Annotated in this window: 59 protein-coding genes, 2 pseudogenes and 2 riboswitches (1 of these 63 cut by a window edge); of the genes and pseudogenes, 29 read left to right on the top strand and 32 right to left on the bottom strand. The window is 71.9% G+C overall.

The features are described from left to right. Nucleotides 1–131, top strand: the final stretch of a protein-coding gene (locus ABD296_RS29030; protein ID WP_344273997.1) for a ribose-phosphate diphosphokinase. 820 nt of this gene lie to the left of the window's left edge; the window shows 131 of its 951 coding nt (coding positions 821–951); its start codon lies off the left edge, out of view; the stop codon is at nucleotides 129–131. On the opposite strand, the gene ABD296_RS29025 is transcribed toward ABD296_RS29030, so the two are convergent. After that, a complete protein-coding gene (locus ABD296_RS29025) occupies nucleotides 128–688 on the bottom strand; it encodes a TetR/AcrR family transcriptional regulator (protein ID WP_344273995.1) in 561 nt (186 codons plus the stop codon). The genes ABD296_RS29030 and ABD296_RS29025 overlap by 4 nt on opposite strands. Before the next feature lie 103 nt (nucleotides 689–791). On the opposite strand from ABD296_RS29025, the gene ABD296_RS29020 reads away from it, so the two are divergent. After that, the gene (locus ABD296_RS29020) at nucleotides 792–1058 is read left to right on the top strand and encodes a hypothetical protein (protein ID WP_344273992.1); all 267 of its coding nucleotides are present in this window, start codon (nucleotides 792–794) and stop codon (nucleotides 1056–1058) included. Nucleotides 1059–1118: 60 nt separating this feature from the next. On the opposite strand, the gene ABD296_RS29015 is transcribed toward ABD296_RS29020, so the two are convergent. Continuing rightward, nucleotides 1119–2027, bottom strand: coding sequence for a LysR family transcriptional regulator (locus tag ABD296_RS29015; RefSeq protein ID WP_344273989.1), 909 nt, complete (start codon nucleotides 2025–2027; stop codon nucleotides 1119–1121). A 196-nt stretch (nucleotides 2028–2223) separates the two neighbouring features. On the opposite strand from ABD296_RS29015, the gene ABD296_RS29010 reads away from it, so the two are divergent. Next, complete coding sequence (locus tag ABD296_RS29010; RefSeq protein ID WP_344273986.1) at nucleotides 2224–3126, top strand: SDR family oxidoreductase; 903 nt, start codon at nucleotides 2224–2226, stop codon at nucleotides 3124–3126. 4 nt (nucleotides 3127–3130) lie between these two features. Here the strand turns inward: ABD296_RS29010 and ABD296_RS29005 are convergent, their stop codons facing one another. Then, a complete protein-coding gene (locus ABD296_RS29005) occupies nucleotides 3131–3496 on the bottom strand; it encodes a hypothetical protein (RefSeq protein WP_344273983.1) in 366 nt (121 codons plus the stop codon). 124 nt (nucleotides 3497–3620) lie between these two features. Between ABD296_RS29005 and ABD296_RS29000 the strand changes: the two genes are divergently transcribed. Both ABD296_RS29000 and ABD296_RS28995 read left to right on the top strand, forming a co-directional pair. Then, the gene (locus ABD296_RS29000) at nucleotides 3621–4274 is read left to right on the top strand and encodes a YdcF family protein (protein ID WP_344273980.1); all 654 of its coding nucleotides are present in this window, start codon (nucleotides 3621–3623) and stop codon (nucleotides 4272–4274) included. Between the two features lie 19 nt (nucleotides 4275–4293). Then, nucleotides 4294–6450: a molybdopterin-containing oxidoreductase family protein gene (locus tag ABD296_RS28995; RefSeq protein ID WP_344273977.1), complete on the top strand. Its 2157-nt coding sequence runs from the start codon at nucleotides 4294–4296 to the stop codon at nucleotides 6448–6450. A gap of 153 nt (nucleotides 6451–6603) precedes the next feature. Here the strand turns inward: ABD296_RS28995 and ABD296_RS28990 are convergent, their stop codons facing one another. The 3 genes from ABD296_RS28990 to ABD296_RS28980 form a co-directional block, all read right to left on the bottom strand. Beyond that, nucleotides 6604–6813 carry a DUF5999 family protein gene (locus ABD296_RS28990; protein WP_344273975.1) on the bottom strand — a complete coding sequence of 70 codons (210 nt, stop codon included), beginning with the start codon at nucleotides 6811–6813 and terminating at the stop codon, nucleotides 6604–6606. Nucleotides 6814–6951: 138 nt separating this feature from the next. Continuing rightward, complete coding sequence (locus ABD296_RS28985) at nucleotides 6952–7449, bottom strand: hypothetical protein (protein ID WP_344273972.1); 498 nt, start codon at nucleotides 7447–7449, stop codon at nucleotides 6952–6954. 294 nt (nucleotides 7450–7743) lie between these two features. Further along, a complete protein-coding gene (locus ABD296_RS28980) occupies nucleotides 7744–8559 on the bottom strand; it encodes an SAM-dependent methyltransferase (protein WP_344273969.1) in 816 nt (271 codons plus the stop codon). Nucleotides 8560–8784: 225 nt separating this feature from the next. Between ABD296_RS28980 and ABD296_RS28975 the strand changes: the two genes are divergently transcribed. The 5 genes from ABD296_RS28975 to ABD296_RS28955 are packed head-to-tail and all read left to right on the top strand — an operon-like array spanning nucleotide 8785 to nucleotide 12440. Then, nucleotides 8785–9492, top strand: a complete 708-nt coding sequence (locus tag ABD296_RS28975) for a DedA family protein (protein WP_344273966.1) — start codon at nucleotides 8785–8787, stop codon at nucleotides 9490–9492. Then, on the top strand, nucleotides 9476–10672 hold the full coding sequence (locus tag ABD296_RS28970) for a sensor histidine kinase (protein WP_344273963.1): 1197 nt from the start codon (nucleotides 9476–9478) through the stop codon (nucleotides 10670–10672). The genes ABD296_RS28975 and ABD296_RS28970 overlap by 17 nt, the downstream gene beginning before the upstream one ends. Then, nucleotides 10663–11307 (top strand): response regulator transcription factor, encoded by a 645-nt coding sequence (locus ABD296_RS28965; RefSeq protein WP_344273960.1) that lies wholly within the window; start codon nucleotides 10663–10665, stop codon nucleotides 11305–11307. The genes ABD296_RS28970 and ABD296_RS28965 overlap by 10 nt, the downstream gene beginning before the upstream one ends. 27 nt (nucleotides 11308–11334) lie before the next feature. After that, on the top strand, nucleotides 11335–11853 hold the full coding sequence (locus ABD296_RS28960; RefSeq protein WP_344273957.1) for a YbaK/EbsC family protein: 519 nt from the start codon (nucleotides 11335–11337) through the stop codon (nucleotides 11851–11853). A 2-nt stretch (nucleotides 11854–11855) separates the two neighbouring features. Beyond that, nucleotides 11856–12440 carry an HD domain-containing protein gene (locus tag ABD296_RS28955; RefSeq protein WP_344273954.1) on the top strand — a complete coding sequence of 195 codons (585 nt, stop codon included), beginning with the start codon at nucleotides 11856–11858 and terminating at the stop codon, nucleotides 12438–12440. A 112-nt stretch (nucleotides 12441–12552) separates the two neighbouring features. Here the strand turns inward: ABD296_RS28955 and ABD296_RS28950 are convergent, their stop codons facing one another. After that, nucleotides 12553–13647 carry an FAD-binding protein gene (locus tag ABD296_RS28950; protein WP_344273951.1) on the bottom strand — a complete coding sequence of 365 codons (1095 nt, stop codon included), beginning with the start codon at nucleotides 13645–13647 and terminating at the stop codon, nucleotides 12553–12555. A 59-nt stretch (nucleotides 13648–13706) separates the two neighbouring features. After that, complete coding sequence (locus ABD296_RS28945) at nucleotides 13707–14168, bottom strand: MarR family winged helix-turn-helix transcriptional regulator (protein WP_344273948.1); 462 nt, start codon at nucleotides 14166–14168, stop codon at nucleotides 13707–13709. A 124-nt stretch (nucleotides 14169–14292) separates the two neighbouring features. Between ABD296_RS28945 and ABD296_RS28940 the strand changes: the two genes are divergently transcribed. From ABD296_RS28940 to ABD296_RS28930, 3 genes are all read left to right on the top strand, one after another. Continuing rightward, nucleotides 14293–14763: a DoxX family protein gene (locus ABD296_RS28940; protein ID WP_344273945.1), complete on the top strand. Its 471-nt coding sequence runs from the start codon at nucleotides 14293–14295 to the stop codon at nucleotides 14761–14763. Nucleotides 14764–14832: 69 nt separating this feature from the next. Continuing rightward, on the top strand, nucleotides 14833–15681 hold the full coding sequence (locus ABD296_RS28935; RefSeq protein WP_344273942.1) for a PCRF domain-containing protein: 849 nt from the start codon (nucleotides 14833–14835) through the stop codon (nucleotides 15679–15681). Between the two features lie 256 nt (nucleotides 15682–15937). After that, nucleotides 15938–17338, top strand: a complete 1401-nt coding sequence (locus ABD296_RS28930) for an alpha,alpha-trehalose-phosphate synthase (UDP-forming) (protein ID WP_455363867.1) — start codon at nucleotides 15938–15940, stop codon at nucleotides 17336–17338. On the opposite strand, the gene ABD296_RS28925 is transcribed toward ABD296_RS28930, so the two are convergent. Further along, entirely contained in the window at nucleotides 17319–17930 is a 612-nt protein-coding gene (locus tag ABD296_RS28925; protein WP_344273936.1) for an ATP-binding protein, read from the bottom strand. The two genes, ABD296_RS28930 and ABD296_RS28925, sit on opposite strands and share 20 nt — an antisense overlap. Nucleotides 17931–18128: 198 nt before the next feature. On the opposite strand from ABD296_RS28925, the gene ABD296_RS28920 reads away from it, so the two are divergent. Further along, nucleotides 18129–18356, top strand: coding sequence for a DUF397 domain-containing protein (locus ABD296_RS28920; protein ID WP_344273933.1), 228 nt, complete (start codon nucleotides 18129–18131; stop codon nucleotides 18354–18356). A gap of 57 nt (nucleotides 18357–18413) precedes the next feature. Next, nucleotides 18414–19949, top strand: a complete 1536-nt coding sequence (locus ABD296_RS28915) for an acyl-CoA synthetase (protein WP_344273930.1) — start codon at nucleotides 18414–18416, stop codon at nucleotides 19947–19949. Between the two features lie 105 nt (nucleotides 19950–20054). On the opposite strand, the gene ABD296_RS28910 is transcribed toward ABD296_RS28915, so the two are convergent. Continuing rightward, a complete protein-coding gene (locus ABD296_RS28910) occupies nucleotides 20055–21611 on the bottom strand; it encodes a DHA2 family efflux MFS transporter permease subunit (protein WP_344273927.1) in 1557 nt (518 codons plus the stop codon). 392 nt (nucleotides 21612–22003) lie between these two features. Beyond that, nucleotides 22004–22324, bottom strand: a complete 321-nt coding sequence (locus ABD296_RS28905) for a leucine-rich repeat domain-containing protein (RefSeq protein WP_344273924.1) — start codon at nucleotides 22322–22324, stop codon at nucleotides 22004–22006. Between the two features lie 458 nt (nucleotides 22325–22782). Between ABD296_RS28905 and ABD296_RS28900 the strand changes: the two genes are divergently transcribed. Continuing rightward, a complete protein-coding gene (locus tag ABD296_RS28900) occupies nucleotides 22783–23430 on the top strand; it encodes a hypothetical protein (protein ID WP_344273922.1) in 648 nt (215 codons plus the stop codon). Between the two features lie 79 nt (nucleotides 23431–23509). Here ABD296_RS28900 and ABD296_RS50675 read toward each other — a convergent pair. Beyond that, a pseudogene (locus ABD296_RS50675) lies at nucleotides 23510–23941 on the bottom strand (NACHT N-terminal Helical domain 1-containing protein); the annotation flags it as partial. A 521-nt stretch (nucleotides 23942–24462) separates the two neighbouring features. On the opposite strand from ABD296_RS50675, the gene ABD296_RS28890 reads away from it, so the two are divergent. Next, nucleotides 24463–24825, top strand: coding sequence for a hypothetical protein (locus tag ABD296_RS28890; RefSeq protein WP_344273916.1), 363 nt, complete (start codon nucleotides 24463–24465; stop codon nucleotides 24823–24825). 97 nt (nucleotides 24826–24922) lie between these two features. Continuing rightward, complete coding sequence (locus ABD296_RS28885) at nucleotides 24923–25873, top strand: Scr1 family TA system antitoxin-like transcriptional regulator (protein WP_344273913.1); 951 nt, start codon at nucleotides 24923–24925, stop codon at nucleotides 25871–25873. Here the strand turns inward: ABD296_RS28885 and ABD296_RS50670 are convergent, their stop codons facing one another. Continuing rightward, the gene (locus ABD296_RS50670) at nucleotides 25874–26110 is read right to left on the bottom strand and encodes a DUF397 domain-containing protein (RefSeq protein WP_407061521.1); all 237 of its coding nucleotides are present in this window, start codon (nucleotides 26108–26110) and stop codon (nucleotides 25874–25876) included. Nucleotides 26111–26499: 389 nt separating this feature from the next. After that, nucleotides 26500–26589: riboswitch (SAM riboswitch) on the top strand. A 6-nt stretch (nucleotides 26590–26595) separates the two neighbouring features. Here ABD296_RS50670 and ABD296_RS28880 point away from each other — a divergent pair. After that, complete coding sequence (locus ABD296_RS28880) at nucleotides 26596–27213, top strand: GNAT family N-acetyltransferase (RefSeq protein ID WP_344273910.1); 618 nt, start codon at nucleotides 26596–26598, stop codon at nucleotides 27211–27213. After that, nucleotides 27156–27836, top strand: coding sequence for a GNAT family N-acetyltransferase (locus ABD296_RS28875; protein WP_344273907.1), 681 nt, complete (start codon nucleotides 27156–27158; stop codon nucleotides 27834–27836). Before ABD296_RS28880 ends, ABD296_RS28875 begins: the two co-directional genes overlap by 58 nt. Before the next feature lie 15 nt (nucleotides 27837–27851). Here the strand turns inward: ABD296_RS28875 and ABD296_RS28870 are convergent, their stop codons facing one another. Next, the gene (locus tag ABD296_RS28870) at nucleotides 27852–28418 is read right to left on the bottom strand and encodes an RBBP9/YdeN family alpha/beta hydrolase (protein ID WP_344273904.1); all 567 of its coding nucleotides are present in this window, start codon (nucleotides 28416–28418) and stop codon (nucleotides 27852–27854) included. A 105-nt stretch (nucleotides 28419–28523) separates the two neighbouring features. Here ABD296_RS28870 and ABD296_RS28865 point away from each other — a divergent pair, with 105 nt between their 5' ends. Continuing rightward, nucleotides 28524–28979 carry an Lrp/AsnC family transcriptional regulator gene (locus ABD296_RS28865; protein ID WP_344273902.1) on the top strand — a complete coding sequence of 152 codons (456 nt, stop codon included), beginning with the start codon at nucleotides 28524–28526 and terminating at the stop codon, nucleotides 28977–28979. 10 nt (nucleotides 28980–28989) lie between these two features. Here ABD296_RS28865 and ABD296_RS28860 read toward each other — a convergent pair whose 3' ends face one another. Continuing rightward, complete coding sequence (locus ABD296_RS28860; RefSeq protein ID WP_344273899.1) at nucleotides 28990–29379, bottom strand: ATP-binding protein; 390 nt, start codon at nucleotides 29377–29379, stop codon at nucleotides 28990–28992. A 185-nt stretch (nucleotides 29380–29564) separates the two neighbouring features. On the opposite strand from ABD296_RS28860, the gene ABD296_RS28855 reads away from it, so the two are divergent. Both ABD296_RS28855 and ABD296_RS28850 read left to right on the top strand, forming a co-directional pair. Beyond that, the gene (locus ABD296_RS28855) at nucleotides 29565–30413 is read left to right on the top strand and encodes a helix-turn-helix domain-containing protein (RefSeq protein WP_344273897.1); all 849 of its coding nucleotides are present in this window, start codon (nucleotides 29565–29567) and stop codon (nucleotides 30411–30413) included. Further along, nucleotides 30410–30742: a DUF397 domain-containing protein gene (locus tag ABD296_RS28850; RefSeq protein ID WP_344273895.1), complete on the top strand. Its 333-nt coding sequence runs from the start codon at nucleotides 30410–30412 to the stop codon at nucleotides 30740–30742. The genes ABD296_RS28855 and ABD296_RS28850 overlap by 4 nt, the downstream gene beginning before the upstream one ends. Nucleotides 30743–30788: 46 nt before the next feature. Here the strand turns inward: ABD296_RS28850 and ABD296_RS28845 are convergent, their stop codons facing one another. The 9 genes from ABD296_RS28845 to ABD296_RS28805 all read right to left on the bottom strand — a co-directional run bounded on the left by ABD296_RS28845 (nucleotide 30789) and on the right by ABD296_RS28805 (nucleotide 36078). Continuing rightward, complete coding sequence (locus ABD296_RS28845; RefSeq protein ID WP_344273893.1) at nucleotides 30789–31391, bottom strand: dihydrofolate reductase family protein; 603 nt, start codon at nucleotides 31389–31391, stop codon at nucleotides 30789–30791. Between the two features lie 46 nt (nucleotides 31392–31437). Then, nucleotides 31438–32391, bottom strand: coding sequence for an RNA polymerase sigma factor (locus ABD296_RS28840; RefSeq protein WP_344273890.1), 954 nt, complete (start codon nucleotides 32389–32391; stop codon nucleotides 31438–31440). After that, a complete protein-coding gene (locus ABD296_RS28835) occupies nucleotides 32382–32657 on the bottom strand; it encodes an RNA polymerase sigma factor (protein WP_344273887.1) in 276 nt (91 codons plus the stop codon). Before ABD296_RS28835 ends, ABD296_RS28840 begins: the two co-directional genes overlap by 10 nt. Beyond that, nucleotides 32648–33004: a YciI family protein gene (locus ABD296_RS28830; protein WP_344273884.1), complete on the bottom strand. Its 357-nt coding sequence runs from the start codon at nucleotides 33002–33004 to the stop codon at nucleotides 32648–32650. The genes ABD296_RS28835 and ABD296_RS28830 overlap by 10 nt, the downstream gene beginning before the upstream one ends. Nucleotides 33005–33023: 19 nt before the next feature. Beyond that, on the bottom strand, nucleotides 33024–33425 hold the full coding sequence (locus tag ABD296_RS28825) for a DUF6069 family protein (RefSeq protein WP_344273881.1): 402 nt from the start codon (nucleotides 33423–33425) through the stop codon (nucleotides 33024–33026). Further along, on the bottom strand, nucleotides 33383–33973 hold the full coding sequence (locus tag ABD296_RS28820) for an RNA polymerase sigma factor (RefSeq protein ID WP_344273879.1): 591 nt from the start codon (nucleotides 33971–33973) through the stop codon (nucleotides 33383–33385). Before ABD296_RS28820 ends, ABD296_RS28825 begins: the two co-directional genes overlap by 43 nt. A 129-nt stretch (nucleotides 33974–34102) precedes the next feature. Then, the gene (locus ABD296_RS28815; RefSeq protein ID WP_344273877.1) at nucleotides 34103–34735 is read right to left on the bottom strand and encodes a hypothetical protein; all 633 of its coding nucleotides are present in this window, start codon (nucleotides 34733–34735) and stop codon (nucleotides 34103–34105) included. A gap of 45 nt (nucleotides 34736–34780) precedes the next feature. Beyond that, nucleotides 34781–35395, bottom strand: a complete 615-nt coding sequence (bluB, locus tag ABD296_RS28810; protein WP_344273874.1) for a 5,6-dimethylbenzimidazole synthase — start codon at nucleotides 35393–35395, stop codon at nucleotides 34781–34783. A gap of 34 nt (nucleotides 35396–35429) precedes the next feature. Next, nucleotides 35430–35621: riboswitch (cobalamin riboswitch) on the bottom strand. Nucleotides 35622–35658: 37 nt separating this feature from the next. Beyond that, nucleotides 35659–36078 (bottom strand): DUF4260 family protein, encoded by a 420-nt coding sequence (locus ABD296_RS28805; RefSeq protein WP_344273871.1) that lies wholly within the window; start codon nucleotides 36076–36078, stop codon nucleotides 35659–35661. Nucleotides 36079–36259: 181 nt separating this feature from the next. Here ABD296_RS28805 and ABD296_RS28800 point away from each other — a divergent pair, with 181 nt between their 5' ends. Next, on the top strand, nucleotides 36260–37693 hold the full coding sequence (locus ABD296_RS28800) for a hypothetical protein (RefSeq protein WP_344273869.1): 1434 nt from the start codon (nucleotides 36260–36262) through the stop codon (nucleotides 37691–37693). A gap of 16 nt (nucleotides 37694–37709) precedes the next feature. Here the strand turns inward: ABD296_RS28800 and ABD296_RS28795 are convergent, their stop codons facing one another. Next, nucleotides 37710–38408, bottom strand: a complete 699-nt coding sequence (locus ABD296_RS28795; RefSeq protein ID WP_344273866.1) for a class I SAM-dependent methyltransferase — start codon at nucleotides 38406–38408, stop codon at nucleotides 37710–37712. A 125-nt stretch (nucleotides 38409–38533) separates the two neighbouring features. On the opposite strand from ABD296_RS28795, the gene ABD296_RS50665 reads away from it, so the two are divergent. After that, complete coding sequence (locus ABD296_RS50665; protein ID WP_407061522.1) at nucleotides 38534–39085, top strand: MFS transporter; 552 nt, start codon at nucleotides 38534–38536, stop codon at nucleotides 39083–39085. A 14-nt stretch (nucleotides 39086–39099) separates the two neighbouring features. Beyond that, nucleotides 39100–39546, top strand: coding sequence for a MarR family winged helix-turn-helix transcriptional regulator (locus ABD296_RS28785; protein ID WP_344273860.1), 447 nt, complete (start codon nucleotides 39100–39102; stop codon nucleotides 39544–39546). A gap of 22 nt (nucleotides 39547–39568) precedes the next feature. Here ABD296_RS28785 and ABD296_RS28780 read toward each other — a convergent pair whose 3' ends face one another. From ABD296_RS28780 to ABD296_RS28760, 5 genes are all read right to left on the bottom strand, one after another. After that, nucleotides 39569–40663 (bottom strand): M48 family metalloprotease, encoded by a 1095-nt coding sequence (locus ABD296_RS28780; RefSeq protein WP_344273858.1) that lies wholly within the window; start codon nucleotides 40661–40663, stop codon nucleotides 39569–39571. A 146-nt stretch (nucleotides 40664–40809) separates the two neighbouring features. Beyond that, complete coding sequence (locus ABD296_RS28775) at nucleotides 40810–41958, bottom strand: acyl-CoA dehydrogenase family protein (protein WP_344273855.1); 1149 nt, start codon at nucleotides 41956–41958, stop codon at nucleotides 40810–40812. A 5-nt stretch (nucleotides 41959–41963) separates the two neighbouring features. Beyond that, on the bottom strand, nucleotides 41964–42890 hold the full coding sequence (locus tag ABD296_RS28770; RefSeq protein ID WP_344273852.1) for a hydroxymethylglutaryl-CoA lyase: 927 nt from the start codon (nucleotides 42888–42890) through the stop codon (nucleotides 41964–41966). Then, complete coding sequence (locus ABD296_RS28765) at nucleotides 42887–44821, bottom strand: acetyl/propionyl/methylcrotonyl-CoA carboxylase subunit alpha (RefSeq protein ID WP_344273849.1); 1935 nt, start codon at nucleotides 44819–44821, stop codon at nucleotides 42887–42889. Before ABD296_RS28765 ends, ABD296_RS28770 begins: the two co-directional genes overlap by 4 nt. Before the next feature lie 8 nt (nucleotides 44822–44829). Further along, nucleotides 44830–46443, bottom strand: coding sequence for a carboxyl transferase domain-containing protein (locus tag ABD296_RS28760; RefSeq protein WP_344273846.1), 1614 nt, complete (start codon nucleotides 46441–46443; stop codon nucleotides 44830–44832). 76 nt (nucleotides 46444–46519) lie between these two features. On the opposite strand from ABD296_RS28760, the gene ABD296_RS28755 reads away from it, so the two are divergent. Beyond that, nucleotides 46520–47134 carry an SACE_7040 family transcriptional regulator gene (locus tag ABD296_RS28755; RefSeq protein ID WP_344273842.1) on the top strand — a complete coding sequence of 205 codons (615 nt, stop codon included), beginning with the start codon at nucleotides 46520–46522 and terminating at the stop codon, nucleotides 47132–47134. On the opposite strand, the gene ABD296_RS28750 is transcribed toward ABD296_RS28755, so the two are convergent. Together ABD296_RS28750 and ABD296_RS28745 are read right to left on the bottom strand one after the other, a co-directional pair. Then, nucleotides 47131–48528, bottom strand: a complete 1398-nt coding sequence (locus ABD296_RS28750; RefSeq protein WP_344273839.1) for an extracellular solute-binding protein — start codon at nucleotides 48526–48528, stop codon at nucleotides 47131–47133. The two genes, ABD296_RS28755 and ABD296_RS28750, sit on opposite strands and share 4 nt — an antisense overlap. Then, nucleotides 48525–50642, bottom strand: a complete 2118-nt coding sequence (locus tag ABD296_RS28745) for a hypothetical protein (protein ID WP_344273837.1) — start codon at nucleotides 50640–50642, stop codon at nucleotides 48525–48527. The genes ABD296_RS28750 and ABD296_RS28745 overlap by 4 nt, the downstream gene beginning before the upstream one ends. Nucleotides 50643–50898: 256 nt before the next feature. Here ABD296_RS28745 and ABD296_RS28740 point away from each other — a divergent pair, with 256 nt between their 5' ends. Next, nucleotides 50899–52446 (top strand): AMP-binding protein, encoded by a 1548-nt coding sequence (locus tag ABD296_RS28740; protein WP_344273833.1) that lies wholly within the window; start codon nucleotides 50899–50901, stop codon nucleotides 52444–52446. A gap of 89 nt (nucleotides 52447–52535) precedes the next feature. Continuing rightward, nucleotides 52536–53164, top strand: a pseudogene (locus ABD296_RS28735) (hypothetical protein); the annotation flags it as partial.

The following is a 53164-nucleotide window of genomic DNA, read 5'->3' as shown; positions in this document are numbered from 1 at the left end:
TCCCGGTCCCGGACGGCGAGCGCAGCGAGAAGCTGAAGGTCCTCTCGATCGCGCCGGCGCTCGCCGAGGCGGTCCGCCGCATCCACAACGGCGAGTCGGTCAGCGCCCTCTTCGAGAACCCGCACTCCTAGGGGGTGCGCAGGACGGCGTCGAGGACGGCGTCGGCGTACTCGCGGGTCGGCGTCTCGCCCGCGACGAGCAGCCGGAACCAGATCGGGCCGGTCAGCAGGTCGAGCAGGACGTCGGTGTCGACGGGCGGCAGCCCCCCGCCGTCCCGCGCGGCCCGCAGCCGGTCCGCGCCCGCCGCGCGGATCGGCCGGTACAGCCGTTCCCGCCACGCCTCCGCCAGTTCGGGATCGAGCTGCGCCGCGCCGACGAGCCCGGCGAACAGCGGCCCGCGGTCCGGGTCGGCCAGCAGGCCGGCGATGCCGTGCAGCCACGTCCGCAGGTCGCGGACCAGGTCGCCGGTGTCGGGGAAGGCGGTGGGCGGGACGTGCTCCATCAGCGCCTCGAGGACGACGGCGCCCTTGGAGTTCCAGCGCCGGTAGATCGTCGGTTTCCCGACGCCCGCGCGGGCCGCGATGCCCTCGATCGTGAGCCTGCCGTACGGCTGCTCCGTGTACAGCTCGAACGCCGCGCTCAGGATGGCCGTCCGCGAGCGCTCGGTGCGGCTGGGTGTCTGTGGCATGCCGCCAGCCTATCGCGAAACGTTACGTAACGTATTGACAGTCTCGGGCGGTCTGCCCATACTGGCTGCGTTACGTTCCGTTCCGTTTCATTTGGAGGCGTCCATGACGCATGCCCCGGCGCCCGCGCCGTCCGTCCACCGGCGGGCCCTGATCACCTGGTTCGCCGTCTACGCGGCGATCACCGTCGTCCAGCCGGCGATCGCCCCGGCGACCGCGTCCCTGCCCGGCCCGCTCCGCACCCTCGCGCTGACCGCGATCGTCGTCCCGGCCGTGGTGTACCTCCTGGTCCCGGCCCTACTCCGCCTGAACGCCGCCACCACCGCCCGCCACCGCCCCGCCCCCAAAGCCGCCCCCGCCCACCGCGACTAACCCCGCGCCGCCAGTGGTTGACCCGGCGGCGGGTGTTGTCGTCGCAGGTCGTCGGGTGGATCAGGACGGTGCCGGGGCGGTGCCCGTGAGGTGGGTTCGGGCGAGCTTGCGGAAGGCGGTGAGAAGGCGGCCGCGGTCGCCGGCGCGGGTGGCGAGCGCGACGTGGCTCGGTTCGACGCCCTCCAGGGGGACCGTGGTGAGGTCGGGACGCGGGGACCCGCCCTTGACGCCCGCCGTGATGGCCACGGCCTGGCCTGCGGCGATGACCTCGAACTTGTCCTCGACGGCGTCGATGAAGGGGCCGTCGGGGGCGCGGCTGCCGTCGGGACGGGGGTCGACGCGCCAGAAGGCGCTCCAGGCCGGGTCGGACGCCCGCACGCGGGGCATCGGCTCGTCGGCGATGTCGTCGAGGGTGACCGACTCCTTGCCGGCCAGCCGGTGGTCGAGGGACACGACCACGACCCGGGGCTCGTCGTAGAGGACCGTCACGTCCAGCCCGGCGGTCGGGAACGGCAGCCGGGCCACCGCCGCGTCCACGCGGTGATCGAGGAGTGCCGCGTGCGGCTCGTTCCAGTCCAGGTGGACGGCGCGCACGTCCGCGTCCGGGTGGAGTTCGCGCAGCTCGAGCACCGCCGGGGTGACGATGATCCCCGCGACGTAGCCGATGGTGAGGCGGCTCGGCTCGGCGGCGGCACGGGTGCGCGCGGCCGCCTGGGCGGCCGAGCGCAGCATCGCCCTGGCCAGCGGCAGGAAGACCTCCCCGGCCTCGGTGAGCCGGGTGCCCTGCGGGGTACGGTCCAGCAGGCGGGCGCCGAGCTGCTGTTCGAGGCGGCGGATCTGGCGGCTCAGGGACGGCTGGGCGACGCGGAGGTCGGCGGCCGCGCGGCCGAAGTGCCGGTGGTCGGCGACGGCGGTGAAGTACCGCACCAGCCGCAGGTCGAGGTCCACCGGGGGCGGGGCGTCGGTCATGCGCCCAGCGTATCGCCGCCGGGGTGGGGATCGGTGTTGCATATGCACTCTGAACTGTGGTGATGCCTTAAGTGCATTGCCTCTTTCGGAACGGGCCTTGGACGCTGGAGGCCCGCCGGGTGCACGCTCGAATCACCGGCCGGGCACCGTTCCGGTGCCGCATCGGCCGCATCCACGCCGTTTCAAGGAGAGCACTATGCGGATATTCGTCACGGGTGCGAGCGGATGGATCGGCTCCGCCCTCGTCCCGGAGCTGCTCGACGCGGGGCACGAGGTCGTCGGGCTGGCCCGCTCGGACGCGTCCGAGGCGCGGTTGAAGGCCGCCGGGGTAGGCGTGCACCGCGGAGACGTCGGCGATCTCGACGGCCTGCGGGAAGCCGCCGCCGCTGCGGACGGCGTCGTCCATCTCGCCTTCAACCACGACTTCTCCGACTACGCCGCGGCCGGTGAGGCGGACCTGCGCGCCGTCGAGGCCATCGGGGCGGCGATCGAGGGCACCGGCAAGCCGTTCGTGATCACGTCGGGCACGGCGATGCTCCCGATGCTGGCGCCGGGACGCCTCGGGACCGAGGACATCGTGGCCGAGCCCGGCGCGGCGGTGCCCCGGGTCGCGTCGGAGGGCGCGGTGCTGGCGCTGGCGGAGCGGGGCGTCCGCACGTCGGTCGTGCGGCTCGCGCCGTCCGTGCACGGGAGGGGAGACAAGGGCTTCGTCGCGCGGATGGTCGAGACCGCCCGGGAGAAGGGCGTGTCGGCCTTCATCGGGGACGGGGCGAACCGCTGGCCCGGCGTGCACCGGCTGGACGCGGCGCACCTGTTCCGGCTCGCGGTCGAGTCCGCGCCGGCGGGCTCGGTCCTGCACGGCGCCGCCGAGGAGGGTGTGCCGGTCCGCGACATCGCCGAGGTCATCGGCCGCCATCTGGACCTTCCCGTGGAGAGCATCACCGCGGAGCAGGCGCCGGAGCACTTCGGGTTCCTCGCCGCCATCCTGTCGCTCGACAACCCGACCTCGAACGCGCTGACCCGCAAGCGGGTGGAGTGGAACCCCGTCCACCCGGGGCTCATCGCGGACCTCGAGGAGGGCCACTACTTCAACGGGTAGGCGCTCAGAGGAGCATGTCGCTGCCGCCCGACTCCTCCTCGCCGTCCGTCGTGTGCTCTGGCTCGAGGTATTCGTCCTCGGGCCAGAGCTCGTTGGCGAGGAAGGCCAGGTACTCCTCGTCGCCCGGGTCGAGTTCGGCCGTCATGGACTCGGGATGGACGTCGCCGGGGTCCGCGCCGAGCGCCGGAAAGTCGGCCGCGACGGGCTCGGCCGCGGCCGGCGGCGGTTCGGCGGCAGGTTCGGCGGCGGGGCCTGTGGCGGGGTCGGCGGCGGGCGGCTCGTCCGCGGACGCCACGGGGCGGAGCAGGTTGGGCAGGCACAGGCCGAACAGGGCGGCCATCGCCACCAGGACCAGGACCGTGATCACCACACCACCCCGTCCTTTCGCGGTCGAGTTCCACATGATTCTTGCGTAAGGAGCAAAACAGTTGAACGCTACCTGGGTGACCTATCGGATGGGAGCCGACATGCGGGCCGCCGGAGACAATGGAGCGGTGGAGTCTCACGGAGCGGTCGACCCGCGGGCGCGCGCGCTGGCCCGCATCGTCTGGGACCACCTGGTGCTCGCCGGCCCCCTCTCCAAGGCTGACGCGATCCTCGCGCTGGGGTGCCACGACACGCGGGTGGCGGCGCACGCGGCGAGGCTTTGGAACGCCGGTTGGGCTCCGGTGGTGGTCGTCTCGGGCGGGCGCGGCAAGATCACTTCGGCCTGGGCGGAGACGGAGGCCCAGGTCTTCGCGCGTGTGGCGCGCGAACACGGGGTCCCGGAGGGGGCTCTGCTGCTGGAGGAGACCGCCGCGAACACGGGGGAGAACATCACCGCGACGAGACGCCTGCTTGACGGACGCCTCGATCTGCGGAGCGCGATTTTGGTCGCCAAGCCGTACATGACGCGGCGGGCGCTCGCCACGGCCCGCAAGCAGTGGCCCGAAGTGGACTGGACGGCCGCCTGCCCCGACATCGGATACGAGGCGTACGGGGACGGGGACGACGAGCGCCGGTTCATCGAGCTGATGGTGGGCGACCTGCAGCGGATGGAGGTCTACGCCGAGCGCGGGTTCCAGGTGCCGATGCCCGTTCCGGCGGCGGCCTGGGCGGCGTACGAGGAACTGGTCGCGCTCGGGTTCGACCGGCACGTGATCCGCTGACGGTGGCACAATCGGACGCATGGCGTCAGTGACCACTTACTGCCGGATCTGCGAGCCGCTCTGCGGACTCGAGGCCACCGTCGAGGACGGGCGGGTCGTCCAGATCCGTCCCGACCGGGAGCATCCGCTGTCCAAGGGGTTCGCCTGCCCCAAGGGCATCGCGATGACCGAGGTCCAGAACGACCCGGACCGTGTCGTGCACCCGCTGCGGCGCCGTCCGGACGGCGAGTTCGAGCGGGTGGGCTGGGACGAGGCGCTCGGCGACATCGCCGCCCGGCTCAACGCCCTGCGCGCCGAGCACGGCGGGTCGTCGATCGGCTGGTACTTCGGCAACCCGGCGACGTTCTCCTACAGCCATCCGCTGTGGCTGAACGGGTTCATGGCGGCGCTGAAGTCGCCGCACCTGTACTCGGCGGGATCGCAGGACGTCAACAACCGGTTCGCGGCGAGCGCGCTGCTGTACGGCGCGCCGGTGCTGGTCCCGATCCCCGACCTCAAGCGCACCGACCTGCTGCTGATGCTGGGCGCGAACCCGCTGGTCTCGCACGGCAGCCTCATCACCGCGCCGCGCATCCGCGAGGACCTGTCGGCGATCGTCGCGCGCGGCGGGCGGGTCGTGGTCGCCGACCCGCGCCGGACCGAGACCGCCCGCGCCTACGAGCACCTGCCCGTCCGGCCGGACGGCGATGCCCACCTCCTGCTGTCCCTGCTCAACGTGATCTTCGAGGAGGGGCTGGAGGACCGGGCCGCGTGCGCGCGGCAGGCGTCCGGCGCCGGGGACCTGCGGACGCTCGCCAAGGGGTTCGCGCCCGAGGACACCGAGGCCCGCAGCGGCGTCCCGGCACGGACCGTCCGGGAGCTGGCCCGTGACCTCGCGCGCGCGGAACGGGCCGTCGTGTACGGCCGGACGGGCACCTGCCTCGGCCGGCACGGCACGCTGACCGCCTTCCTCATCGACGCCGTGACGCAGGTGACCGGCAACCTCGACCGCCCCGGCGGGGCGGTCTTCGGGGCCGCGCCGTTCCGGCTGGACGAGGTGCTGCGGCTGTCCGGCCTCGCCAGCTACGGCAGGACCCGCTCGCGCGTCGGCGGGTATCCGGACATCCTCGGCACGTTCCCCGCCGGGGTGATGGCCGAGGAGATCACCACGCCGGGCCCGGGACGGCTGCGGGCGCTGCTGGTCTCCGGAGGCAACCCGGCGCTGAGCGTCCCGGGCAGCGCGGCGCTCGACCAGGCCCTCGACGAGCTGGACCTGCTCGTCACCATCGACCTCTACGTCACCGACACCGGCCGCAAGGCCGACTACGTGCTGCCCGCGACGACCTTCCTGGAGCGCGAGGACTTCCCGCTGCCGTTCCTGCAGAACCACCTCACGCCCTACGTGACCTGGACGGAGCCGGTCGTCCCGCCGCGCGGCGAGGCCCGCCAGGAGTGGGAGATCATCGAGGCGCTGGCCCGCCGGATGGGGCTGGGCGTCGGCGCGTTCGGCCCGCAGCGGCTCGCGCACCGGCTGGGCGTCCGGCCGTCGCCGCGGTCGCTGGTGGACGCGCTGCTGCGCACCGGCCCGGCGGGGGACTGGTACGGGCTGCGCCGGATCCTCACCGGGCGCGGCGGCCTGAGCCTGAAGCGGCTGCGCAAGGCACCGCACGGCATCGTTCTCGCCGACCATCACCGGACGGGGACGCTGCGCCGCCGCATCCTGCACAAGGACAAGCGGGTGCATCTCGCTCCGCCCGAGATCGCCGCGGAGGTGCGGAGGCTGGCTGCGGAGCCGGAGCCGCCGGACGGCTTCCCGCTCCGGCTGATCGGTCTGCGCGAGATGCGCTCGCACAACTCCTGGATGCACAACGCGCCCGCGCTGATGCGCGGGGGACGCGTCCACGCGGCGCGGATCAGCCCGCGGGACGCGGCGGCGCACGGGATCGAGGACGGGGCGCGGTGCCGGATCACCTCGCCGCACGGGTCCGTCGAGCTGGCGGCGGCGGTCACCGACGAGATGACGGAGGGGACCGTCGCGGTCCCGCACGGCTGGGGACACCGGGGCGGCTGGCGGACGGCCAACGCGGCGGGCGGCGCCAACGTCAACCTGCTCGCCTCGCCCGATCCGGCGGACCTGGAACCTCTGGCCGGGATGGCGTGGCTCAACGGCGTCCCCATCCGGATCGAACCGGCCTGAGCGCCCGCGCGTCCCGAGCGGACAGGGCCCGAGCGGACGGGCCCAAACGGACGGGGCCCGGGCGGTCAGAGCCCGGGCGGGCGGCGGAAGCGGCGGCGGCCTCGCGGGCGGGGATGCGGGGAGGAACGCGGGGACCCGCGGGCCGTGTCGCCTCTAGGCGGCGGTCGTGGGACGGTGCGGGGCGACCACGCGCCCGTCGGGAAGCAACTCGCCGGTGTCCTCGAAGACGACGATGCCGTTGCAGAGCAGGCTCCAGCCCTGCTCCGGGTGGGCGGCCACGGTGCGGGCGGCCTCGCGGTCCAGCGCGTCGGGCAGCGGACACGGCGGCTGGTGCGGGCAGGACGGTGCGCGTTGATCGGTCACGGGTTCCTCCACGGGCGTCCCTGTGATTAAGGACATAGTGGAAGCCTGCCGCCGTTCGTCCGAAATATGCAAGTCAATGGGGGATTCTTTACCGTTCGTCGCGTGTGCGGCCGGACAAGATGGGGCAGAGCGGGGCGATCAGCGCAGAAGACCTTCGTCCGGTTCGTCGCCGTGATCGACGTCCAGGCCGACGACCGACAGGCACCCGTTGCAGATCCACTCGGCGATGACGGCCTCGGAGTTCATGCCGTACGCGCGGTACGGGCGGTCGACCCAACGGCGCCGCATCCCGTGCCCGCACGAGGAGTGCAGCAGGCGCCCGCAGGTCGGGCACGGCCAGACGTCCTCGCACCGCCGGTCGCACCGCGGGCACAGCGGCGCCTCGTAGTGCTCCGCCGGATCGGGCAGACCCAGCTCGTTCCGCCACTCGTTCTCCAGGTCGAGGTACTCGTCGCCCGGCCAGTGGTGGTCGGCCAGCCAGGCCAGGTACTCCTCCTCTCCGGGTGCGAGCACGGCCGTCAGCGACTCGGGGTGCTCGTCGCGCGGGCGGTGTCGGCGCCCGGCGCGCCGCGCGGAGGCCAGCAGGGTCAGCAGGCCGAGGAGCGCGGCCGCTGCCAGGCCAGTCGCCAGGGGCATCGCGGCGTCCTTACATGATCTTGTGGCGGGAAAGTCCGATCATGAATTCACTTCACAAAACCCTGCGAACGGTACAAGAAAGGCTCTTAACGGAAAAGTCGATCAGAAAAGAATCTTCGCCTTGATCACGGCCGGCCGGGAGACCGAAACCCGCCCCGCCGGGCGTCCAGAACCTGGACGGCCTGCGGAATCGGGGCGTACGAGCGTCGCGGAGCCCCGGCGGGGCCCGCCGGGCGTTTCACTCTCCGCTGAATCCTGCCCCGCCGGCGCCGCGCCGCCCGCCGCCCGCCGCGGTCAGTCCTTGCGCCCCATCACCGCCGCGATCTGCGTGTGCAGCGGATGCTCCAGCGGGCCCTTCGGCCCGTTCGGACGCCACTCCGTCACGGCCGCCACCCCCGGCTCGAGGATCGTCAGCCCGTCCATGAACCCGGCGATCTGCGTGGAGTGCCGGAAGTACGATCCGCCGAGCCCCGACTGCAGGATCCGCTTGGCCTCCTCGACCCGCGGGTCGTCGCCCGAGTCGTGCAGGTGGGTCAGCATGACGTGGCTGCCGGCCGGCAGGAACGGGTGCAGCGCCCGGACGACGGCGGCGGGGTCCCGCTCCTCGGGGACGTGGTGGATGATCGCCGCGAGGATCAGCCCGACCGGGCGGCCGGGGTCGATCAGCCCGGTCAGCGCCGGGTCGCCGAAGATCTTCTCCGGCTCGTACAGGTCGCCCTGGATGAAGGTCGCCACGCCCTGCTCGGTGAGCAGCGCCCGGCCGTGCGCCAGCACGATCGGGTCGTTGTCCACGTACACCACGCGCGCGTCCGGGTTGGCCGCCCGGGCGAACTGGTGCACGTTCGACGAGGTGGGCAGCCCGGAGCCGATGTCGACGAACTGGTCGATGCCGAGGTCGCGCGCCAGGTACGTCACCGCGCGCTCTATCGCGACGCGGTTGCCCTGCGCCACCACCGGCGCCTCCGGGACGAGCTGCATCACCATGTCGGCGACCTCGCGGTCGGCGGCGAAGTTGTCCTTGCCGCCGAGGAAGTAGTCGTAGACCCGTGCGAACGTCGGCGTGGAGGTGTCGATGCCGGGAGGGGCGCTCTCCGGGAGTTCGTCGGCCACGGGTGCGGCTCCTTCTGTTGCCCCCCGCTGCGAGACCTGCGGGGCGGGGACGAGATTGCCCAAGAGTAGGCCGATCCGCCGTCCCGGGCGGGGTTTTCGCGGCTTTGCGGGGCCCTTTCGGCACGGGGTGCGGTTTTCCGCAGGGTCGTGGCTGCGGCGCGCGGCCGGACGGGCCGGCGGTGCGCTCCATGGTGGCGGGAACGCCCGGTTCCTAGCGTCGAGGGCATGATCGAGACGACGTACGCGATGGCGTCCGCGGCGGCCGGGAACGAGCCGTCCGGCGGCATCACCGGGTGGGCGACGCACTTGATGGAGCAGCTCGGCGCGCCCGGCGCCGGGGTGGCGATCGCGCTGGAGAACCTGTTCCCGCCGCTGCCGAGCGAGGTGATCCTGCCGCTGGCCGGGTTCACCGCCGCGCAGGGCCGGATGAGCCTGCTCGCCGCGCTGGTGTGGACGACCGCCGGGTCGGTGGCCGGCGCGCTGGCCCTCTACGGCGTCGGCGCGCTGATCGGCCGGGACCGGATCCGCGCGCTGGCCGCCCGGCTCCCGCTGGTGAAGCTCGCCGACCTGGACCGCACGGAGGCGTGGTTCGCCCGGCACGGCGGCAAGGCGGTGTTCTTCGGCCGGATGATCCCGATCTTCCGCAGCCTGATCTCCGTCCCGGCGGGGCTCGAACGGATGCGGCTCACGACCTTCCTGCTCTACACGACGCTCGGCAGCCTGCTGTGGAACACGGTGTTCGTGCTGGCCGGGTACTGGCTCGGCGACAACTGGACGGCCGTCCAGGACTACGTCGGCGTCTACTCCAAAGCGGTGGTCGCGCTGGTCGCCGTCGCGGTGCTGGTCTTCCTGGCGGTGCGTATCGTGAAGGCCCGAGGCGGACGGCACCGGGGCCCGCAGACCAGGGAATTCGATCGTGACCGCATCTTCTGAGCAGCCGCGCGCCCGGCGCCGGGGCCCCCGCGCGATGGCGGATGCGGTGGTGCGGGCCGCGGCCGGGCTGGTGCTCGGTGCGGCCACCGCCGCCGTGGAGGTGGTGCTGCTCGCGGTGGCGGCGCTGCTCATGGCGTACGCGCTGGCGTTCTCGCGCGGGCAGCGGGCGGTGCCGGGGATCGTCGCGGACGGCGCGCGCCGTCTCACCGAACTGGAGCGCCGCCGGCTGGCCCTCCTCGGCGGGTCCGGCGACGGCGGGTACGGGCCGCTGCGGGCGCTGGCCTACCTGGTGCTGCGGGCGCCGGTCGGGCTGCTCGGCGGGATCATCCTCGTGCTGATCGGCTACGGCGCCGCGATGGCCGCCGAGCTGGCGGTGAGCTGGTGGATCACCGGCGACTACCTCGACGGCATCCCGCCGACCTGGTGGATCGTCCTCTACACCGCCGTCGTGGGGCTCGTGCTGCTGTTCGTGGCCGTCCAGGGGCTGGTCGGGGTGGCGGCGCTGGAGCGGGCGGTCGCGCGGCGCTGCCTGGGTCCGAGCCCGCTCGCCGAGTACGAGCGCCGGATCGCGCAGCTGTCGGTGACCCGCGCGGAGGTCGTGGACGCGGTGGACGACGAGCGCCGCCGCATCGAGCGCGACCTGCACGACGGCGTCCAGCAGCGGCTGGTCGCGCTCGGGATGCTGATCGGCCGGGCCCGCCGCGCCGGCGACCACGAGCGGGCCGCCGACCTGCTGAAACAGGCGCACGAGGAGTCGCAGCGCGCCCTGGAGGACCTGCGCGAGGTCACCTGGCGCGTCTACCCGGCGGCGCTCGATGGCGAGGGGCTGCGGGCCGCGCTGGAGTCGGTCGCCGAGCGGTCGGTCGTCCCGGTGGCGATCGGCTACGACGTGCCGGGCCGTCCGCCGCACGCGGTCGAGACCGCCGCGTACTTCGTGGTGTGCGAGGCCGTCACCAACGCCGCCAAGCACTCCGGCGCCGGACGGGTGCGCGTCGAGGTCGCCGGATCCGCGACAATGATCGGCGTGCGCATCGAGGACGACGGGGCCGGCGGGGCCGATCCGTCCGGCGGCGGGCTGGCCGGGCTCGCCCGCCGGGTCGCCGCGCTGGACGGGACGTTCGCCGTGCACAGCCCGCCGGGCGGCCCCACGGTGATCACCGCGGAGCTGCCGTGCGGGTGATGCTGGCCGAGGACTCCACGCTGCTGCGCGAGGGCCTTGTGCGGCTGCTCGCCGAGGAGGACCACGAGGTCGCGGCGGCGGTCGGCGACGGCGATGCGCTGATCGCGGCGGTCGCCGGCAGCCCGCCCGACGTGGTCGTGGTCGACGTCCGGATGCCGCCGACGCACACCGACGAGGGCCTGCGCGCCGCGCTGGAGATCCGCCGCCGCTGGCCGGGCGTCGGCGTGCTCGTCCTGTCGCAGTACGTGGAGAAGCGCTACGCCACCGAGCTGATCACCGCGGACACCACCGGCGTCGGCTACCTGCTGAAGGACCGGGTCGCGCAGGTCGAGGAGTTCCTGGACGCCCTCGACCGGGTCGGCGCCGGCGGGGCCGCGTTCGACCCCGAGGTGGTGCGGCGGCTGCTGGCGCACAGCACGCACGCCGACCCGCTGTCCCGGCTGACCCCGCGCGAACGCGACGTCCTCGACCACATGGCCCAGGGCCACACCAACGCCTCGATCGCCGCGCACCTGCACGTCTCGCAGAGCGCGGTGGAGAAGCACGTCAACGCGATCTTCGACAAGCTGGACCTGTCGCACGCGGCCGGGTACAGCCGCCGCGTGCTGGCGGTGCTGCGCTACCTCGGCTCCTGAGAGCCGGTGACACGGGAGGAGACGACCATGGTCGGCAAGCTCGACTGGGAACCGGCCGCCGGGCGGACGGACCTGCTGGCGGACCCGGTGGCGGCCGCGATCGGCGGCGTCGCGGACGCCGAGACCGCCCCCATCGACCCGGACCTGGCCGACACGGCGGCGTTCTGCGAGCGCTACGACGTGCCGCTGGAGGTCAGCGCCAACTGCGTCGTCGTCGCGGCCAAGCGCGGCGGCGAGGTCACCTACGCGGCCTGCATGGTCCTCGCGACCGGCCGCGCCGACGTGAACGGCGTCGTCCGCAAGCACCTCGGCGCCCGGAAGGTCTCGTTCGCGCCGATGGACCAGGCGACCTCGCTCACCGGCATGGAGTACGGCGGCATCACCCCGGTCGGCCTGCCCGCCGGCTGGCCGATCCTGGTGGACGAGGCGGTCGCCGCCGCGCCGCGCGTCGTCATCGGCAGCGGCCTGCGCAAGTCCAAGATCCTTCTCCCCGGCAAGGCGCTGGCGGGCCTGCCCGGCGCCGAGGTCATCGCACTGGCGCAGTAGCCGTGCCGTCCGACGCACTGCGCCGCGCCCTCACCGACCCCGGGCCGCCCCCGCTGCCGGACGAGGCCGCCCGCCTGCTGGAGGACCTGGACGCGCCGCCCCGCCTGGCCGCGCACCTGCGCGCCGTCCACGAGGTCGCCGCCGAACTCCTCGCCTGGGTCGCGGCCCGGCACCCGTCCGTCGCCGTGGACGCCGGCGCCGTCCTGTTCGGCGCGGCGACCCACGACATCGGCAAGGCCGTGCATCCGGACGAGCTGTCCGGGCCCGGCTCGCGGCACGAACCCGCGGGCCACGCCCTGCTCCGCGAACGCGGCGTGGACGAGCGGCTGGCCCGCTTCGCCCGCACCCACGCGTCCTGGGGTGCTCCGGACACCGGCGTCGACGACCTGCTCGTCAGCCTCGCCGACAAGGTCTGGAAGGCCAAGCGCGTCCCCGACCTGGAGCAGCGCGTGGTGGAGGTGCTGGCCGCCGCGTCCGGGGCCGAGCACTGGGAGGTCTTCATGGAGCTCGACGACGTCTGCGACCGCCTCGCCGCCGGCGCGGACCGCCGCCTGGCGTTCCAGTCGTCCTACCCGGTGGTCGCATGACCGTCCGGCGCGGCTGAGCGGCGGGGCCCCCGCGGCCCGCCGCGCCGCGTCGTGGTGATCGACATTGCGGGTAGACCCGCGGGCCGTCCGAAACTCATCGCGCCGGCCGAAATCAATCCGGAATCGCGCCGACCCGGTAGGCGGTGCCTCCCGCTGCGCGGGCCCGGTCGAGCAGGGCGCGGTTGGCGGCGAGCATCTCCGGGACTGGCGCGGACCCGGGGGAGGCGGTCTTCAGGACGCTGAACAGCACCGGTTCCGGCGGCGCGGCGAGCATCGGCACGTGCCCGACGCGCAGCGCCTTGACCAGGACGACACCGCTGAGGCCGAGTTCGTGAGGCGTCATGGCCTTGAGCGTGGTCTCGATGACGTCGGCGGCGCGTTCGCGGGGCAGGAACACCATGGCCCACGGGTGCGGGCGCGCCCACTCGCCGAGCGCGACGAGCTCCTCGACGTCGGGACGCATGCGGTCGGCGAACGCGAGGAAGGGCAACTCCTCGGTCTCGACGGTGCCCGGCGGGACCGGGCCGTCCCCGTACACGGTGGCCTTGATCTCGTACCGCCATCCGTCCGCCGACGGCTTGGCCTGGCCCGAGACGTCGTCGGCCGCGAGCTCGCCCTGCAGCCGCAGCAGGCCCGCCGCGTCCCGGCAGGGGACGGTGCAGGTCAGCACCCGTTCCGGGGCCGGGACCAGGCGGAGCGTCGCGCTCGTGATCACCCCATGCCGGCCGAGCCCGCCCCGCACCGCGTCGAACAGCGCCGGCCGGACGCGCGGTGAGCACGAGACGACCCGCCCGTCCTCCACGACGTCGAGGGCGAGGACGTGGTCGGCCTGCGTCCCGTGCAGGTGGGAGGTGCCGCCGACGCCGCCCGCCGAGATCGTCCCGCCGACGGTCACGTCGAGGAAGTCGGTCAGCACGGGCGGGGCCAGGCCGTGCGGCAGCGTCGCGGCCAGCACCTCGCGCCACGTCGTCCCGGCGCCGGCGACCGCGTGCCCGGCCGCGACGTCCTCGACGCCCGCGAGGCCCCGCATGTCGAGGCAGATCCCGCTGGTCAGCGACTGGCCGAACGTCGAGTGCCCGCACCCGCGGGGGACCGCGTCCAGTCGCCGCGCCCGCGCCTCCCGCAGCGCCTCGGCGACCTCGTCCGCGCTCCGCGGCCGCACCGACCGCGCCGGTGCGCGCTCCACGATCCCGCCGAAGTCCCGCATGGAACCGAGCGTCCCAGCCCGGCCGCGGCCAGGGAACCCCGGCGGTGTCCGTCCGCCGCTCAGCGGGCCCGGAGGCGGTCGCCGACGCGGGTCAGGGCGTCCCCGAGGAGCTCGATCTCCGCGGAGGTGAGGACGTCGATGAGCGCCTCCCGGACGACCCTGCGGTGCCCTGGGCGGACCTGGTCCAGGGCGACGGCGCCGTCCTCGGTGAGCTCCGCCCACACCGAGCGCCGGTCGGACTCGCAGCCCGCGCGCTTGACCAGCCCCGCCTGCTCCAGCCGGGTGACCTGGTAGGTGAGCCGGCTCTTGGAGATCATCACCTCGCGCGCGAGGTCGGACATGCGCAGCCGGCCGCCGTCGGACATGCGCAGCCGCACCAGCACCTCGAACTCCGCGTGCGACAGCCCGCCGTCCCGTTTGAGCTGCCGCTCGATCTCGTGGTCGAGCAGGTGCCCGGCGGCCAGGAAGGCCGTCCAGGCGCGCAGCTCGGCCGGTTCGAGGGCGTCCCCCGCGTCCGTCATACGGGTGATTCTAGTTGACCTGGACATCAACTGAAGTTTCTAGATGGTCTGAATTTGAACGATGTCTGCTACGGTCCGATTGGTTCAACTTTTAACGATCGCCGCGAGACATCGGAGGACCGGCATGCTCCCCGCCCGACGCCATCCCCTGCTGCCCGACGCCGGACTGCTGATCGGCCGGCTGGCCCTCGGCGCGATCTTCATCGCGCACGGCTGGCAGAAGCTGCACGACACCGGCCACGCGGCGCTCGCCGCGCAGTTCGACGGCCTCGGCATCCCGATGCCCGGCCCGTCCGCCTACTTCGGCACCTGGGTCGAGCTGGCCGGCGGCGCCGCGCTGGTCGTCGGCGTCCTGCTGCCCGTCGCCGGCGTGCTGATCGCCGTGGACATGGCCGGCGCGTTCTGGTTCGTGCACAAGGACCACGGCCTGTTCTCGGAGAAGGGCGGCTACGAGTACGTCCTGATGCTCGGCGCCGCCGCGCTGCTGTTCGCCCTCGCCGGCGGAGGCCGGTTCTCCCTGGACGCGCTCCTCTGGCGGCGCCTGACCCGGCGCACCGAGACCGGCGCCGCCGACCGTCAGCCTGCCCACGCCTGACCCGCCCGCACCGGCCCCCGCGCACGAATTCCCGAGCGCGGGGGCCGCCGGCGTTGCCAGGATGGCGCCATGGACGCGTGGAAGGCGGTGACGGCCGAATACGCCGCCCTGGAGGCGCAACTGGCCGACCCTCGCGTCCACAGGGACTTCCGGCGCGCGCGCAGGCTGCGCCGTTGCGTGGAGGCACTGCGGCCGCTCAACGAGGACGCGGTGCGCCTCAGAACCCTCCTGGACGACCTGCGAGACGTCCAGGGGCCGGCCGCCGACCCCGCCTGGCGCGCCGAAGCCGACCGGATCCAGCGGGAGGCGGCGCTTTTGCGGGCCGACCTGGCCGCCGCGGTCGACGCCCGTGATCCCCTCGACCCGTATGACGTGATCGTGCTGATCGACGCGGAGGCCGGCGACCATCGCCCTGTCCAGGTCGTGGTGGACGCCTACCGAGAGGACGCGCGCGTCAGGGGCTGGCGGGTCGAGCATCTCTACAACGACCCGCCGCCGCACTGGGCGATGCTGGGCATTGGGGCGGGGGAGGAGGGGCCTGGTCCCTGGTCCGTTCTGAAGAACGGCGCCGGACCTCGGGCGGTGCGCACCGCGGACGGCCCCGGCGCCGCGCACGTCACCGTCCTGCCCGACGCGGAACCCGCCCCCGTCGATCCCCGGGACGTCCGCATCGACCTGTACTGCACGCGCGAACCGGGCGCTCAGACCACACTGCGGGTGCTCCATGAACCGACCGGCATCGGCGCTTACGGGCGCGACCCGGTCCCCGCGCGCGCGCAGGCGAACGCCATGCGCGTCGTCTGGGCTCAACTCGCGGCGACGGAGAGCGCCCCCGAAGGCCGCTACCAGGCGGTTCCACAGTCGCCGGGCGGGCATCTGCGCCTGCGGGCCGCGGCGGGCCCGGCCGCGGCAGTGTGATCTACGCGACTTTTCTTGTGCCCTGTACAGGGAAGGTGACATTCAGGTAAACAACGGTCACCAGCCTGGAAAGGGATATGGTCCGGTCCAAAACCGGGCCGTGGGCGCCCCGCCTCCCTGACATCCCGGTTTTCCGTCATCGGGTCTTTACGTCGAACTGACACAATGTTCTCGATGACCGTTTCTGGGCATGGTGATGACGGAGAGTTCCTCGAGAGGCGGGTCGCTGGTGTCGCGCGGTAGTGAGTTCGTTGTGGTGGCCAATCGGCTTCCGGTCGACCGGAGCGTCGGCGCGGACGGAGTTCCGGCCTGGCGGCGCAGCCCGGGCGGGCTCGTCAGCGCGATCGCGCCGGTGATGCGGCGCAGGAACGGCACATGGATCGGCTGGACGGGCGCTCCCGACGAGGAGCTGCAGCCGTTCGAAGAGGACGGCATGTCGCTGTACCCCATCGCGCAGTCCGCCGAGGAGGTCGCGCTCTATTACGAGGGCTTCTCCAACGCCACGCTGTGGCCGCTCTACCACGACGTCGTCGCGCCGCCCATCTACGACCGCGCCATGTGGGACGCCTATGTGCGGGTGAACCGGCGGTTCGCGGAGGCGGCGGCGAAGGTCGCGGCCGAGGGCGCGATCGTCTGGGTGCAGGACTACCAGCTCCAGCTCGTCCCGGCGATGCTGCGGGCGCTCCGCCCCGACCTGCGCATCGGCTTCTTCCTGCACATCCCGTTCCCGCCGGTCGAGCTGTTCTGGCAGCTGCCCTGGCGGCGGCAGATCCTGGAGGGCCTGCTCGGCGCCGACCTGGTCGGCTTCCAGCTGCCCGGCGCGGCGGCCAACTTCGTCCGGCTGTGCCGGCGGCTGCTGGACACCCGCTACTCCAAGCAGGACGTGTTCTGGGACGACCGGGTCGTGCGGGCCCGCGCGTTCCCCATCTCGGTGGACGTCGGCGAGCTGAACGACCTGGTCGGGCGTTCCGACGTGGCCGAGCGCGCGCAGGAGATCCGCACCGACCTCGGCGACGCGACGATCCTGCTGGGCGTCGACCGGCTCGACTACACCAAGGGCATCACCCAGCGGCTGCAGGCGTTCGGCGAGCTGTTCGGCGACGGCCATCTGAGGCCGGGCCAGGCGGTGTTCGTGCAGATCGCGACGCCGAGCCGGGAGCGCGTCGAGCAGTACCAGCTGCTGCGCGAGGAGATCGAGCAGCAGGTCGGGCGGATCAACGGCGAATACGGCGAGATCGGGTTTCCGGTCATCCACTATCTGCACAGCTCGTATGACCGTTCCGAGCTGACCGCGCTCTACCTGGCCGCGGACGTGATGGTGGTCACCCCGCTGCGCGACGGGATGAACCTGGTGGCCAAGGAGTACGTGGCCTGCCGCCGCGACCTGCGCGGATCGCTCGTGCTCAGCGAGTTCGCCGGCGCCGCAGCCGAGCTGAAGCGCGGCGCCTTCCAGGTCAACCCCTACGACATCGACGGCCTGAAGGGCACGCTGCTGGCCGCCCTGAGCGCCGAGCCCGCCGAGCAGGCCCGGCGGATGCGCTCGATGCGCCGCCGCGTCATCGAGCACGACGTGGACCGCTGGGCGCAGGACTTCCTGAGCGAGCTGGAGCGCCCCGTCCGGTCGGTCCCGTCGCCGGTCAGCGTGCTGGAGGGCTGACCCGCAGATCGAAGGAGGCCCAGACGGCCTTCCCGCCGGTGGACAGCCGGGCCCAGCCCCACGCGTCGCTGACCCCGCTCACCACGAGCAGCCCGCGGCCGCCCTCGACGAAGCGGTCCGGGTCGTTCGGCAGCGGCTCGGGCGCGCGCGCCCCCGGGTCGGTCACCGTGACGACGAGGCGCCGCGGGTGTCCCACCAGGACGACCTGGATCGGGCACAGCGGCAGCGGCTGGGGGAGTCCCTCCAGGCCGTGCCGCAGCGCGTTGGTCACCAGTTCCGAGATGGCGACGACGACGTCCTCGGCGTCCTCGGTCAGGCCCCAGTCGCGCAGTGTGGCCTGGGTGAACTCGCGTGCGGTGCGGGGCGCGGTGATCTCCGCGGGCAGCACCTTGCGAGCGGTGCGGGGAGTGCCGGCGTGCGCGGCGGGCCACAGCCCGGCGAGCCCGGGAGCGGGCTCCGGGGCGTTCGCTGGAGCGTTCGGGCGCGCGGCCGCCTGCGGGGCGTCCGGCCAGGGCGCGTGCACGGCGTGCCGCGGTCCGCGGCCGCCCATGGCGGCGTGGGCCGCGACGTCGTCTGCCTGGTCAACGGTCATTTCTCGAACCTCGAAGGCGTGCTGAGTCGGTACCGGCGAGCGTTCGCTATCTTGCTCCCCAAGTCGTGCAGATGCAAGACCGTCTGCATGAACGAATGCAAGAACGAATGCACGTGCATCTCGTACCATGGTGTGGGGTGGGGCGAGATCGCGGCCTTCCCGCAGGGGGAGGCTGAGACGCCTGAGGGGGCACAAACGATGAACGGCCACCAGATGCCGGACTGGCGCGACGGGCTGGTCTGGCAGAAGAGCCGGCGCAGCAACCCCAGCGGGAACTGCGTCGAGATGGCCGAACTCCCGACCGGGGAGATCGCGGTGCGCAACTCCAGGGACCCGGAGGGGGCCGTGCTCGTCTACACGCGCGAGGAGGTGGAGGCGTTCGTGGGCGGGGCCAAGGACGGCGACTTCGACCACATGCTGGTCTGACCGTCCAATAAACCGAACGGGATTCCATTGGCCTGTCCAGCCCGGTAACGTGCGGCCATGCACCTGGGGCACGTAGCGGCACAGACGCCCGACAAGCCCGCCGTGATCATGGCGGGCTCCGGCCGGGTCGTCACCTTCCGGGAACTGAACGACGCCTCCAACCGGCTCGCGCGGCTGCTCCACGCGGAGGGGCTCCGGCCGGGCGACCACATCGCCTTCATGCTGGAGAACCATCCGCTCTACCTGGCCGTGGCATGGGCCGCCCAGCGGTCAGGGCTCTACTACACGGCCATCAGCTCCCGGCTCCAGGCCGAGGAGCTCGCCTACATCGTGGGCAACTGCGAGGCGAAGGTCTTCATCACCAGCGCGTCGATGACGGCCGCCGCGCAGGATCCGCCGGACGTGCCGCTGCGCCTCCTGCTCGGCGGCACGGCACCGGGCTACGAGTCCTACGAGGAGCGCGTCGCCGCGCACCCGGCCGAGCCGATCGAGCACGAGTGCGAGGGGCAGGACATGCTCTACTCCTCGGGCACGACCGGGCGCCCCAAGGGCGTCAAGCCGCCGCTGACGCAGGCGCCCATGGGCACCGCCGGCCCGCTCTACATGCTCATCACCGGGCTCTTCGGGGCCGGCGGCGACTCGGTGTACCTGTCCCCGGCGCCGCTCTACCACGCCGCGCCGCTGCGCTACTCGATGATCTTCCAGCGGTGCGGCGCGACCGTGGTGGTCATGGAGAAGTTCGACGCCGAGCAGGCCCTCGCCGCCGTCGAGAGGTACGGCGTCACGCACAGCCAGTGGGTGCCGACCATGTTCATCCGGATGCTGAAGCTCCCGGACGAGGTCCGCGCCAAGTACGACCTGTCGAGCCTGGCGTGCGCCGTGCACGCCGCCGCGCCCTGCCCCGTGCCGGTCAAGGAGCGGATGATCGACTGGTGGGGCCCGATCCTGCACGAGTACTACGCGGGCACCGAGGGCAACTGCTTCGTCTACACCAACTCCGACGACTGGCTGGCGCACAAGGGCACCGTCGGCCGGCCCATCCTCGGGGAGGTCCACGTCCTGGACGAGGACGGCGCCGAGCAGCCCCCGGGCACGCCCGGCACGCTGTACTTCGGCGGCGGCCCGTCGTTCGAGTACCACGGCGACCAGGCCAAGACCGACGCGTCCCGCGACCCCTGGGGGCACGGGTGGACGACGCTCGGCGACATCGGCCACCTCGACGAGGACGGCTTCCTCTACCTCACCGACCGCCGCTCCTACATGATCATCAGTGGCGGGGTGAACATCTACCCGCAGGAGGCCGAGAACGTCCTCGCGGTGCACCCGAAGGTCGCGGACGTCGCGGTGTTCGGCGTCCCGGACGCCGAGATGGGGGAGGCGGTCAAGGCCGTCGTCCAGCCGGCGTCCATGGACGACGCGGGCCCCGAGCTGGAAGCGGAGCTGATCGCGTACTGCCGCGAGCACCTCGCCCACTACAAGTGCCCGCGCTCGGTCGACTTCCGGCCCGAACTGCCGCGCCACCCGACGGGCAAGCTCTACAAGCGCCTTCTCCGGGACGAGTACTGGAAGGACCAGAGCCCGGCGTCCGCCTGACGTTGGAACCGTCCAAGAACGGGCCTGAGAGCCTCTCTGGACGGCGAAAGCCCCGGTCCGGGAAACGGGTTCCCGGACCGGGGCTCAGCGGACGTCTGCGGCGTCCTAGTGCATCGCGATCGGCACTTCGGCCTTCTGCTCCGCCGCACCGGCGACGTCGGGCCGCTTGCGCGGCAGCAGCAGCACCGGGATGAAGGCCAGCACCAGCAGCCCCACCGAGTACCAGTAGGTGTGCTGGAACGCGTCCGCCATCGGCCCGGCGATCTTGTGCATGACCTCGTCCGGGATCTTCTTGGTGGACCCGATCTCGCCCCCGCCGCCGCCGAACGGCTTGAGGTTGGACGCCAGCTTGTTCGCCAGCAGCACCGAGATCAGCGCGGTGCCGAGGGACGTCGACACCTGCTGGATGATGTTCAGCATCGTGCTGGCGCGCGGCACCTCCGCGTGCTCGAGCGTCTGGATCGCGGCCGCCATGGTCGGCATCATCGTCATGCCCATGCCGAGGCCCATGACGAACAGCACGCCGCCGAGCGCCCAGAAGGACGTGTCGGCCCCGAGGATCGCGGCGAAGCCCGCCACCGAGAGCACGACCACGACCATGCCGACCAGCACCACCCGGCCGGGCCCGATCCGGTCGGTCAGCTTGCCGCCGATCGGCATCGTGACCATCGCGCCGAGGCCCTGCGGGGCCAGCAGCAGGCCCGAGTGCAGCGCGCCCTGCCCGCGCACCGTCTGGTAGTACAGCGGCAGCAGCAGCATCGCGCCCATGAACGCGGCCATGAACAGCACCATCGTGCCGGACGCGGCCAGCACCGAGCGGCGCTTGAGCAGCCGCAGGTCGATCAGCGGGCTCTTGGCGTTCAGCGCCCGGAACACGAACCCGATCACCAGCACCGCGCCGACGACCGTCGGGATCAGCCCGTCCGGCTTGGTGAAGTCCTTCAGCTCCGCGCCCTTGGCCAGGCCGTAGATCAGCGCGGCGAGGCCGGGCGACAGCAGGATCAGGCCGGGGATGTCGAGCCGCTCGGCGCGCTGCGGCTCGTCCTTCTTCAGGATCCGCGCCGACATGAACAGCGCGACGATGCCGATCGGCAGGTTGATGAAGAAGATCCACCGCCACGACACGTCGTCGACCAGCCAGCCGCCGAGGATCGGGCCGAGGATCGGGCCGAGCAGCATCGGGATGCCGACGATGCTCATCACCTGCCCGACCCGCTTCGGCCCGGCGGCCTGGGTCAGGATCGTCATGCCGGCCGGCATGATCATGCCGCCGCCGAGGCCCTGCAGCACCCGGAACACGATCAGCGACGTCGCCGACCACGCCAGCCCGGCCAGCATCGAGCCGATCACGAACAGCGCGATCGAGATCATGTACAGCCGCTTGGTGCCGAACCGCGCCGCGGCCCACCCGGTGATCGGGATCACCGTGGCCAGCGCGAGGGTGTATCCGGTCGCCACCCACTGGATCGTGGCCAGCGAGGTGTCGAATTCCTTCGTCAGGTCATTGATCGCGACGTTGACGACGGTCACGTCGAGGATGGACATGATCGCGCCGAGGACGACGCACATGGCCACCGCGAGCACGCCGCGGTCCAGCCCCCCGCCGGGGGGCTGGTCCGCCAGCGGGCCGTCCGCCGTCTGCGAGGACGCGGGAGCGGTCAACTCTCTTCCAATCGTCAGGGGCCCGTGCATGCGGGCACGCGGGACCGTGGGGGAACGTTCTCGGGGATACCGCAGCAAAATACTGCAGAGACTGACACTTTCGCGAACGAGTTAACTTCGCGGCCTTCGGGACTATTCCAGGAGGGTCCGACACTCTGACCGGGGTCTGCGCTGCTCCCCGGCCTCCAGGCTCCGACCTCGACCGCAGTCGAGGTCAACAGAGTGTGACGCATCCGACATCGAGGTCTCCCCCTCCCTACAGAGCGTCCCGAACCGACCGCACAGGCAGACCGGCGCCCTACGAAGAACTCATCGCCCGTACCTCGAAATTTCCCGACAACTTCCCGTAACCCTCCACCGCGCTCCCCGCCCGCACCCACCCCGGCCCGCGATCAGCGCCTCGGGGAGACCTTCAACCGCCGCCCCAGCGCCTCGCCTCCCCGCACCTCCTGCCCTGCGACGATGTAGACGGTGAGCTTCTTGTTGCCCGCCAGCGGCGCCAGATCCAAGCCCGGCGCGGCACCGGCCACGTCGAGCGTGTGAAGCCGCGGCAGAGACGCCAGCGCGCTGACGTCCGAGACTTCCCGGCAGTCCCTCAGGTACAGCACGGACAGCCTGTCCAGTCCGGACAGCGGCGTCAGATCGTCCACCGGTGACCGCTCCAAATAGAGAAACTCCAGATCGCCCAACCCGGCGCACACCAGCCAGTGCACGTTCGGTGCCGGCTCGGCGACCTAGGCCGGCCCGCAGTCGAGCCGTGTCCGGCTGAGACCGAGTTGCCGGACCTCCCGGAGCGGTGGCAGGGAACTCAGCTCCGTCAGGTTTCGTCATGCCCGGCGCCCGGAGGGCCAGTTCGCGCAGCTTCGGCAGGGCCGGGACGAGACCTGGGTCGAGAACGGGTTCATCGGACATCAGGGTGAGCCGTTCGAGCGACCCGGCATGGTGGGCCAGGAAACCGAGATCGGTGGGCCGGTTCGTCTTGACAGACAGCATCGACAGTGGCGGAACCGACTCGAGGGCCGCCATCTGTGCATCGGAGTGGGACACCGACAGTTCGACACCCTCCGGCAGCGCGGCGAGCACCCGCTCGGCGTACTCGTCCGGATCGAAGTACTGCCATCCGTCGCTCAGCGCCTCCCAGACCGCCGGGCGCCGGATCCGGCTGTAGCGCATGAGCACGTCCAACGCCTCGGAGCCGTTGACCAGCACGGCCGTGCCGATCGTCGCCTTGACGCTCGCGTCCGACATGCCGTCCAGAGTTTCGGGCAGGCGGCGGAGGACGGGGGCGCCGGCGGTGGCGAGGGAGCGGGCACGCCGCGTCTCGGCGCGGGCGGGCGAGGACGCCGGTGAGGAGTTCGCGGCGCAGGGGCTCGTTGGCGTGGCCGGCGGCCATGACGACGGTCTCGCGCCAGGTGTCGCGGTGGGCGTTCTGGATGAGGAGGTCCATGTCGCCGAGGTCGGCGGCCTGCTTGGCGGCGAGGTACTCCTGGACGGTCCGGTGGACGAAGTCGATGCGTCCGGGGACCGGTTCGCGGAGGATGCCGCTGCGCTGGAGCAGTTCGTCCAGCACCTCTCTCGGCGGGACGCGGACCTGAGGCATCGAGGAGAGCCGGTCGGCGACGAGGCGTTCGACCATCGTCTTGGGGAGTTCGACGCGGGCGCTGGTGGACAGCTGCCAGGCGATGTCCTGCAGGATCCGGATCTTCTGGTCGCGTTCGAGGACACTGGAAATGCCTCGTTTGGTGTCCCGTGCCTCCAGAAGCATTTCGAGCGCGGCCGTCGGCGCAGTCGCGGACGGCTTCGTCCTCGGGTGCGGTGAGCGTCCGTGCGGGAAGCCGGGCCAGAACGGTTCCGACCTGGTCGGCGAGTCCGCTGAGCCGCCCGAGCATTTCCGCGGACGCGCGCGGCCCGAACTCCGGCAGGTGAATGACGATGCGCGCCAGGCAGTCGCAGCATTCGTCCAGCACGACCTCGTAAAGGCGAGCGCCCGCCTCACCCAGCTCGAACTCGGCCCGCCGTGCCGGAAGCCGCGACCGCAGGCCCCGCGCGAGCTTCACCGGGTCGGCGTCCGCCGCGAAGAAGGCGTCATCCGAGAGGTCTGCGCGGTCGAGCGTCCGGACGACCTCGAAAAGCGCGGCGTCGCGGTCGCCGTCGGTGAGCCCGCCGAACTCGTTGCCCGCGAAGGTGAGGAGCCGCTCGGCGACCGCATCGGCGATGCCCTCGAACTGCCGCTGGACGCGTCGCCGCTTGATCTCGTCGGGGAAACCCGTCCTGATCAGTTCGGTGAGGTCCTTCCGGCGGCGTCCCTGGTAGAACGCCCGGCGAGCCACCGCCCCACGGCCAGCCGTGCCACCGATGCGCCCACCCGCAACGCGGCCACCTCGACGGACATGGCACCTCCGCTTCAGCCGGAAGAGCCATTATGGCGAGAACCCCGTCTCACGCGACCGCCATTGTCCGGTCTTCGCGCGTCCCCGAGGGTTCTTGCGGCACATGAACGAATCCCTGGCGGCGCCGCGAGGCGACCGAAACCCTCAGGTCCGGGCGGTACGCCGCAGGGCATATCCCGTCGTATCCATGCTTGACGATTCCCCAGTAGATGTCTTCGGAGACCGCGAGAACGAGCGGTGAACTGCTCGCCCGCAGGCATTTCTTCAGCCTCGGCGCGTCCAGTAATCGACAGGCCAGGTCGATGGCCTCGCCGAACGGCCCGTTCTCGTCCCGATGGATCTCGCCCGCGTGCACGACGGCTCGAAGGCGCATGCACCTTGCTCGGCCGCTCCGCCGCCGATATCGACTCGTTGTAGTCGGCCAGCTGCCGGGTGAGGCCCGGAACGAGCCGGGACAGCAGATGAGTCTTCGGCAGTTCATCGACCGGGTGGAACAGCGCGAGGACGCCGTCTCCGCGGTCCTCGAAGGGGTCGCACCACCGGTCCTCGATGCCCGCGGCCGCCATGGCCCGCTTCACCTGGCCGTAGATCTGGCTACGCAGTTCCTCCTTGATCGGGTTCGTGCGGAGCGCCCCGGTCGAGTTCTCCAGGTCGACGGCCAGAATGCTCCTGTGCACCGGGTTGCCGCTCACCTGGCCGCCCCCAAATTCGCTCTGCTGTTAGAACCTCTGGCAATAGTCTGCAACCGGTTCTCGGACTCGTGCAAGATGCACAGCGACATGCATCGCAGCCGGATCGTCTCTGTATCCATCTGGCAAGGTTGACGACTTCCAGTGAGACAGAATGATGTCAAAGGTGGGGAACCGCTTTTCCGCGAGGTCTGGTGATCCAGGCGGCGCGAGGTTATCGTTGCCCTGCAACTTGCAGATCGGCGTCCGGGCCGCAGAGCCGAAACCGATTCGCTGGGAGGCCGGGGTGGCAGCAGCGCCGACCGTCCGCCGTCGCCGCCTCGGCATCGAGTTGCGGAGGCTGCGGGAGCACCTCGGCCGCACGGTCGAGGAGGTCGCGGATCGGCTCGGCTGGTCTCCGTCGAAACTGAGCCGGATCGAGAACGCCCGGATCGGCGTGCGGGTCTCGGACGTCCGGTTGTTGCTGGAGTTGTACCGGGTGGGGGAGAGACACAAGGGGGAGGTGTTGGCCCTCGCGCAGGCCGCGACGGAGCAGGGCTGGTGGGCCGGGTACCGGGACGTACTGTCCGGCGAATTCGGTACCTATGTCGCCTTGGAGGACGAGGCGCGCACCGCGCTGACCTTCACCACGTACGCCGTTCCCGGGCTTTTGCAGAGCAGGGATTACGCGCACCGCATATTGAGCAGTGGAAGGGTCATCGCCGTTTCCACTCCGCGCGAGGTCGAGCGCCGGCTGGATCTACGCATGCGACGGCAGGAAGTGCTGCGCGGCAATGATTCCTTGACCCTCTCGGCCGTGATCGACGAGTCCGTCCTGCTGCGCGTCATCGGTGGTCGGGACATCATGCGCGGGCAGATGCTCGATCTGCTCGAACTCGCCGAATTACCGAATGTCCACGTCCACGTACTTCCCCTGGACGTCGACCGGGAGCCGATATTCGCGGACGACTTCACGCTTCTGGACTTCGCACCCGCCTACGACGTCACCTTTCCTGACGTCGTCTACCTGGAGAATCTGTCGACCACGGCGGTGCTTCAGCGCGACGGTGTCACGCACATGTACCGGTTGTGCTGGGAGGCGCTCAGGTCGGTCTCGCTCTCCGCGGACGAGTCGCTGCGCCGGATATCCCGGGCGGCGGAGGAATGGGGCCCGTCCGGCGCTCGGAGCTGCACCGACGTGTGATCACGACCGCGGATCGGTCTGCTCCGAGAGCCTCGGCAGCGCCTGGAAAGCCCGCCGGGAGATGATGAGGACAGGCCCGTCGTTCCCCTGCTTGGAGTCTCGCACGGCAATCCTGTCCGGGGAATGGCGGGCGACTTCCACGCAATACGTCTCCTGACACCTGCGGCCCTTACGCCATGCCGACGGCTGTGCGCCGGATGTCGGGCCGGTCGCGTCGTCGTCCGCCCATTCGGGCATGCGGGGTCCTTTCCTTCCGGCGGGGCCGGCGGGTCGCGGGCTCGGGTAGAGAGTAGCGAGGACGCCGTCGGCTTCGAGGGGTTTCTCGCAACATTCCCGACATGTTCTCTAACTAGGAAAAAACCGGACAGTTCGGACCAAATGAACGCTTGGTTCGCGTGGCCTTCCTGAGTGGGCGGCGAATCGGGCTTCGGGCGGTGCGTCGCCGCCCGATAATGACCGGCTGGACATTTCCTGGCGGGCCGCTCAATGGGTGAGAATCTCAATCACCCATTGAATGGTCGCCCGTGGAGACGGCCACCACCGCCCGCCGGCTCCGCGTCCAGCTCCCGCACCGAACGAATCGTGTTGACGGGACGGGAGGCTGGCGGGGAGGATGCGGAGGGTTGTGATCATCTAGAGGACTTGAGGGGCCTGGCCCGGGGACGGTCCGGCAACCTGCTTTCGTGGCAAGGTGCCAATGCCAGGAACGATGAGGAGAGTTCATGGGCGTGCGCCTTGATGTTCCTGTGCTGGCCGGGGCGCTCGTGCGGCTGGAGCCGCTGTCGATGGGGCATGTGCCGGAGCTGGCGGAGGCCGCCGAGGAGAACCGGGCGTCGTACGGGTTCACGCTCGTGCCCGGGGCGGCGGACATGGAGTCGTACGTCGCCGAGCAACTCGTGCGGCCTGGGCTGACGCCGTTCGCGCAGGTCAGGGTCGCGGACGGGAAGGCGGTCGGGCATACGGGGCTGTGGGATCCGCGGACGTGGCCCGGCACCGGGCGGTTGAGCGCGATCGAGATCGGGTGGACGTGGCTGGCCGCGTCCGCGCAGGGTACCGGCATCAACGTCGAGGCCAAGAAGCTGCTGTTCACCTACGCTTTCGAGACGCTGGGCGCGGTCCGCGTCGATCTCAAGACGGATGCGCGCAACGAGCGGTCGCGGCGGGCGATCGAGCGGCTCGGCGTGCATTTCGAGGGCGTCCTGCGGAGCTGGTCGCCGTCGTGGGCGCCGGGCGAGGAGGGCACTCTGCGTGATTCGGCGATGTTCTCGGTGGTCGAGCCGGAATGGCCGTCGGTGAAGACGGCCATGACGAATCGTCTGGCGGAGACCGTCCGGCGGTGACGGTGAGGGAACTTCCCGGGCGTTCGCCGGTGCTGGGCGGGACGCTTGTGCGGCTGGAGCCGCTGTCGATGGGGCATGTGCCGGAGCTGGCGGATGCCGCCGAGGAGGGCCGGGCGTCGTACGGGTTCACACCGGTGCCTTCCGCGGCCGAGATGGAGTCGTACGTCGCCGGCAAGCTCGGCCGCTCTGAGCTGATGCCGTTTGCACAGGTCAGGGTGGTGGACGGGAAGGTGGTCGGGCATACGGCGCTGTTGCATCCGCGGCCGTGGCCGGGTCGGGAGCGGTTGAGCGCGATCGAGATCGGGTGGACGTGGCTGGCCGCGTCCGCGCAGGGCACCGGCATCAACGTCGAGGCAAAGCGGCTCCTGTTCGGCTATGCCTTCGAGACGCTCGGCGTAGCACGCGTGGAGCTCAAGACGGACGCGCGGAACGAGCGGTCGCGGCGGGCGATCGAGCGGCTCGGCGTGCATTTCGAGGGAGTGCTGCGCAGTTACTCGGAGTCGTGGGTGCCCGGCGAAGAGGGCAAGTTGCGGGACACCGCCATGTTCTCGGTGATCGCCGACGAATGGCCGTCCGTGAAGACGACCATCACGGATCTCCTGGCAGAGGCCGTCCATCCCTGACGGCGCCCAGCGACCTTACTGCTGGGTCAGCGAGTCCAGGAGTTTGCGGCCGTGCTGCCATGAGCCCAGGCCGCTGGCGGAGTTGATGTGGCCGTACGCGCCCGCCAGGTGCCATCGCGCCTGCCATCGCGCCGCGAAGCCGGCGGCCGTCTCCGGGGTGCAGTACGGGTCGTCGGCACTGCCCACCACCAGGGCCGGGCACGGCATCGGCTGCGCCGACACCTCGGTGAACGTCGCGGCCGCCTGGCGGGGGAAGGCGTGCCCCTCCGGGTCGGGCGGAGCGACCAGGAACGCGGCGCCTATCGGGCTTGAGGGATTGCTGTTCAGCCAGGTGGACGCCGCCCAGCAGCCCAGGCTGTGGGCCACCAGCACGACCCGGCCGTCCTTCCGGGAAGCCTCGTCATACGCCTCCTGTACGGCGCCGACCCAGTCGTCCAGGTCGGGGGCGGACCACGAGGCAGGGGAGATCCTCACCGCCGAGGTGCCCCACTGCCGCTCCCACAAGGTCTGCCAGTGCTGCTCGCCCGAGCCGTCGATGCCCGGGATGATGACGTACGCGACCACTGCCCACCACCATTTCACTCGCCGCTCCCTGCGATCCTGGGGGCGCCCGACGCAGATTCTGATGGATGCATCAGGGCGGCGGTGGCGGTACAAGTGATCTCAAAGAAGATGGTGCGGACGACAATGGAAGCACTCGACCGGATAGACCGGGACATCCTCGCCCTGCTCCAGACCGACGGCCGGCTGACCGGCGCGGAGATCGGGCGCCGCGTCGGACTCTCGCAGCCAGCGGCCAGCGCGCGCATCCAGCGGCTGGAGAAGAGCGGTGTCATCACCGGCTACCGGGCCTTGGTCGACCCGGAAGCCCTCGGACTGAACATCCACGCGGTCGTCCGGCTGCGCACCACGCACGCCCGGCTCTCACGCGCCCTGGACTTCGCCTCCCGGACCTCCGAGATCGCCTCCACCCTCAGAGTCACCGGGGAAGACTGCCTCATCTTCGACGTCCACTGCCCGCAGGCAGGACGGCTAGAAGAAGTCGTCGACGCACTTGCCCGTTACGGCCCGGTCACCACGTCCCTCGTGCTCCGCGCCTATCCGCACAAGCCGCTGACCGACGCCACGCAGGCAACGTCATGACCCGCAGCGACTAGAGCTCGAACCAGACGGCGTGGCCCTTGGCGCGCGGCTCCGTGCCCCAGGCGCTCGCGATGGACGCGACGATCCGCAGGCCGCGGCCGGTGACGTCCAGCTCGGCCGCCTCGGCGACGTGCGGGACGGTCGCCGCCCGCCCGTCGTCGATCACCGCGATCCGGACGGCCCGCTTCGAGTAGGCCACCTCCACCCGGATCTGCCCGTCGCGCCCCGACTCGGTGTAGCGCAGCGCGTTCGTCAGCAGCTCGCTCTTGCACAGCGCCGCGTCGTCCAGGCACGGGTGCTCCCGGCCCAGCACGTCGCGCAGCCACCGCCGGGCGTGCCCCACCGCCCGGTCCATCCCCGGCAACAGAAGCGCGTCGAACCTCATGGTCGGCGCAGTCATCGCTCACTCCCCTCGCGTTGCTGTCGCGAAAAGGATGAGCGGGCCGGGACGTGACGAGCGATGCGTTCGCCGGCCTCGGCTCCAGGTCCTCGGGCAACAGTGCCTCAGTCACTTTTGACCGAGGCACTGTTGCCGCCTTCGTTGGAAACCTTCAGCGTCACGCAAAGTCAAGGCATGATTACTCCATGGAGAACGCGCAGCGCCCGACCATGCGAAGCCGCAAGCTCGGCCAGCGCCTTCGCGCCATCCGCGAGGACCGAGGGCTCACCCTCCAGAAGGCCGCCCGCCTGCTCAACCGCACCCCGTCCTCGCTCAGCAAGCTCGAAACCGGTAAACGCGGCATCCGCCGCCCCGCCCTGGAGCACATGCTCGACCGCTACGAGATCGTCGACCTCGACGAGCGTCAAGTCCTCTACGACCTCGCCCGAGACTCCGGCAAGAAGGGCTGGTGGTTGCGGTACGAGAGCAAGCTCTCCTCGGCAACGCTGGACTACATCTCGGTCGAAGCTGAAGCGACTTCCATGAACTCCTTTCAGCTTCATCTCATACCAGGGCTTCTGCAGGCAAAGGAGTATGCCCGTGCAGTCAATGCATGTGGTGTCTCTCAGGGAGAGTCTCCTGATGTTGAGGCTTTGACTGAGATCCGCATGCGGCGACAGCAGGTTCTTTTCAAGGACGACCCGCCACATTTGTGGGCCATAGTGAGCGAGGCTGCTCTTCGTCAGCGATTTGGTGGGAGGGATGTGATGAAGGTCCAGCTCAGGCGCCTGATGGAGCTTTCCATCCTTTCTAATGTGACTCTTCAGGTTCTCCCATTCTCGGTTGGCGGCCACGCCGGTCTCAACGGCTCGTTCACCACGCTGATCGCTAACGACTTGTCGGTGACTTTGGTGGAGAATCTCACCACCGGCTGGTATCTCGAGGATCCGGACGAGGTTCGAAGCTACGATGTCGTCTTCAATCACCTGAGGGCGGTCGCTCTCTCGCCGTCTGATTCCCGTGTCGTGATCGAACAGCTATTGTCGGAGTCATGACCAGTGAGCAGCTTGTCTTCTCCCCGTGGCGCAAGAGCAGTCACAGCGGAAGTGGGGGGTCGGAGTGCGTGGAGGTCGCCGCCGCGTGGCGCAGGAGCAGCCACAGCGGTAGTCAAGGCTCGGAGTGTGTCGAGGTTGCCGACGCGTGGCGCAAGAGCAGCCGCAGTGAGGGCAGCGAAGGGCAGTGCGTTGAGGTGGCGGTGGGGGAGCGGCGGGTGGCGGTGAGGGACTCGAAGGATCCTGACGGAGCGGTGCTGGCCGTCGCGCCGTCCGGGTGGGCGTCCCTCCTCGCCGACGTCAAGGCCGGGTCGTTCAACCTAGTTCGCTGACGCAGGCACCGGGGGACGGGTGCATGGGCATCCGTCCCCTCTATTGTCACGTCGCATACTGCGGGCGTCCGGCCGGCCGGTAGACCTGGAGCGTTACGCCCCTGGGGAAGGCCTGCGACTCGACCAGGTCCAGCGCCATGTCCGGGCCCGCGGCGGGGAACAGCCGCGTGCCCTGGCCGACGACGACGGGGACGATGAGCAGATTCATCTCGTCGACGAGGTCGTTCTCCAGCAGCCAACGGATCAGGGCGCCGCTGCCGTGGACTTGCAACTCGGCCCCCGGTTGGGCCTTCAGGTCCGCGATGGCGGCCGCGACGTCACCGGACAGGACGGTCGTGTCCGCCCAACCCGGTTCGGTGAGCGTGTTCGATGCCACGTACTTGGGCCGGGTGTTCAGGGCTTCCGCGATGGGGTTGCTGCCCGGATCCATCGCGCCCCAGTAGCCGGCGAAGAACTCGTAGGTCCACCGGCCGAACAGGAACGCGCCGGCGCGCCGGTAGGTCTCGTTGACGAACGTCATGGCGTCATCGTCGAAATGCCCCATGGCCCATCCGTCGCGCTCGAACCCGGCCCTGTGCTCCTCTTCGGACGGGCCGTTCCCCTGCATCACGCCATCGACGGAGACCTGCGTGGTGGTCCTCAGTTTCATGATCGTTGTTCCCTTCGGCGTCGTGGTCGGTCGTGGCCGGCCGCGTTCAGGTGTCGGGGGCGAGGCGCGCGCGTCGTGTCCGCAGGAAGGTTCGTTCGGTGTCATTGGTGGCCAGGGTGATCGCCTGGTCGTAGGCGGCGATGGCTTCGGCGGTACGGCCCAGCCGGGTGAGCAGGTCGGCGCGGGTGGCGGGCAGCAGGTGATAGCCCGGCAGGTCCAACGCGTCGATGGCGGCCAGCGCCGGTGCGGGACCGTGCACCTGGGCGACGGCGACCGCGCGGTTGAGCGCCACGATCGGTGTCGGGGTGTGCTGCAGCAGCTGGTCGTACAGCGCCAGCACCTGTGCCCAGTCGGTCTCGGGCCCGTCGGTGTGCACGGCGTTGATCGCGGCCTGCAACTGGTAGGGCCCGGGCCGGGCACGCCGCAGGCACCGGCGCACCAGCTCATGCCCCTCGGCGATCAGTTCCCGGTTCCACAACGACCGGTCCTGATCCGGAAGCACCACCAGCTCGCCCGAAGGCCCCACCCGCGCGGGCCGCCGCGCTTCGGTGAGCAAGAGCAGCGCCAGGAGCCCGATGACCTCGGGCTCGTCCGGCATCAGCTCGGCGAGCGCCCTGGCCAGGCGGACGGCCTCCCGGCACAGGTCGCTCCGCAGCAGCTCCCCCGACGTGGAGGTGTACCCCTCGTTGAAGACCAGGTACAGCACGGTGAGCACCGGCGGCAGCCGATCGGGGAGCTCGGCGTCGCCGGGCACCCGGTAGGGGATGCCGGCGTCGCGGATCTTCTTCTTCGCGCGGACGATCCGCTGGGCGACGGTCGCCTCGGGGACCAGGTAGGCCCGCGCGATCTCGGCCACCTCCAGCCCGCCGAGCAGGCGCAGGGTGAGCGCGGTCTGCGCGACCGGCGACAGCGCCGGGTGACAGCAAGTGAAGATCATGCGGAGCTGGTCGTCGCGCACCGGTCCCACCTCCTCCGGCTCGTCGGGTTGGTTCAGCAGCATGGCCTGGGCGTGGCGGGCCTGGCGGGTGGATTCCCGGCGCAGCGGTCGATCGCCCGGTTGCGGGCGGTGGTCACGATCCACGCGCCGGGGTTGGGCGGCGTCCTGTCCCACTTCTGGACGGCCGTCGCGAACGCATCCTGAACGGCCTCCTCGGCGAGCCCGATGTCACCCAGCAGGCGCGTCAGCGTGGCCACGCACCGGCCGTACTCGGCCCGGTAGACGCCGTCCAGGTCCACCCGCCCGAGCCCGTCCACGCTCAGTCCCACTGCGCGTCTTCGAACGGACGCACCTCGATCGGGGCCCCGCAGGCCAGCGCGCACTTCTCGGCCCAGGCCAGCGCCTGGTCGAGGTCGTCGCACCGGATCACCCAGAACCCGCCGAGCTGCTCCTTGGTCTCGGCGAACGGGCCGTCGGTCATCGTGGTGGTGCCGTTGCCGGGGTGGACGACGGTGGTGGCGGACGAGCCCAGCAGGCCGCCGACGAACACCCACGTACCGGCGGACTGCATTTCGGTGGTGACCTTGCCCGTCCGGGCCTGCTGCGCCTGCAGTTCCGCTTCGGACGGCTGCGGCGCGCTCTCGTCGAACTGGACGGCGAGCAGGTACTTCTTCACGGTGAACTCCTCCGAGGGATCAGGCGGACAGGCGGCGGGCGATGGCCGGGATCACGATCGCGGCGGCCACCAGGTGCGTCATCATCAGCAGCATCTTCGTGGCCGCGGCCGCGTCCGCGAGCACATCCGGCACCAGTGACAGCGCGGTGAGCACGATCGTGGTGCGGACGAACGCCGTACGCGGACGGCCGGCAGCGCGGGCCAACACGAGGGCGAGCACCAGGCCCACCACGGAGAAGACGGCGGTCAGCATGGCGAACCCGGTCAGCGGGATCGCCTTCCCGCCGACGGCGAGGCTGATCCCGGCGGACTCGCCCACGGCGGCGACGGCCGCAGTCGCCGCGGCGGCGACCGCCGCGGCGGTCAGGCCACCGGTGATCAGCGGCTTCGCGGGAACGGTGGTGGTGGTCGTGACGGACATCGTGTGCCTCCGGTGAGGGGCGGCCGGCCCGTTGCCGGCCTCTCACCTTGGCTACGAACCGGCTCGACGCCAATCGACACCACAGCAGAAAAATCAGAAAACGCACCCATCGGCCGGGCCCGCTGCAGTCCGGCCAGGGCCGGGCTCAAGCCGAGGCTCGCCGCCGCTACCGCCGAGGTCACGCTGCTCTCGTGGCTCTCCACGGCGTCGGCGGTGTGCATTCGCGCCATCGCCCGGTAGCGGCGCAGCTCGTCGCGGCGGTGACGGCTGATCAACCGGGTCGCGATGCCGTAGAGCCAGGGCCGCGCCGACGCGTGCGCCGTGTCGAACGCCGCGCGGCGCCGGAAGGCGATCAGGAACGTCTCGGCCGCGATGTCGTCCGCGGCGTCCGCGCCGAGCCGCCGGTCCACGTAGCGGTGGATCTGCGCGTAGTGCCGGTCGAAGAGGTCCGCGAACCGTTCGGGGTTCCGCCGGGCCGCGGTGATGACGTCGGCGTCGGACGGCTCCGGCCCGGTTGATCTGCTCGTCTCAGAGGGGGCGCCCGTCACGGCTGGTCCCGCGATGCTGGGGGAGTGGCCATGGGGGACCCTTCTGGCGGCGTGGAGGGTGGTCACGTCCTTGATTGCCCGGAACCGCCCCGACCCTTCTCGCGGCGGCGGGTCGGTGACCGCGGCCGGTCAGGGGGCGGCGGGTGAGCGTCCGACGGCGTCCTGTGCGTGGACGGTCGTGAGCACCATGCCGGCCAGCTCCGGCACGGACCGGCCGGTTCCCGTGTCGATGCGAGCGAGGCCCAGCCTGTCGACGGCGTCCAGCATGAGGGTCTGGTAGCGCTCGGTACGGGCGAGGAACCGGTTCATCAAGTGCCGTTCCGTGGGCGTGGACTCGTCGTAGCGGCCGGACGCTTGCACCCGGGCGCGCAGGACGGCGGGGTCGGCGGTGAACCACACGGCGGCCGTGTGCGGGACGGCCAGTTCTGCGACGCGGGCCGGCCAGAGCGCCGAGCCCTCCAGGACGAGTCCGGGGCCGGGCCCCGTCGCGTGATCCGTGACGATTTCCGCGATGCGGGGCCACAGCCTTTCGTAATGGTCGAGGACGGACCTGATCAGCTCATCGGTCGTGAGCGTCGCGTAATGGTCGGCGACGTGCGGCGGGACCTCGCGCTCCGGGGTGCGCCAGGGCCGTCCGGGGTGGCGTGCCAGGTAGTCCGTCGACCTGTGCTCGAAGCCGAGCTCGTCCGCCACGGCGGCCGCGATGGTCGACTTTCCGGTGTTCGACGTCCCTCCGATCAGTACCACCCGTATTTCGCCCATGGCGGCGACCTTACTGTCTGGGGCCGGACCATTCGGGTGCCGCGTTCACCAGCGGTCGTGGTGGAGGGCGGCGTCCAGAGGACGGCGCCGGCGCCAGCCGTGCCGTTCGAGATCGGGGACCGTCTCCAGGTGCGTGACCGGGCCCAGGCACAGCCAGGCGACCGGCCGGATGCCCTTCGGTATGCCGAGGAGGTCGCGCAGGTGCGGCTCCCGGTAGAACGACACCCAGCCGACGCCCAGGCCTTCGGCCGTGGCCGCCAGCCAGAGGTTCTGGATCGCCAGGCACACCGAGTACAGGCCCGCGTCGGCGATCGCGTGCCGTCCGAGGACCGCCGGGCCGCCGCGCTCGGCGTCGTAGGTGACCACGATCGACAGGCTCGATTCGAGCACCCCGTCGATCTTGATGCGGGCGAAGCGTTCGGCGGCGTCGCCGGTGAGGGCGGCGGCGAAGGCGTCGCGCTCGGACTGGACGTGGTCGTGGAAGGCGCGCCGGACGTCCGGGTCGCGGACGACGACGAAGTCCCAGGGCTGGGAAAGGCCGACGCTGGGCGCGGCATGCGCCGCCGTGAGGACCCGGTCGAGGACGTCCTCCGGGATCGGCGCGCCGGTGAACTCGGCGCGCACGTCGCGGCGGCGGTGGATGACGTCGTAGAGGTTCATGGGCAGGCTCCCGCTGCGGTCGGGCCGCCGGGACGGCGGCCGTTGGAGCGAGGCCGGTCTTCGGACTCCCGGATCGACGCTGGGCCGCCCGCCTTCCCGGCCTGAGGGCCAGTGGCCGCGCTCGCGCGCGTGGGCGGCAGCTCCCCGGTCACCGCGGCGGGCCCGTGCCGGATTCGCACCGGCTTCCCGATTCTCCCCGAGGGGCACCTCGCGTCAGTTCATGCCATCGGGGATCGTACCGGCACCGCCGGGAGCGGGCGAGGTCAGCGGCGCTGGAAGCCGTCCTTGGTGCGCAGGCCGTAGCCGGCGGCGCGGTCGATCGAGATGTGGGCGAGCCAGCCGCAGAGACCGGCGAAGATCGGCGCCCACGTGATCGGTGAGACGGTGTAGAGCGCCATCAGCGCGAGAGGGATCAGCGCGCGGTGCGCGGTGTTGTAGTACGGGACGGCGCGCGCCGGAAGCTGCCCGCGTTCGACGGTGTGCGCGTCGCGCGCCCCCGCCAGGAACGTCAGGTCGGGCGCGATGAAGAACGCGACCGCGACCAGCGCCGCGAGCCAGCCGTGGTTGAGGCCTTCGATAACGGCGAACGCGCTCCAGAACAGCGCGTTCGCCGCCCAGGCGACGCGGCGGGCGACGAGCGGGACGGAGTGCTTGCGGACGCTCGGGACGGTGACGCTGCTCATGGCCTGCGGCCCTCCTGCTTGGCTAATGATGTTAGCTACAAGCTAAGGCTAATAACCTTAGCTGTCAAGCTATGTCGACGAGGAGGGGTCGGTCGGGCGAGCGCCTCCGGCCCTGTGGGCGCCGGGCGCTCTGCTCGGAAACATCCCCGGGGGAGTGGATCTTCACTAGGGTTCTGGGGCCATGTCCCATTGGAGCCAGCGCACGCAGATGCGGTTATGGATCGTCGCCGTCGCCATTACCGCAGAACCGACGGTGAGGGGCGTCGTCATCTCACTGTTGGGCGTGAAGAGGGGCGCCCAGGGCTATCTCAGTGTCATCGCTTCCGATGCCTGCCAGGGGTGGTCGCACCAGTCCGAACTCTGGTCCGTTCCGGGATACTGGCTGCTGCACGGCTTGCCGATCCTGGTCGTTTTGCCGGCCTTCCTCTTGTGGCTGATGGTCCGGCGGCGGTTCGTCGGCTGGGCGACGGCGGCGGTGCTCGCATTCGTGACATTGGCCGAGCCGGCTCTCTACGGCTACGACGTGGCGCGCTGGGGGGAGCAATGCGTTGGTCTGTGGTTGCCGATGGGCGGCTGGGGGGCTGTGCGCTGGGCGTACGGCGCGGTGCCCCTGGTCCTCATTCTCGTTTCGACCTACCGGCCCGGTCCTCGGATGCCTCGCCTGGTCTGCGGGACGCTCGTCGCCGGACTCGTCCTCTGCGCCGCCGCCGACCAGGAGACGCCGCCCCGCTATGCCGCGAGCGGGGCCGACTGCAGGCATGCCGAACGCGCCGACATGTCAGGGAAGGTGCCGTTCACGCAGGTGATGGCGAAATTGTCGCAGCGTGAAAGGGAGATCGCCTTCCTCTGCTCCGTTCGTGGTTACACCCTGGGCTATGGGGGCGGATCGCCGCATGGCGACCTGCTTACCGACAGCGAACAGATCGAAATCGGACGGCGTGCATGCCGTGGAGAGTCGCTGTGGAGCGCAGGAATGCCGCGAGGCATCATCCCGCCGGCGATTCAGCAGATGGCCTACCTGTGCCCGGAGACGGCGGACGAACGGCGAGTAGCCCAGGAGCGCTCGACAGCGGCCCTCCACGCGCAGTACAAGCAGAACGTGGCGAAGGCATTGGCGACCTGCCGGCGCGGCATTCCGGCGGGGTTCCATCCCGTCCGGCAGGCCACGCGGGTCATCGATGGCGGGGAGAGCAGCAGCTACCTGGTCGGCGACGAAGGGAGCTCAGGGAAATCCCTCGGCGCAGCCGTCCATGATGGCCTGGTCGCGAGCGGCGACGGCGAAGCCACCGTCATCACCGGGACCGAGAGCCGGCTGTGCGTGACCGTCCGCGCCTACAAGAAGGCGCCGCCTCTCGCGCTCAAGGGCTGGGAACGCGTCGCCGAAGTGGGATTCGACAGCGCGAAGGGGCACGCGTTGCTGACGGCGATGGACGGCCCCCTGCCCTTCCCGGCCGTGACCGTCGCCGGCCCGGGTCACTACCGGCTCCGCGTGTACGTGCGCGGCCGTCGGGCGCCCGAGACCCTGATGGACGAGCCTCCCAACGAGCGGCATCTTCTCGTCGTCTTCCCCGGAAAGGGGATGAAGCCGAAGACCTACAAGAACACCGAGCGCTGACGCCGGGCCGCAGGGGTCAGAGGGGGCGGGCGGCGATCCAGCCGCCGTCGTCGTCCAGGAAGCGGTCGAAGCGCAGGCCCGCCGCCTCCAGAACGGTGGGGAGCTCGTCGTCGCCGAGCTGCCGGGACGTGAACGAGTGCGTCCAGCGCCGCTCGCCCATCCGGTACTCGATCGTCGCCACGACGAGCCCGGGCGCCGGGCGCTCGACGTCCGTCATGCGGTATTGGACCCCGTCGTGGGCCCATTCGCGCGGGGCCGCCTCCGCGTGCCAGCGGGGCGTCTCGCGCTGCATGATGACCACGCCGTCCGGCCGGACGTGCCGCCCGCAGGCCGCGAGGAGGGCGTCCCGGTCGCCGTAGTTGACCAGGTACGACATCAGCAGCACGCAGCCGAACCGGTCAGGCAGGTCCAGATCCTGGATCGGCGAGCACACGGTGCGCGCACCCTGGATGCGGGCCAGCATCGCGGCCGAGTCGTCCACGGCCGTCACCGGGTGGCCGAAGTCGAGCAGGGGGTGGGTGACCCGCCCGGCGCCCGCGCCCAACTCCAGGATCGGCGTGCCGGCCCGGATCGCCGTATGGACGAGCGCGGCGCTCGCGATGTCCGGCGGCATCGCGGCGTAGAACTCGACCGCCGAACCGTCCTGCGCGATCTCGCCGGGCCCCGTCCCGGCCGTTCCCGTCCCCGCCATAGCGTCGCCTCCTTGCGCTGCCATGATCGAATGGTCGGTGCGCCGTCCCGCCGCCGTCAAGGCGCGCGGACCCGGCCCGTGGTCAGGCGGCCGTCGCCGCGGACGGCCATCTCGGGGACGAGCGCGACGCCGCGGCCGAGGGCGGCCATCTGCTCGCCGCCCTCTACCCCGACCCGGACGAGCGGTCCCGGCGGATCGGCGCGCTCGTTTCGATCACCGGCCTCGGCATCGTGGCGGGGCCGGTGCTCGGCGGCGCGCTGGTGTCGCTCGCCGGATGGCGGCCGGTGTTCCTGGTGAACATCCCGGTCGCGGCGCTGGCGCTCGCGGTCTCGCGCGGGCTGAGCGGATCCGCGTCGACCTGGTCGTGGCGGTCGCGTCGCAGCTCGTCTACTACGGCCTGCTTCACGCTGACCCAGTGGATGGTGGACGCGCGCGGCCTGACGCCCCTGCAGGCGGGCCTGGCGTTCCTGCCGATGACCGTCCCGGTGGCGTTCGTTGTGGACGGTGTTCGCCGTGCAGGTGCTGATCGGGGCGGGCAGCCCGCTGGCGATCCCGCGCTCGGTGTGGCGCCCTCGGTACGCTGGCCGCGACCGGGTCCGTGCTGGTCGCGGTCGCGGTGCCGGTGGCCGTGGTGGTGGCGCTCGCCGGGCGCCGGCCCGAAGCAATTCGACAGCTTAAACTGGACAGCTTGGCCTGAATAACTTAGGATGGTGTCATGGACGACACCGCGCAGGCCATCTCGCCGTCGGCCGCCCGCGCCGCCCGTGAGGTCCGGATCGTGTTCAGCCGGCTGCGCCGCAGGCTGCGGGAGATCGGCGGCGGCCACGACCTCACCCCGTCGCAGACGGCGGTGCTCAGCCGACTGCTCAAGGACGGCGCGGCCACCGCGAGCGGGCTGGCAGCGGCCGAACGGGTCCGTCCGCAGTCCATGGCCGCGACGATCGCCGCGCTGGAGGAGCGCGGGCTGATCCGCCGCGACCCCGACCCGCAGGACGGCCGCCGACAGCTGGTCACGCCGAGCGACGCCGGCCGCGAGTGGGTCGAGGGGTCCCGCCAGGCCCGGGACGAGTGGCTGAGCCGCGCCCTGCAGGACCGCTGCACCGAGGAGGAGCGCCAGACGGTCCTGAAGGCGTTCGCCGTCCTGGACCGCCTGGTCGAGTGACCGGCGCGGCGGAGCGGCCGGGTCAGGACGCCGCCGCGCCGGACCCGGCGGACAGCCGCCGCAACCGCTGGTCCATGCCCGGATGCTGCTGGAACACGTTCCACAGGCGCCCCGTGCGGTGGCGCGTCGCGTTCGCCTTCGCGAGCTTCTCCAGGCCGCCGCGCAGCGCCTCCTTGGAGATGGTCCGGGCCGCGTAGTCGTCGGCGGCCCGCTCCATCCGGATCCCGGCGAGCCCCTGCACGAGGAAGATCGCGGGCACCGCCAGCAGCGACAGCGTGCTCGTCACCGCGTGCGGGAGCCCCGCCGCCCGCAGGCCCGCGAGCGCCAGCGTCAGAACGGCGATGGACCCGATGTAGCAGCCCACCTTGATCAGCTGGTGCTTCTTGCGGATGTGCGCGACCTCGTGGGAGAGGACCGCCGCGAGTTCCTCGGAGTCCAGCTCGTCGAGCAGCCGGTCGGAGATCAGCACGTAACGCCAGCGAGGGAGGACGCCGGACGCCATGGCGTTCCCGAGCCGTTCGGCTCCGGTGTCCAGCACCCGGACGTCGGCGATCCGCACGCCCTGCTCGCGGCACAGCGCGAGAAGCCGCTCGCGCCGTTCCGGGTCCATTCGCCGGGTCTTGAGGGCCAGGCGCATCATCAGCGGCGAAATGAGCACGAACAGGACCGTCCAGAGGCCCAGGAAGGCGGCGAACGCCATCGGCAGACGGGCCGAAAGCCACATGATGGGACGCAGTGCCGCCAGCCAGAGCAGGCCCGGCAGCATCATCACCGCCGAAAGGCGCAGCAGGCGGCTCAGTGCCTGCCCTGGACGCCATTCCACGCCCCGCAGGCGAGCGCGAACAGGCTGGACGGCGGCGAGCAGGCCGGCCAGCTCAATGGCGAAGACGACGAACAACAGCACGGCGAGGACGGGGCTTTGCGTGCCGTGATCGCCGTGCCGGAGATGAATCAGGCCCTCGGCTTTCAGTTCGACGACCGCCGCGGCGCACAGAGCCGGGAACGGCAGCGTTCCGGCGATGGACGCCCGCTGGATCCGGTGCATTTTCTCTTCGGCCGGGCCCTCGCCGCGTTCCACTCGCCGGGCGTACCAGCCGAGAGCCACGGGTAAGAGCACCGCAATGAGTATCGCTATCACGGCGCCATGCCTACCCGCGGCTCGCGAGCCATTCCTGTCCAGTTGATATTGGGCCCATACGAGATGGCCGAATCGGCCGCCGCGCCGTGTCCGCTTCTCCGCGGAACCGCTCTGCGGCCGGGCCGTCAGGACGGCGGCAGGCCGAGGGCGCGGGCGATCAGCATGCGCTGGACCTCCGAGGTGCCCTCGCCGACCTCCAGGATCTTCGCGTCCCGGTAGAAGCGGCCGACGGCGTACTCGTTCATGAAGCCGTAGCCGCCGAAGACCTGCGTGGCGTCGCGGGCGTTGTCCATCGCCGCGTTGGACGCGACGAGCTTGGCGATCGCCGCCTCCTTCTTGAACGGCTCGCCCGCCAGCATCTTCGCCGCCGCCGCGTAGTAGGCGAGGCGGGCCGTGTGCGCGCGGACCTCCATGTCGGCGATCTTGAACTGCATCGCCTGGTAGCGGCCGATCTCCTTGCCGAACGCCTGCCGCTCGCCGGCGTAGCGGAGGCACTCGTCCACGCAGCCCTGCGCCAGGCCCACCGACAGCGCGGCGATCGCGATCCTGCCCTCGTCCAGGATCCGCAGGAACTGCGCGTAGCCCCGGCCGCGCTCGCCGACGAGGTTCTCCGCCGGGACGCGGACGTCGTCGAACGACAGCTCGCGGGTGTCCGACGACGACCAGCCGACCTTGGAGTACTTGCGGCCGACGGTGAAGCCGGGCGTGCCGCTCGGCACGATGATCGTGGAGATCTCGCCGTCGCCGGTGAACGCGGTGACGGTCACGAACGCGGTGATGTCGGTGCCGGAGTTGGTGATGAACGCCTTCGACCCGTTGATCACCCACGAGTCGCCGTCCAGCCGGGCCGTGGTGCGCATGCCGCCGGGGACGTCGGAGCCGCCGCCGGGCTCGGTCAGCCCGAACCCGGCGAGCTTCTCACCGGACGTCAGCACCGGCAGCCAGCGCGTCTTCTGCTCGTCCGACCCGAACCGGTAGATCGGCATCGCGCCGAGCGAGACGCCCGCCTCCAGCGTGATCGCCACGGACGAGTCGACCCGCGCCAGCTCCTCCAGCGCCAGGCAGAGCGCGAAGTAGTCGCCGCCCATGCCGCCGTGCTCCTCGGGGAACGGCAGCCCGAACAGCCCCATCTTGCCCATCGCCGCGACGATCTCGTACGGGAACTCGCCGCGCTCGTACAGGTCCCCGATCACCGGGGCCACGGTCTCGCGCGCGAACCGCTCGACGGTGCGCCGCAGCTCCTCCTGCTCGTCGGTGAGCTTGAAGTCGATCATCAGGGTTACTCCGTTTTCGGTGACAGGGCCTGGACGACGCGGGACGGGCTCGGACGGCCGAGCCGCCCGGCCATCCAGCGGCTGGTGGCGACCAGTTCGTCGAGGTCGACGCCCGTTTCGACGCCGAGGCCGTTCAGCATCCAGACGAGGTCCTCGGTGGGCAGGTTGCCGGTGGCGCTCTCGGCGTACGGGCAGCCGCCGAGGCCGCCCGTCGAGGCGTCCACGACGGTGACGCCGGCGCGCAGCGCGGCGAGGGTGTTGGCGAGCGCCTGCCCGTAGGTGTCGTGGAAGTGCACGGCGAGCCGGTCGGTGCCGATGCCCGCCGCGGCCATCGCCTCGATCAGCGCGGTGACGTGGCCGGGCGTGCCGACGCCGATGGTGTCGCCGATGCTGAGCTGGGAGCAGCCGAGGTCCATCAGCCGGGACGCGACGGACACGACCTGCTCGATCGGGACGTCGCCCTCCCACGGGTCGCCGCACGCCATCGACACGTAGGCGCGCACCCACAGCCCCTCGGCGCGCGCGCGTTCCACGACGGGCGCGAACATGGCGAGCGACTCGTCCACGGTGCGGTTGAGGTTGCGGCGGGCGAACGTCTCGGTGGCGCTGCCGAAGATGGCGATCTCGGTGATGCCGTTGGCGAGAGCCCGGTCCAGGCCACGCTCGTTCGGGACGAGCACCGGATAGCGGACGTCCCCGGAGCGGGGGAGGACGCCGAGCAGCTCCTCGGCGTCGGCGAGTTGCGGCACCCATTTCGGGTGCACGAAGCTGGTCGTCTCGATCGTGGTGAGCCCCGCGCGGGCGAGCCGGGTGACGAACTCCGCCTTCACCTCGACCGGGACGACCGCCTTCTCGTTCTGCAGCCCGTCCCGCGGCCCGACCTCGTAGATCGTGACCCGCTCGGGCAGCCCGGGCAGCGGTGTCGCCATCATGCCTCCTCGATCACGGCCAGCACGGCGTCCAGGGCGACCTGGGCGCCCGCGCGGGCCGGCAGTTGCGCCACGACACCGGCGCGCGGCGCGGTGACGGTGTGCTCCATCTTCATCGCCTCGACGACGACGAGCGGCTGGCCCTCGTCCACCCGGTCGCCCTCGCCGACCTTGACGGCCAGGACGGTGCCGGGCATCGGGCTGCGCAGCACGCCGTCGCCGGACACGGCGGACGCGGCGCCGCCCTCCGCGCGCACGTGCTCGGCGAGCGCCCAGGCCCGGCCGTCGCGGCCGAGCCACAGCGTGTGCCCGTCGCGGGCGGCGGTGAACGAGACGGTCCGTCCGCCGTAGGTCAGGGTCGAGCCGGACAGCGAGGCCGCCACCGGCTCCCCGTCCCCGATGACGACCCGTGCGGACGCGGCGCGGCCCTGCACGCGGACCTCGACGGGCTCGCCGCCGGACGGGGTGATGATCCACGGCGTCCAGGCGTGCGCGCCGGGCCGCCAGCCGTCCGGGACCGCCCACGGGTCGTCGTCGGCGGGTTCGAGGGCGAGCATCCGGTCGAGCGCGGCGGCGGCGAGCACCTCCGGCGGCACGCCGTCGCCCGAGGTCAGCTCGTCCAGCGCCCGCTCCACCAGGCCGGTGTCGAGATCGCCGGACGCGACGGACGGGTGCTTGAGCAGCGCACGCAGGAACGCCACGTTCGTCGGCACGCCCAGCAGCGTGTAGTGCGCGAGCGCGCGGTCGAGGCGGTGCAGCGCCTCGGTGCGGTCGGCGCCGTGGACGATCACCTTCGCCAGCATCGGGTCGTAGGACCCGCCGACCTCCGTCCCGACGTCGAGGCCGGAGTCGACGCGGACGTCCGGCTCTTCGAGCGCGAGCACGGTGCCGCCGGTCGGCAGGAAGCCGCGCGCCGGGTCCTCGGCGTAGACGCGCGCCTCGATCGCGTGGCCGTCGAGCCGGACGCCGTCCTGCCCGAACGGCAGCGGCTCGCCGGCCGCGACGCGCAACTGGAGTTCGACCAGGTCGAGGCCGGTGACCAGCTCGGTGACGGGGTGCTCGACCTGGAGCCGGGTGTTCATCTCCATGAAGAAGAACTCGTCCGGGCGGTCGGCGGACACGATGTACTCGACCGTCCCCGCGCCCACGTACCCGACGGCCTGCGCGGCGGCGACGGCGGCGGCGCCCATCCGCGCGCGGGACGCCTCGTCCAGCAGCGGCGACGGCGCCTCCTCGACGATCTTCTGGTGCCGGCGCTGCAGGCTGCACTCGCGCTCGCCCAGGTGGACGGCGTTGCCGCGGGTGTCGGCGAACACCTGGATCTCGATGTGCCGGGGGTTCTCCACGAACCGCTCGGCGAGCAGGGTGTCGTCGCCGAACGAGCCGCGCGCCTCGCGGCGGGCGGACGCGATCGCGTCCGGCAGGTCCGCCGCGTCCCGGACGAGCCGCATGCCCTTGCCGCCGCCGCCCGCCGACGGCTTGAGCAGCACCGGGAGCCCGACCTCCAGCGCGGCGGCCTCCAGCTCGGCGTCCGACAGGCCCGGTTCGTCCCGTCCGGGGACGACCGGGACACCGGCCGCCGCGACCGTCCGCTTCGCGCGGATCTTGTCGCCCATCGCCTCGATCGCGGACGCGGGCGGCCCGATGAACACCAGCCCGGCATCGGTGCAGGCCTGCGCGAACGCGGTGTTCTCGGCGAGGAACCCGTAGCCCGGGTGGACGGCTGCCGCGCCCGACGTCCGCGCGGCGCCGATGACCGCGTCGATGTCGAGGTAGGACGGGATGCGGAGCGCCTCGTCGGCCTCGCGCACATGGCGGGCGCCCGCGTCGGCATCCGTGTGGACGGCCACCGAGCGGATCCCGAGCCGCCGCAGCGTGCGGAAGACGCGGACGGCGATCTCACCCCGGTTGGCGACCAGGACGCTGTCGAACATCAAGCCCCTCACATCCGGAAGACGCCGTAGCCGACCGGCTCCAGCGGTGCGTTGGCGGCGGCGGACAGCCCGAGGCCGAGGACGCGTCGGGTGTCGAGCGGGTCGATCACCCCGTCGTCCCACAGCCGGGCCGTCGAGTAGTACGGGTTGCCCTGCGCCTCGTACTGGTCGCGGATCGGCGCTTTGAATGCCTCCTCGTCCTCGGCCGGCCACTCCTCGCCCCGCGCGTCCATCTGGTCGCGGCGGACCGTCGCCAGCACGCTCGCGGCCTGCTCGCCGCCCATGACCGAGATGCGGGCGTTCGGCCACATCCACAGGAAACGCGGCGAATACGCCCGGCCGCACATCGCGTAGTTGCCCGCGCCGAACGACCCGCCGATCACGACCGTGAACTTGGGGACGCGCGCGCACGACACCGCCGTGACCATCTTCGCGCCGTGCTTGGCGATGCCGCCCGCCTCGTACTCGCGGCCGACCATGAAACCGGTGATGTTCTGCAGGAAGACGAGCGGGACGCTGCGCCGGTCGCACAGCTCGATGAAGTGCGCGCCCTTCTGCGCCGACTCGCTGAACAGGATCCCGTTGTTGGCGATGATCCCGACCGGGTGCCCGTGGATCCGCGCGAACCCGGTGACGAGCGTCGCGCCGTACTCCTTCTTGAACTCCTGGAACCGGCTGCCGTCCACGATCCGCGCGATCACCTCGCGCACGTCGTACGGGGTGCGCGGATCGGGCGGGACGACCCCGTACAGCTCCGCCGGGTCGACCGCCGGCGCCTCCGACGGCGCCACGTCCCACGGGCGCGGCTCGCGCGGGCCGAGCGTGCCGACGATGTCGCGGACGATCCGCAGCGCGTGCGCGTCGTCCTCGGCGAGGTGGTCGGTCACGCCGGACGTGCGGGAGTGCAGCTCGCCGCCGCCCAGCTCCTCGGCCGTGACGACCTCGCCGGTCGCGGCCTTCACCAGCGGCGGGCCGCCGAGGAAGATCGTGCCCTGGCCCCGGACGATCACCGCCTCGTCGCTCATCGCCGGGACGTAGGCGCCGCCCGCCGTGCACGAGCCCATGACCGCCGCGATCTGCGGGATGCCGCGCCCGGACATGGTCGCCTGGTTGTAGAAGATGCGGCCGAAATGCTCGCGGTCGGGGAACACCTCGTCCTGGCGGGGCAGGAACGCGCCGCCGGAGTCGACCAGGTAGACGCAGGGCAGCCGGTTGTGCAGGGCCACCTCCTGCGCGCGCAGGTGCTTCTTGACCGTGACCGGGTAGTACGTCCCGCCCTTCACGGTGGCGTCGTTGGCGACGACCACGCACTCGCGGCCGGACACCCGGCCGACGCCGGTGATGATCCCGGCGCCCGGCGCCTCGTCGCCGTACATCCCGTTCGCGGCCAGCGGGGACAGCTCCAGGAACGGCGAGCCGGGGTCGAGCAGCGTGTCGACCCGGTCGCGGGGGAGCAGCTTGCCGCGGGCCACGTGCCGCTCGCGGGCCCGCTCGGGACCGCCGCGCCCGGCCCGGTCGACGCGGTCGCGCAGCTCGGCGACCAGCGCCTCGTTGCGCGCGGCGCTCGCCTTGAACGCCTCGCCGGCGACGTCGGCGCGGCTGCCGATCTCGGGTCCGGTCATGGTCCCCTTCCCTGTTAATGCTCGTTAACAACGCCGATGTTAATGCCCATTAACAACTCTAGTCTAGACTCCTCCCATGACCTCCTACCCGGCCGCGGCGCCCGGCGACCCGGCCGCCGGGCCGCCCCTCGCCGCGGTGAACCCGCGCCGCGCCGAGATCCTCGCCGCCGCGGCCGAGCTGTTCGCCCGGCGCGGCTACCACGGGGCGTCCATCGGCGACGTCGGACGGGCCGTCGGGCTCACCGGCCCCGCCCTCTACCGGCACTTCAGCGGCAAGGAGGCCGTCCTCGCCGAGATGCTCGTCGACATCAGCGAGCGGCTGCACGCCGAGGGCGTCCGCCGCGCCGCCGACCCCGACCCCGGCCGGGCCCTCGACGCGCTGCTGCGCTGGCACATCGCGTTCTCGCTGGACAACCCCGCGCTCATCACCGTCCACGAGCGCGAACTCGACAACGTCCCCGAGCCGCAGCGCCGCGAGGTCCGGCGGCTGCAGCGCGCCTACGTGGAGGAGTGGGTGGCCGTGCTGCGGCGGCTGCGCCCCGGCCTGCCCGACGAGCGGACGCGCGCGGCCGTCCACGCCTGCTTCGGCCTGCTCAACTCCACCCCGCGCAGCGCCGCCCGCCTCGGCCGCGACGCGATGGGCGACCTCCTGCACACCATGGCCCGCGCCGCCCTGGAGTCGGCCGGCTAGCAGGACGCGCTGCGGCCGTCCAAAGAGCGGTCGACGGCCTCGGCGAACGCGTCGGCGTCCGTCCCGGCGTTGTCGAAGATCTTCTGCACGCACCCCCGGAACGTGCTGGTGAATGTGCTGTAGTGCGGCGTCACCGGACGGGGCCGGGCCCGCGCCAGCGCCGTCACGATCGCCTGGCCCAGCCGGGTCAGCTGCGCCTGGTCGGGCAGGTCGGCCTCGCCCGGCCCGAGCTGCTGCCCGGTGAGCGTCGAGCACGTCTGCGCCTTCACGTCGGCCGGCCCGCTGTGCCCGGGCGACAGGCCGAGCGCCGAGTACCGGGCCGGGGCGAAACCGCCGCAGGAGAACAGCAGCCGCTGGCTCGACGTCCCGCTGAGGAACGCCACGAGATCGGCCGCCCCCTCCGGATTCGGGGAGTACCTGGACACGGCGAGGTTCTGGCCGCCGAGGACGTCGTGGCCGGGCAGCGCCGTCACCCCGAACCGCAGGGCTGAGCCCGTGCGCATCCGCGGCTCGGACGCCAGCGCCGAGAACGCGTACGGCCAGTTGCGCATCAGCCGCGCCCCGCCCGCGAACGCCTCGATGCTCTCCTGCTCCTCGTACTGCCGCGACGGCTTGAGCGATCCGCGCGCGTAGGGGGCGAGGCGTTCGAGCGCCGGGTACACCTTCTCGCGCAGGTCCTTCTTACTGGGACGGTCCTCGCCGGTGAGGACGAGGTGCGAACCGCCGCCGTCGTTCCACACCGCCTCCAGCGCGTTCACCGTCAGCACCTCGCGGTCGGCGAGCTGCAGCGTGACGCCGGAATCGAGCATCTCGGGCCACGCGGTCGGCGGCGTCACGCCCGCCGCGTAGTACAGCAGCCCCACGTCCACGTTGAACGGGACGGCGTACTGGGTGCCGTGCCGGCTGCCCGTCTTCAGCGCGGCGGGGAAGAAGTCGTCCAGGTCGTCGATGCGGTCGAGCGGGCGCAGGTAGCCCGCGTCGGCGAACTCCGCCGTCCACGTGTTGTCCGTGATGAGCACGTCGTAGGCGCACCCGTGCGACTCCTCGACCGCCTTGATCTGGCTGTGCTGCAGGTCGGTGGAGTCCGACACCTCCACCATCGTGGCGTGCGGATGCGGCCGCCCGTCCGGGTACCGCTCGTTGTTCCACTGCCGGATCAGCGCGCGCCGCTGGTTCTTCAGGCTGACGTCCGTCCCGCCGGCGACGAACAGCTCCGAGCGGTGGCAGTCGGCCCGCATCGCCGGGTAGGCGGTGCCGGGCCACCAGTGCACGACGAGCGCCGCGACCAGCACCAGCGCCGCGCCGCCGGCGAAGCACGCCCAGGCCGTCCGGGTGTGCGGCACGATCCGGCGGGCCGCTCCGCGCACGCCCGCCGGCACCCGCGCGCCCGTCATCGCAGCTCCGACAGCAGTTGCGCGGCCTGCTCGTCCACCGGTGCGTCCGTCAGCGGCACGCAGCCCTTTCCCTTCGCCCCGAGCGCCGCGACGATCTCACTGACGGGGGAGGCGTCGCAGCCCACCGGCCCGGTGAGCACCACCGTCAGCCGCAGGTCCGGGTGCCTGCGGCGGAAGTCGCCCGCGAGCCAGGACGCCCGCGAGGCCAGGTGGGGGTTGGTCCTCGGCACCTGGCCGTCGGTGACCAGCACGAGGTCCTCCTTGCCGGAACCGGTGTCGGCCGCCGCGATCGCGTCGCTGAGCGCCTGGTCGCCGCCGCCCGACGCGACCGCCTGCAAGCGGCCCGTGATCAGGTTCTTCTGGTCCGGGGAGGCGGCGTCCCGCGGAACGTTCCCGAACGTGCCGGCGCCGGTCGGCGACGCCGTCGCCGACGACACCTGCAACCCGGCGCGGTCGTTGGTCTGCAGTTGCGACACCAGGCTCTGCAAGAACGACGTCCCCTGCGCCAGCCGCGACCCGCCGCCGGACCGCGCCGCGCCGCCCATCGAGCCCGACACGTCCAGCATCAGCGACACCGACACCCGCGGACGCGCCGCGCCGATCGCGGTGAGCGTCTCCCGCACCCCTTTCGGTGGATCGAGCGACACCTCGTTCGGTATCAGGTCGCCGCCGGCCGCGCTCTGCAGGCGGGACAGGTAGTAGTGCCGGGTGTCGCCCTCGCGCGCGGACGGCACGTAGCCGCTGCCGTCGCGGAACCCCTGCATCGTCAGCGGATGCCGGACGAGCCAGTCGTGGAACTCGGTGACCGCGGTGTTCCGCGCCTCGGTGTCCTGCCCGCGCCACCGCACCTGGACGAACGGGTAGTTGAGCGTCGGCAGGTCCGTCGCGTAGTACGGGTGCAGGACCCACTTGGCGTAGGAGGGGTCGTCGGCGTCGACGCCGCCGCACCGGTCGCCGAGGGGCCGGCCCATGTCGTAGTCGTACAGGACCTGTTCGGGCACGGCCACGGCGATGTCGTCCGGCGGCCCGGCGTTCCCCGCTGCCGCCTCCTGCCGGAACCGGCACAGCAGCGACACCCCGTCCGGTGCCACCAGGTTCGCGGGCTCGGCGAACCGCTCGTCCCCGCTGTTGTCGTCGCCCTGCGTCGAGCCGTAGAGCGCGGGCGTCACCGCGAGCGCCGCCGCCGACGTCTCCGGGACGGGCCGGGCGATCGCGTGCAGGTCCACGCCCGCGTCCGCGAACCGCCGCAGCAGTGCGGCCGTGCTCGGCGAGATCGGCGCGGCGGTCGGATCGGCGACCGACTCGTGCGCCCTGGTGAACAGCGCCAGCACCAGCGGCGACGTACCGAGCGACCCGCGCGGGACGAAGTACGGGTCGCCCTCGGCCGGACGCTCCGCGGCGCCGCCCCCGCCGCCGCCGGCACCGAGCGCCGTGCCCTTCGTGCCGCCGACCTGGCCGGGCGTCTTCGGCACGTAGTCGAACTCCGCCGTCGAGGAGGGGATCCAGATGTCGGGCTGCGGGCCGAACAGCTGCTCGTCGTCGGCGTGCGGCTCGTCGGCCTGCCCGCTGCGCCGCCACAGCCGCCGGAACGCGTCGTACAGCGGGACGGGCCCCGAGTCGGGGACGACCGTGATGCCGTACCGGCGGCAGCCGCGGCTCTCGCCCTCGTCGGCGAACTCGTTCGCGGCGGCGCGCAGCGGCGTGAGCGCCTCCGGCGGGGCGAGCACCCGCAGCTCGAGCGGCTGCCCGCAGCCGCCGACCTGCTCGCGCAGGTCGTTCACCCCGGCGGTGGCCCCGACGACGAGCGCCATCACCGCGCCGCCCGCCAGCGTCCAGGCGACCGCCGCGCCGTTCCACTTCTTCGCCAGCCACTCCAGCGCCCTGCGCGCCGCCGCGGGGAACAGCACGACCAGCCCCACCGTCGCCAGCACGACCGCCCCGGGAACGATCAGTGTGCTGGTCCACGACACGTCGTGGACCAGCTTGGCCAGCACGCCGACGATCACGCCCGAGCACAGCTCGATGAAGATCGCCTGCAGGAGATGGTCGGCCCGGATGCCGGCGATGCGGCGTTCGGGAGGTCGGGATCGCTCGCCCCCGGGCGGTTCTGTCATCGGTTCCCATCACCGCGTCGGTCTAGGTCCGTCGGCCCCCCGGATCTGACACTTCATGATACGTAGCGGAACGGGCACGGTCAGGTGGACCGCCGGGGCCGGGACCGGCCGATGTCCCTTACGCAGGTGCGCGTGCGCCGCGGGCCGGGCGGGGCCGGATTGCGGGCCGTCCAGAACCTTGACGCGCCGACGTGCCGGTGGGTCATATGGGGTGAAAGGTCACCTGGCCTTCCGACCCGCAGCAGAGGAGTCCCGTATGGGCGTCGAGGGCGTCGGCTTCTACGAGATCGCGAGCAACGACCCGGACCGCTTGGCGATCTCGGCCCCCGGCGTACCGGTGTCCTACGGTGAGCTGCACGCCGAGGTGAACCGCCTGTCGAACGCGCTGGACGGGCTCGGCCTGCGCCCCGGCGACCCGGTCGCGACCGTCCTCGGCAACCGCCCCGAGTTCCTCACCGTGCTGCTGGCGGCGATGCAGTCCGGCCTCTACATCGTCCCGGTCAGCCGGCATTTGACCGCGCCCGAGATCGGCTACATCCTCGCCGACTGCGGCGCCAAGGCCGTCGTGACCGAGAGGGCGTTCGCGCCGATCGTCACCGGCGCCGCCGACGGCGCCGGGATGGCCGCCGAACTGCGCGTCAGCGTCGACCCCGCCGAGGGCTACCGCTCCATGGCCGCGCTGTGCGCGTCCGGCAGCGCCTCACCGCCGGCCAAGCGCCGGATGGGCTCGATCATGCTCTACACGTCCGGGACCACCGGACGGCCGAAGGGCGTGCGGCGTCCCCTGCTGGACGTGCCGCCGGAACTGCTCTTCGACGTCATGCGGCAGACGCTCGCGACCCACCTGCGGCTGGTACCGGGCGACGAGGTGCATCTCGCGATCGGGCCGCTCTACCACTCCGCGCCCTGCGTCCACGCGATGATGGCCCTCAGCCTCGGTCACGCGGTCGTCGTCGCGTCCCGGTTCCGGCCCGAGCACACGCTCGAGCTGATCCAGCGGCACGGCGTCACCAACTCCTTCATGGTGCCGACCATGTTCCACCGCATGCTCGCGCTGCCCGACGACGTCCGCGCCCGCTACGACCTGTCGTCGCTGCGGCAGGTCTACCACAGCGCGGCGCCGATCCCGGTCGAGACCAAACAGCGGATGATGGACTGGTGGGGGCCCGTCCTCTACGAGTACTACGGCTCCACCGAGAGCGGCGCCGTCGTCGTCGCCGCCCCGCACGACTGGCTCGCCCACCCGGGGACGGTCGGCCGCGCCGTCGAGGGCGTCCAGATCAAGATCCTCGACCCGGAGGGGACCGAGCTGCCGCCGGGGGAGACCGGCCTGATCTATGCGAGCGGCCAGCCGGGCTTCGAGTACCACGGCGACCCGGACAAGACCGCCGCCGCCATGCGCGGCGAGTTCTACACCCCGGGCGACCTCGGCCACCTCGACGAGGACGGCTGGCTGTACATGAGCGACCGCCGCACCGACCTCATCATCTCCGGCGGCGTGAACATCTACCCGGCCGAGATCGAGTCCGTGCTGCTCCAGCATCCCGCCGTCGGCGACGTCGTCGTCATCGGCGTCCCGGACGAGGACTGGGGGCAGCGCGCCGTCGCCCTCGTCGAGCCCGCGCAGGACGCCGTCGCCGGCGACGGGCTCGCCGCCGAACTGCTCGCGCACTGCGGGCCCCGGCTGGCGCGGCTCAAGCATCCGCGCCGGCTGGAGTTCCGCGCGTCGCTGCCGCGCACCCCCTCGGGAAAGCTCAGCCGTAGCCGTGTGCGCGACGCCTACCTGCGGGAACAGGCGGGCTAGGCGGTTTCGGGGGGCGCGCGGGGGAGGGGCGCCGCAAGTCGCCGGCGTGACCGTCGAACGTTCCGCCGTTGCGCCCCGTACAACCGCACATGGAAGACCAGAAGGTCGCCCCGTTCGGCAGCCCCCCGCAGCCTGCCGCCCCGACCTTGACCGACCTTCCCGTGATCACCGACACCGGCTTCCCCACCGACCCCGCCCACTCCGGTCAGGCTCCGTCGCCGGAAGGGGCGTCGGCCGTGACCCAGCCCGTCGCCCGACCGGCGGACGCCGCGCTTGCCTACGCGCCCGCGCGCCTCGGTGACCCGGTCTCGGCCTGGCCCTGCGCCGGCTGCGGCAGGCCCGTACCGCAGCCGGTGCGCGGTGCCCGCACCGTCCGCTACTGCCAGGACACCGACGGCGCGTGCGAGCGGGCCGCGCACGAGAACCGCGAACGCGCCCGGGACGCGCCCGGCCTCACCGGCCAGGTCGCGTGGACGTGGGAGATGGTGGAGCGGCTGGAGTCCGTCGCCGACCGGCTCGCCGGATCGCTGGTCTCCGAGCTGGGCGTCGCCGGCGTCGAGCGGCGCGTCGCCGACGCCCGCGCCGACGCGGCCGGGGAGATCGCGATCGCGCAGCGGGAGCGCGACGCATCGCAGCAGCAGGCCGAGGCCGCCTGGCGCGAGACCGCGTCCGCACGCGCCCGCGCGGACGCCGCCGAGGCCGGGGAGGCCGCCGCCCG

This window comes from Actinomadura napierensis, from assembly GCF_039529375.1.
Taxonomy (GTDB): domain Bacteria; phylum Actinomycetota; class Actinomycetes; order Streptosporangiales; family Streptosporangiaceae; genus Spirillospora; species Spirillospora napierensis.
The sequence above is the reverse complement of the archived record's forward strand: the minus strand, read 5'-3'. Positions and strand labels throughout refer to the sequence as shown.

Excerpts from the sequence above, each read along its gene's own strand:
- ABD296_RS29025 (WP_344273995.1), bottom strand. The coding sequence starts at position 688 with ATGCCACAGACACCCAGCCGCACCGAGCGCTCGCGGACGGCCATCCTG.
- ABD296_RS29020 (WP_344273992.1), top strand. The coding sequence starts at position 792 with ATGACGCATGCCCCGGCGCCCGCGCCGTCCGTCCACCGGCGGGCCCTG.
- ABD296_RS29015 (WP_344273989.1), bottom strand. The coding sequence starts at position 2,027 with ATGACCGACGCCCCGCCCCCGGTGGACCTCGACCTGCGGCTGGTGCGG.
- ABD296_RS29010 (WP_344273986.1), top strand. The coding sequence starts at position 2,224 with ATGCGGATATTCGTCACGGGTGCGAGCGGATGGATCGGCTCCGCCCTC.
- ABD296_RS28995 (WP_344273977.1), top strand. The coding sequence starts at position 4,294 with ATGGCGTCAGTGACCACTTACTGCCGGATCTGCGAGCCGCTCTGCGGA.
- ABD296_RS28985 (WP_344273972.1), bottom strand. The coding sequence starts at position 7,449 with ATGCCCCTGGCGACTGGCCTGGCAGCGGCCGCGCTCCTCGGCCTGCTG.
- ABD296_RS28975 (WP_344273966.1), top strand. The coding sequence starts at position 8,785 with ATGATCGAGACGACGTACGCGATGGCGTCCGCGGCGGCCGGGAACGAG.
- ABD296_RS28960 (WP_344273957.1), top strand. The coding sequence starts at position 11,335 with ATGGTCGGCAAGCTCGACTGGGAACCGGCCGCCGGGCGGACGGACCTG.
- ABD296_RS28950 (WP_344273951.1), bottom strand. The coding sequence starts at position 13,647 with ATGCGGGACTTCGGCGGGATCGTGGAGCGCGCACCGGCGCGGTCGGTG.
- ABD296_RS28945 (WP_344273948.1), bottom strand. The coding sequence starts at position 14,168 with ATGACGGACGCGGGGGACGCCCTCGAACCGGCCGAGCTGCGCGCCTGG.
- ABD296_RS28940 (WP_344273945.1), top strand. The coding sequence starts at position 14,293 with ATGCTCCCCGCCCGACGCCATCCCCTGCTGCCCGACGCCGGACTGCTG.
- ABD296_RS28935 (WP_344273942.1), top strand. The coding sequence starts at position 14,833 with ATGGACGCGTGGAAGGCGGTGACGGCCGAATACGCCGCCCTGGAGGCG.
- ABD296_RS28925 (WP_344273936.1), bottom strand. The coding sequence starts at position 17,930 with ATGACCGTTGACCAGGCAGACGACGTCGCGGCCCACGCCGCCATGGGC.
- ABD296_RS28920 (WP_344273933.1), top strand. The coding sequence starts at position 18,129 with ATGAACGGCCACCAGATGCCGGACTGGCGCGACGGGCTGGTCTGGCAG.
- ABD296_RS28915 (WP_344273930.1), top strand. The coding sequence starts at position 18,414 with ATGCACCTGGGGCACGTAGCGGCACAGACGCCCGACAAGCCCGCCGTG.
- ABD296_RS28900 (WP_344273922.1), top strand. The coding sequence starts at position 22,783 with ATGAGCACGTCCAACGCCTCGGAGCCGTTGACCAGCACGGCCGTGCCG.
- ABD296_RS28890 (WP_344273916.1), top strand. The coding sequence starts at position 24,463 with ATGAGTCTTCGGCAGTTCATCGACCGGGTGGAACAGCGCGAGGACGCC.
- ABD296_RS50670 (WP_407061521.1), bottom strand. The coding sequence starts at position 26,110 with ATGCCCGAATGGGCGGACGACGACGCGACCGGCCCGACATCCGGCGCA.
- ABD296_RS28880 (WP_344273910.1), top strand. The coding sequence starts at position 26,596 with ATGGGCGTGCGCCTTGATGTTCCTGTGCTGGCCGGGGCGCTCGTGCGG.
- ABD296_RS28875 (WP_344273907.1), top strand. The coding sequence starts at position 27,156 with ATGGCCGTCGGTGAAGACGGCCATGACGAATCGTCTGGCGGAGACCGT.
- ABD296_RS28865 (WP_344273902.1), top strand. The coding sequence starts at position 28,524 with ATGGAAGCACTCGACCGGATAGACCGGGACATCCTCGCCCTGCTCCAG.
- ABD296_RS28860 (WP_344273899.1), bottom strand. The coding sequence starts at position 29,379 with ATGACTGCGCCGACCATGAGGTTCGACGCGCTTCTGTTGCCGGGGATG.
- ABD296_RS28855 (WP_344273897.1), top strand. The coding sequence starts at position 29,565 with ATGGAGAACGCGCAGCGCCCGACCATGCGAAGCCGCAAGCTCGGCCAG.
- ABD296_RS28850 (WP_344273895.1), top strand. The coding sequence starts at position 30,410 with ATGACCAGTGAGCAGCTTGTCTTCTCCCCGTGGCGCAAGAGCAGTCAC.
- ABD296_RS28845 (WP_344273893.1), bottom strand. The coding sequence starts at position 31,391 with ATGAAACTGAGGACCACCACGCAGGTCTCCGTCGATGGCGTGATGCAG.
- ABD296_RS28840 (WP_344273890.1), bottom strand. The coding sequence starts at position 32,391 with ATGCTGCTGAACCAACCCGACGAGCCGGAGGAGGTGGGACCGGTGCGC.
- ABD296_RS28825 (WP_344273881.1), bottom strand. The coding sequence starts at position 33,425 with ATGTCCGTCACGACCACCACCACCGTTCCCGCGAAGCCGCTGATCACC.
- ABD296_RS28815 (WP_344273877.1), bottom strand. The coding sequence starts at position 34,735 with ATGGGCGAAATACGGGTGGTACTGATCGGAGGGACGTCGAACACCGGA.
- bluB (WP_344273874.1), bottom strand. The coding sequence starts at position 35,395 with ATGAACCTCTACGACGTCATCCACCGCCGCCGCGACGTGCGCGCCGAG.
- ABD296_RS28805 (WP_344273871.1), bottom strand. The coding sequence starts at position 36,078 with ATGAGCAGCGTCACCGTCCCGAGCGTCCGCAAGCACTCCGTCCCGCTC.
- ABD296_RS28800 (WP_344273869.1), top strand. The coding sequence starts at position 36,260 with ATGTCCCATTGGAGCCAGCGCACGCAGATGCGGTTATGGATCGTCGCC.
- ABD296_RS28795 (WP_344273866.1), bottom strand. The coding sequence starts at position 38,408 with ATGGCAGCGCAAGGAGGCGACGCTATGGCGGGGACGGGAACGGCCGGG.
- ABD296_RS28785 (WP_344273860.1), top strand. The coding sequence starts at position 39,100 with ATGGACGACACCGCGCAGGCCATCTCGCCGTCGGCCGCCCGCGCCGCC.
- ABD296_RS28775 (WP_344273855.1), bottom strand. The coding sequence starts at position 41,958 with ATGATCGACTTCAAGCTCACCGACGAGCAGGAGGAGCTGCGGCGCACC.
- ABD296_RS28770 (WP_344273852.1), bottom strand. The coding sequence starts at position 42,890 with ATGATGGCGACACCGCTGCCCGGGCTGCCCGAGCGGGTCACGATCTAC.
- ABD296_RS28765 (WP_344273849.1), bottom strand. The coding sequence starts at position 44,821 with ATGTTCGACAGCGTCCTGGTCGCCAACCGGGGTGAGATCGCCGTCCGC.
- ABD296_RS28760 (WP_344273846.1), bottom strand. The coding sequence starts at position 46,443 with ATGACCGGACCCGAGATCGGCAGCCGCGCCGACGTCGCCGGCGAGGCG.
- ABD296_RS28755 (WP_344273842.1), top strand. The coding sequence starts at position 46,520 with ATGACCTCCTACCCGGCCGCGGCGCCCGGCGACCCGGCCGCCGGGCCG.
- ABD296_RS28750 (WP_344273839.1), bottom strand. The coding sequence starts at position 48,528 with ATGACGGGCGCGCGGGTGCCGGCGGGCGTGCGCGGAGCGGCCCGCCGG.
- ABD296_RS28745 (WP_344273837.1), bottom strand. The coding sequence starts at position 50,642 with ATGACAGAACCGCCCGGGGGCGAGCGATCCCGACCTCCCGAACGCCGC.
- ABD296_RS28740 (WP_344273833.1), top strand. The coding sequence starts at position 50,899 with ATGGGCGTCGAGGGCGTCGGCTTCTACGAGATCGCGAGCAACGACCCG.